The 57671-nt window shown below is 70.3% G+C and carries 41 protein-coding genes and 3 pseudogenes; 16 read left to right on the top strand and 28 right to left on the bottom strand.

The window, feature by feature from the left end; translation table 11 throughout:
• Nucleotides 1-61: 61 nt before the first annotated feature.
• Both IE263_RS40560 and IE263_RS40555 read right to left on the bottom strand, forming a co-directional pair.
• Nucleotides 62-301, bottom strand: coding sequence for a hypothetical protein (locus IE263_RS40560; RefSeq protein WP_189943119.1), 240 nt, complete (start codon nt 299-301; stop codon nt 62-64).
• Nucleotides 302-595: 294 nt separating this feature from the next.
• Nucleotides 596-3556 (bottom strand): AfsR/SARP family transcriptional regulator, encoded by a 2961-nt coding sequence (locus IE263_RS40555; protein WP_189943118.1) that lies wholly within the window; start codon nt 3554-3556, stop codon nt 596-598.
• Between the two features lie 202 nt (nt 3557-3758).
• Between IE263_RS40555 and IE263_RS40550 the strand changes: the two genes are divergently transcribed.
• Nucleotides 3759-4967 carry a serine hydrolase domain-containing protein gene (locus IE263_RS40550; protein ID WP_229911434.1) on the top strand — a complete coding sequence of 403 codons (1209 nt, stop codon included), beginning with the start codon at nt 3759-3761 and terminating at the stop codon, nt 4965-4967.
• A gap of 759 nt (nt 4968-5726) precedes the next feature.
• Here IE263_RS40550 and IE263_RS40545 read toward each other — a convergent pair.
• From IE263_RS40545 to IE263_RS40525, 6 genes and pseudogenes are all read right to left on the bottom strand, one after another.
• Entirely contained in the window at nt 5727-6254 is a 528-nt protein-coding gene (locus IE263_RS40545; protein WP_189943117.1) for a hypothetical protein, read from the bottom strand.
• 67 nt (nt 6255-6321) lie between these two features.
• A pseudogene (locus IE263_RS49090) lies at nt 6322-6423 on the bottom strand (IS481 family transposase); the annotation flags it as partial.
• 71 nt (nt 6424-6494) lie between these two features.
• Nucleotides 6495-7040: a malonic semialdehyde reductase gene (locus IE263_RS40540; protein ID WP_268256119.1), complete on the bottom strand. Its 546-nt coding sequence runs from the start codon at nt 7038-7040 to the stop codon at nt 6495-6497.
• Nucleotides 7033-7164, bottom strand: a pseudogene (locus tag IE263_RS49085) (alcohol dehydrogenase catalytic domain-containing protein); the annotation flags it as partial. The gene IE263_RS40540 and the pseudogene IE263_RS49085, both read right to left, overlap by 8 nt.
• Before the next feature lie 129 nt (nt 7165-7293).
• A complete protein-coding gene (locus IE263_RS40530; RefSeq protein WP_189943116.1) occupies nt 7294-7791 on the bottom strand; it encodes a hypothetical protein in 498 nt (165 codons plus the stop codon).
• A 136-nt stretch (nt 7792-7927) separates the two neighbouring features.
• Nucleotides 7928-9052: a PP2C family protein-serine/threonine phosphatase gene (locus IE263_RS40525; RefSeq protein WP_189943115.1), complete on the bottom strand. Its 1125-nt coding sequence runs from the start codon at nt 9050-9052 to the stop codon at nt 7928-7930.
• A 534-nt stretch (nt 9053-9586) separates the two neighbouring features.
• Here IE263_RS40525 and IE263_RS49080 point away from each other — a divergent pair.
• Nucleotides 9587-9901, top strand: a pseudogene (locus IE263_RS49080) (TerD family protein); the annotation flags it as partial.
• A 177-nt stretch (nt 9902-10078) separates the two neighbouring features.
• On the opposite strand, the gene IE263_RS40515 reads toward IE263_RS49080, so the two are convergent.
• Complete coding sequence (locus tag IE263_RS40515) at nt 10079-12340, bottom strand: hypothetical protein (RefSeq protein ID WP_189943114.1); 2262 nt, start codon at nt 12338-12340, stop codon at nt 10079-10081.
• Nucleotides 12341-12701: 361 nt separating this feature from the next.
• Nucleotides 12702-14321, bottom strand: a complete 1620-nt coding sequence (locus tag IE263_RS40510; protein ID WP_189943113.1) for an MFS transporter — start codon at nt 14319-14321, stop codon at nt 12702-12704.
• Between the two features lie 344 nt (nt 14322-14665).
• Here IE263_RS40510 and IE263_RS40505 point away from each other — a divergent pair, with 344 nt between their 5' ends.
• The 4 genes from IE263_RS40505 (at nt 14666) to IE263_RS40490 (ending at nt 26164) form a co-directional block, all read left to right on the top strand.
• Entirely contained in the window at nt 14666-16447 is a 1782-nt protein-coding gene (locus tag IE263_RS40505) for a fatty acyl-AMP ligase (protein ID WP_189943112.1), read from the top strand.
• 107 nt (nt 16448-16554) lie between these two features.
• Nucleotides 16555-23205, top strand: a complete 6651-nt coding sequence (locus IE263_RS40500; RefSeq protein ID WP_189943111.1) for a type I polyketide synthase — start codon at nt 16555-16557, stop codon at nt 23203-23205.
• A 691-nt stretch (nt 23206-23896) separates the two neighbouring features.
• On the top strand, nt 23897-24829 hold the full coding sequence (locus IE263_RS40495) for an alpha/beta hydrolase (RefSeq protein WP_189943110.1): 933 nt from the start codon (nt 23897-23899) through the stop codon (nt 24827-24829).
• A gap of 93 nt (nt 24830-24922) precedes the next feature.
• Entirely contained in the window at nt 24923-26164 is a 1242-nt protein-coding gene (locus IE263_RS40490; RefSeq protein WP_189943109.1) for a glycosyltransferase, read from the top strand.
• Between the two features lie 557 nt (nt 26165-26721).
• Here IE263_RS40490 and IE263_RS40485 read toward each other — a convergent pair.
• The gene (locus tag IE263_RS40485) at nt 26722-27657 is read right to left on the bottom strand and encodes a LysR family transcriptional regulator (protein ID WP_189943108.1); all 936 of its coding nucleotides are present in this window, start codon (nt 27655-27657) and stop codon (nt 26722-26724) included.
• 130 nt (nt 27658-27787) lie between these two features.
• On the opposite strand from IE263_RS40485, the gene IE263_RS40480 reads away from it, so the two are divergent.
• The 3 genes from IE263_RS40480 to IE263_RS40470 all read left to right on the top strand — a co-directional run bounded on the left by IE263_RS40480 (nt 27788) and on the right by IE263_RS40470 (nt 30350).
• Nucleotides 27788-29080: an MFS transporter gene (locus IE263_RS40480; RefSeq protein WP_229911432.1), complete on the top strand. Its 1293-nt coding sequence runs from the start codon at nt 27788-27790 to the stop codon at nt 29078-29080.
• Between the two features lie 84 nt (nt 29081-29164).
• Entirely contained in the window at nt 29165-29368 is a 204-nt protein-coding gene (locus IE263_RS40475; RefSeq protein WP_229911431.1) for an aquaporin, read from the top strand.
• 16 nt (nt 29369-29384) lie between these two features.
• The gene (locus IE263_RS40470; RefSeq protein WP_189943107.1) at nt 29385-30350 is read left to right on the top strand and encodes a D-2-hydroxyacid dehydrogenase family protein; all 966 of its coding nucleotides are present in this window, start codon (nt 29385-29387) and stop codon (nt 30348-30350) included.
• Nucleotides 30351-30413: 63 nt separating this feature from the next.
• Here IE263_RS40470 and IE263_RS40465 read toward each other — a convergent pair whose 3' ends face one another.
• The 3 genes from IE263_RS40465 to IE263_RS40455 are packed head-to-tail and all read right to left on the bottom strand — an operon-like array spanning nt 30414 to nt 33042.
• On the bottom strand, nt 30414-31160 hold the full coding sequence (locus tag IE263_RS40465; RefSeq protein WP_229911430.1) for a 3-oxoacid CoA-transferase subunit B: 747 nt from the start codon (nt 31158-31160) through the stop codon (nt 30414-30416).
• Nucleotides 31157-31843 carry a 3-oxoacid CoA-transferase subunit A gene (locus IE263_RS40460; RefSeq protein WP_189943106.1) on the bottom strand — a complete coding sequence of 229 codons (687 nt, stop codon included), beginning with the start codon at nt 31841-31843 and terminating at the stop codon, nt 31157-31159. The genes IE263_RS40465 and IE263_RS40460 overlap by 4 nt, the downstream gene beginning before the upstream one ends.
• Complete coding sequence (locus tag IE263_RS40455) at nt 31840-33042, bottom strand: thiolase family protein (protein WP_189943105.1); 1203 nt, start codon at nt 33040-33042, stop codon at nt 31840-31842. Before IE263_RS40455 ends, IE263_RS40460 begins: the two co-directional genes overlap by 4 nt.
• 83 nt (nt 33043-33125) lie before the next feature.
• Here IE263_RS40455 and IE263_RS40450 point away from each other — a divergent pair, with 83 nt between their 5' ends.
• Nucleotides 33126-34013: a LysR substrate-binding domain-containing protein gene (locus IE263_RS40450; RefSeq protein ID WP_189943104.1), complete on the top strand. Its 888-nt coding sequence runs from the start codon at nt 33126-33128 to the stop codon at nt 34011-34013.
• A gap of 41 nt (nt 34014-34054) precedes the next feature.
• Here the strand turns inward: IE263_RS40450 and IE263_RS50205 are convergent, their stop codons facing one another.
• The 5 genes from IE263_RS50205 to IE263_RS40425 all read right to left on the bottom strand — a co-directional run bounded on the left by IE263_RS50205 (nt 34055) and on the right by IE263_RS40425 (nt 41556).
• Nucleotides 34055-34549 carry a hypothetical protein gene (locus tag IE263_RS50205; protein ID WP_373312260.1) on the bottom strand — a complete coding sequence of 165 codons (495 nt, stop codon included), beginning with the start codon at nt 34547-34549 and terminating at the stop codon, nt 34055-34057.
• Nucleotides 34546-35265 carry a response regulator transcription factor gene (locus tag IE263_RS40440; RefSeq protein ID WP_189943103.1) on the bottom strand — a complete coding sequence of 240 codons (720 nt, stop codon included), beginning with the start codon at nt 35263-35265 and terminating at the stop codon, nt 34546-34548. Before IE263_RS40440 ends, IE263_RS50205 begins: the two co-directional genes overlap by 4 nt.
• A 111-nt stretch (nt 35266-35376) precedes the next feature.
• A complete protein-coding gene (gene katG / locus IE263_RS40435; protein WP_189943102.1) occupies nt 35377-37566 on the bottom strand; it encodes a catalase/peroxidase HPI in 2190 nt (729 codons plus the stop codon).
• A 262-nt stretch (nt 37567-37828) separates the two neighbouring features.
• Nucleotides 37829-39388, bottom strand: a complete 1560-nt coding sequence (locus tag IE263_RS40430) for a mucoidy inhibitor MuiA family protein (RefSeq protein ID WP_189943101.1) — start codon at nt 39386-39388, stop codon at nt 37829-37831.
• An 8-nt stretch (nt 39389-39396) separates the two neighbouring features.
• The gene (locus IE263_RS40425; RefSeq protein ID WP_189943100.1) at nt 39397-41556 is read right to left on the bottom strand and encodes a DUF4139 domain-containing protein; all 2160 of its coding nucleotides are present in this window, start codon (nt 41554-41556) and stop codon (nt 39397-39399) included.
• 263 nt (nt 41557-41819) lie between these two features.
• On the opposite strand from IE263_RS40425, the gene IE263_RS40420 reads away from it, so the two are divergent.
• Nucleotides 41820-42281: a hypothetical protein gene (locus IE263_RS40420; RefSeq protein ID WP_229911429.1), complete on the top strand. Its 462-nt coding sequence runs from the start codon at nt 41820-41822 to the stop codon at nt 42279-42281.
• A gap of 9 nt (nt 42282-42290) precedes the next feature.
• On the opposite strand, the gene IE263_RS40415 is transcribed toward IE263_RS40420, so the two are convergent.
• A complete protein-coding gene (locus IE263_RS40415; RefSeq protein ID WP_229911428.1) occupies nt 42291-43358 on the bottom strand; it encodes a LacI family DNA-binding transcriptional regulator in 1068 nt (355 codons plus the stop codon).
• A 118-nt stretch (nt 43359-43476) separates the two neighbouring features.
• Between IE263_RS40415 and IE263_RS40410 the strand changes: the two genes are divergently transcribed.
• On the top strand, nt 43477-45657 hold the full coding sequence (locus IE263_RS40410) for an alpha-galactosidase (RefSeq protein WP_189943099.1): 2181 nt from the start codon (nt 43477-43479) through the stop codon (nt 45655-45657).
• Nucleotides 45658-45705: 48 nt separating this feature from the next.
• On the opposite strand, the gene IE263_RS40405 is transcribed toward IE263_RS40410, so the two are convergent.
• The 4 genes from IE263_RS40405 to IE263_RS40390 form a co-directional block, all read right to left on the bottom strand.
• On the bottom strand, nt 45706-46191 hold the full coding sequence (locus IE263_RS40405; RefSeq protein ID WP_189943098.1) for a hypothetical protein: 486 nt from the start codon (nt 46189-46191) through the stop codon (nt 45706-45708).
• Nucleotides 46192-46204: 13 nt separating this feature from the next.
• On the bottom strand, nt 46205-47518 hold the full coding sequence (locus tag IE263_RS40400) for a protein-L-isoaspartate O-methyltransferase family protein (protein WP_229911427.1): 1314 nt from the start codon (nt 47516-47518) through the stop codon (nt 46205-46207).
• 44 nt (nt 47519-47562) lie between these two features.
• Nucleotides 47563-48477, bottom strand: a complete 915-nt coding sequence (locus IE263_RS40395) for an NUDIX hydrolase (protein ID WP_229911426.1) — start codon at nt 48475-48477, stop codon at nt 47563-47565.
• 64 nt (nt 48478-48541) lie between these two features.
• Nucleotides 48542-50392 (bottom strand): ABC transporter ATP-binding protein, encoded by a 1851-nt coding sequence (locus IE263_RS40390; RefSeq protein WP_229911425.1) that lies wholly within the window; start codon nt 50390-50392, stop codon nt 48542-48544.
• A gap of 609 nt (nt 50393-51001) precedes the next feature.
• On the opposite strand from IE263_RS40390, the gene IE263_RS40385 reads away from it, so the two are divergent.
• Nucleotides 51002-51502 carry an NUDIX hydrolase gene (locus IE263_RS40385; RefSeq protein ID WP_373312257.1) on the top strand — a complete coding sequence of 167 codons (501 nt, stop codon included), beginning with the start codon at nt 51002-51004 and terminating at the stop codon, nt 51500-51502.
• 303 nt (nt 51503-51805) lie between these two features.
• Complete coding sequence (locus tag IE263_RS40380; protein WP_189943094.1) at nt 51806-52339, top strand: class I SAM-dependent methyltransferase; 534 nt, start codon at nt 51806-51808, stop codon at nt 52337-52339.
• Between the two features lie 221 nt (nt 52340-52560).
• Here IE263_RS40380 and IE263_RS40375 read toward each other — a convergent pair whose 3' ends face one another.
• The 3 genes from IE263_RS40375 to nadC all read right to left on the bottom strand — a co-directional run bounded on the left by IE263_RS40375 (nt 52561) and on the right by nadC (nt 54896).
• Nucleotides 52561-52857 (bottom strand): DUF1330 domain-containing protein, encoded by a 297-nt coding sequence (locus tag IE263_RS40375; RefSeq protein WP_020273833.1) that lies wholly within the window; start codon nt 52855-52857, stop codon nt 52561-52563.
• A 300-nt stretch (nt 52858-53157) separates the two neighbouring features.
• Complete coding sequence (locus tag IE263_RS40370) at nt 53158-54015, bottom strand: PhzF family phenazine biosynthesis protein (RefSeq protein ID WP_189943093.1); 858 nt, start codon at nt 54013-54015, stop codon at nt 53158-53160.
• Nucleotides 54003-54896, bottom strand: a complete 894-nt coding sequence (gene nadC, locus IE263_RS40365; protein WP_189943092.1) for a carboxylating nicotinate-nucleotide diphosphorylase — start codon at nt 54894-54896, stop codon at nt 54003-54005. The genes IE263_RS40370 and nadC overlap by 13 nt, the downstream gene beginning before the upstream one ends.
• A gap of 277 nt (nt 54897-55173) precedes the next feature.
• On the opposite strand from nadC, the gene IE263_RS40360 reads away from it, so the two are divergent.
• Nucleotides 55174-55653: a winged helix-turn-helix transcriptional regulator gene (locus tag IE263_RS40360; protein WP_373312255.1), complete on the top strand. Its 480-nt coding sequence runs from the start codon at nt 55174-55176 to the stop codon at nt 55651-55653.
• Nucleotides 55654-56657: 1004 nt separating this feature from the next.
• The gene (locus IE263_RS40355) at nt 56658-57341 is read left to right on the top strand and encodes a response regulator (RefSeq protein ID WP_189943091.1); all 684 of its coding nucleotides are present in this window, start codon (nt 56658-56660) and stop codon (nt 57339-57341) included.
• Between the two features lie 21 nt (nt 57342-57362).
• Here the strand turns inward: IE263_RS40355 and IE263_RS40350 are convergent.
• On the bottom strand, nt 57363-57671 hold a 309-nt coding region (locus IE263_RS40350; RefSeq protein WP_189943090.1), incomplete at its 5' end, for a zinc-binding dehydrogenase.

The raw sequence follows: 57671 nt of genomic DNA, 5'->3' as shown, positions 1-57671 counted from the left end.
AGGGCGGGGACCGGCACCGGGCCGACGCCCTGCTCCAGCTGATCGCCGCCTTGGTGGAGGACTACGGGAACTGGTGACGGCTGTACGCCGCCCCGCGATCGAGCACCCCGATCCGCTGATCGCCGACCCCGAGGAGCGCGGGACGCTGACGGCCTGCCTCGCCGACGCGAGGCCCGTCGCCGACGACGAGACCTTTCCGGTCGACACCCTGCGCGCCGACGATCGGGTGGACCTGTGCAGGCAGGGACTCGGTCGCGACGGCCCTGCCCGGCTGCTGCCCGTCACCACCGCGTCCGTGCACGCCGCCCCTCCGCTTCTCGGCACCAACCTCCCTCGGAGGCAATGCCGTCCGGCCGGTCGCCGACGCCCTGGTCGCCGAGTGGGACGCCTACGCCTCCCAGGGCTGCCGCAGGAAGCCCGGCCCCGGCCGACGAGTTGGACCGCGCCGAACCGCCGGCCGAGCGCTACTGAGCGGCCGATCCGGCTGGACCGACACCACACGCGCTGTGCACGCCGCCCGCCACGGACGGCCCTCGGGCCCGCCCGGCGGCTTTGTCCTGGTGCTGCTCGTCGGCACAGCTTCGATGGCGTTCCGTCAGCTGTCGGCAGCGGCCGTCGGGGCAGACGTCAGGGCACGCAGGTCCGCGAGTACCTGCGCGTCCGTTCCTTCCAGGGCGGACAGCGCGCTGCCCCATAGGTTCAGGGCCGCCCGTTCGTCCCCGAGCGCCCTCAGGACGTGCCCGAACTCGTACTCGGCGAGGCCGCGGCCGTAGGAGTCGCCGCGCGCGGCGGCTTCCTGGAGCAGCGGCGTGCACGCTTCCCCCGCCTGTGCGAGGCGGCCCAGCGCTCGCAGCGCCTGCGCCTGGCCCAGTCGCGTCTCCCGCTCCGCGTTCCAGTGCGCCACGCCGGCCGCCATGACGCGCAGCGCCTCTTCAAAGCTCTGCAGGGCATGGGCGGGCTCGCTGAGGCCCAGGTGCGCACGGCCCATGTTGCACAGGGCGACCTGCTCGATCACGGCGCTGCCCACCTCCCGGGCGAGTTCTCTGCTGCGCAGGTGGTACGAGAGGGCCGAGCGCAGGTCGGTGAGTTCGGCCACGTACCCCTGGTGCCCCAGGAGTATCGCCTCCTCGCCGGGTGTGAGGTGGTCGGGGCGCAGCGCGAGACACCGTGTCAACGTGGCTCGGGCGTCAGCGTCCTGGTTGAGTTCACGCAGCAGCGCGGCCCGGTTGCCGAGGTGACGCATCCGGGCAACGTCGTCGGAGAGGTGTTCGCTGAGCTCCACGGCTTCGTCCAGGAGCAGTAGTGCCTGTCGGACGTGTCCGGCCGAATAGCGCGCGGAGGCGAGGTGGCCCAGCGCCCGTCCTTCGGCCGCGGTGTTGCCGCTGGACCTGGCAAGGGTGATGGCGTGCTGGGTCAACCGTTCGAGATCCTGCACCCGGCCTCGGTCGTGCAGGTACGGGAACAAGGCATTGATCAGGTCCAGGGTGCGGTTCGGGCCCAGGCGCCCGTGAGCACCGGAACCGGCCAGGAACAGCAGGTTCGCCGCTTCCGCGTCACCCCAGGCGAGTGCCTCCGCCGTATCGGCGAAGACCGTGCCGGTCCGTCCTCCGGGGTGCTCGGGGTGCCGAGGGTGCTCGGGCGTTCGCCCGGTGTCCGGCCGTAGGGCTGCGGCGCATTGTGTGAGCCGTTCCTGGTACCAGCGCAGGGACCGTTCGGCGGCCTCGGCGTTCCGGGCCTGCTCGCCGGGCCGGCCGGCGAGTTCCCGGGCGAAATCGCGGACCAGGTCGTGCGGGACGTAGCGGCCCCATCCCACCTCCTGGAGCAGCGCCACCTCCGCCAGACGGTCCAGGGCCTCCTCGGCGCTCCGTTCTGTGCCCTCCACGGCGGCGGCCATCAGAGGTGCCCCGTATTCGGGCAGGTCCAGCGCACCGATGAGGACCAGGGCCGCGGCGGCGCCACCGTCGCGCGGGTCGCTCGAGGCCAGGAGCGCCTCATGGGCCGCCATCAGGGATCGGCGCACGCTGAGGTCCTCCAGTTCGAGGTGGTCCAGGCGGTCCTCCTGCCGGGCGAGGCGTTCCACCAGCTTCTCCACCGAAAGGGTCCGTCGGCTCCTCAGACGGGCTGCGGAGACCCGCAGCGCCAGGGGCAGGTTTCCGCACAGGGCCACGAGCTGGGCGACCGGTTCGGCATCGGATGCGGTCCAGGACCGCCCCGAGGCCCCCTCCAGCAGGAGAGCGCTGTCCCGCGGTGAGAGCGGGTCGAGATGGAGATGCGCGGAGGCTCCCAGAGTGGCCAGCGGCCGTCTGCTGGTCAGCAGTACGGCGCAGCCGGCGCCGGCCGGCAGCAGTGGACGTACCTGGCTCACCGAGGCCGCGTCGTCGAGGACGAGCAGCGTGCGGGTGGGGGCGAGCGCGGAGCGCAGCAGGGCGGAGGCGGCCCCCACATCGCACGGGATCCGCCGGGCGTCCACCCCGAGGCCGTGCAGGAGAACGGCGAGGGCGTCGAGGGGGTCGAGGGGGGCCACGCCGGGTGTGGCTCCGTGGAGGTTGAGATAGAGCTGGCCGTCGGGGAAGGCATGCCGGAGCTGTTCCGCGATGTGCAGGGCGAGGCCCGTCTTGCCCACGCCCGGCATTCCGCTGATCACGGCGAGTGCCGTGCGGCTGCGACCGGACTCCAGCTCCGTGCGGATCTCGGCGATGTGCTCGGCACGGCCGACGAACCCAGCGGGCGGGGCGGGAAGTTGTGCCAGTCGCGGGGGCATCCTCGCCGACAAGGTTCGCCGGGCCACCGGGACGGCGGGTGACTCGCGGGACGGGACGGCCGCGCTGCGGAGCACCTCCCGATGGGCGTCCTGGACGGCGGGGCCGGGCTCGACCCCGAGTTCGTCTGTCAGGGCCCGGCGCAGCGACCGGAAGAGTGCAAGCGCTTCGGCCCGGCGGTTCGTGCGGCCGAGGACGAGCATCAGCTGGCGGTGCAGCGTCTCCCGGAACGGATGCTCCTTGACCAGAATGCCCAGTTCGGCGGCGAGCCCGTCGAGGCGGTCGAGGCGCAGGAGAGCCTCGAAGCGGCATTCGAGCGCCTGCAACCGCTGCTCCTGAAGGAACGTCACGACGGGGTGGCCGACGAGGGCGGGCACATCGGCGAACGGTGTGCCGCGCCACAGCGCCAAGGCGGCACTGGCGTCTTGCTCCGCCGCCTCCCAGTCCTCCCGGTGGCGGGCCTCCTGCGCTCGGCGTACCCGCCGTTCGAACACGTCGCGGTCCAACTCATCCTCGCCGACCCGCATTTCGAGCCCATGGGGCATGGTGCGCAGCCGTGCGCCGCCGATGTCGTGGAGGCTTCGCCGCAACCGGGCGACGTGGTTGTGCAGCGAGGCGGTGGCCGTCGGCGGTGGCTCCTCACCCCACAGCACCGCCATCACCGTGTCCAGCGGCACCGTGCGGTTCGGCTCCAGCAGCAGTGCGGCGAGCAACGAGCGGGATTTCGATCCTCCCAGAGCGACGGCCAAGCCGTCGTCGTCGACTGTCGTCAGTGCTCCCAGTACTGCGAACCTCACCGGCACTCCCCCCGCGTCGGGCGCCGAACACCGAACATCCGGCGTCCGACGTCGATCGAAGAACATCATCTTCGTTCAGCACCGGGCCCGGTTCAAAGGGCGCCACCTCATCGCCGTGGGCGGGGCGTTGGCGGGACGTTGGCGGTCGGTTAGGAGTGGTCGGCACGATGCTTTCCCGCGAGCCGAGAGAGGGAAGATGCACATGTCGACACGCCTGATACGGACGACGCTGGTGGGGCTGACACTGATGGCAGCGGCAGGTTCGGCCCTGCTGACGACGCCTGCCGTCGCGGTGGGCCGCACGGTGACCGCCGCGGAGACGGGGGAGTCCCGGCACGCTGCCACCCAGGCCGCCATGGACGCGGCCGTCGCCTCGGGCGTGCCGGGCGTCGTGGCCGAAGTACGCGACACCCGCGGGGGATGGAAGAGCACCTCGGGCGTCGCCGACCTCTCCACGCAGCAGCCCCGTGGCAACGGCGACCGGTTCCGCGCGGGAAGTGTCACCAAGACGCTGGTGGCGACCGTCATGCTCCAGCTCCAGGCGGAAGGGAAGGCCGATCTCGATGCCACGGTCGACCACTACCTGCCCGGCCTGGTGCGGGGGAACGGCCACGACGGCACGAAAATCACGGTCCGTCAGCTGATGAACCACACCAGCGGCATCTTCAACTTCACCGAGGACGCCGCGTTCGCGAAGAAGGTGCTGGGCATCGAGTTCCTCGAGTCCCGCTACGACGACTGGACTCCGCAGCAGGTCATCGCCCTCGCCCTGCAGAACCCTCCTCAGTTCGAGCCCGGCACCTCCTGGAAGTACTCCAACACCAACTACCTCCTGCTCGGGCTGATCATCGAGAAGCTGACCGGCAGGCCCTACGCCGAGGAGATCGAGCGGCGCATCACCAGGCCGCTCGGGATGCGCGCCACGTACTTCCCCGGCACCGACCCGCACGTGCCCGCGCCCACCCGGCACTACTCCACCTTCACGGAGGACCCGAGCAAGACCTACGACGTGACCGAGCTCAACCCGTCCTGGGCCTGGGCGGCGGGCGAGATGGTCACCAACTCCTCCGACCTCAACCGCTTCTACACCGTCCTCTTCAGCGGCAGACTGCTGCGCCCCGCCCAGCTCCAGCAGATGACGACCACGGTCTCGACCGAGGGCAACCTGCCGCGCCAGCGCTACGGCCTGGGTCTCATCGAGTACGAGACGAGCTGCGGGATCAAGGTCTGGGGCCACTCCGGCGGTATCCACGGCTCCTCGACACAGGCCTTCGGCACGAACGACGGCCGCCACATGATCGCTCTGAACTTCAACGGCGACTGGGTCGGCGGCGGCAAGAACGTCGTCTCGGCCGAGTTCTGCCCGCCCGGACACGCGACCCCGCCGCCGGCTCCCACGCCGTCCGCCTGACGTCGCGGGGCCCGATCCCAAGCTTGCCGCAGGCCGCTGGGTCGACGCGCCTGCGCCGCCCCGTATGAGTCCTTGTGTGCGTTGCCAGGCGGTGCAGCATCTCATGGGGCCGGCCGCCCTGAGAGGCGGTACCGCTGAGGCGCCGTCCCTAAGATTCCGCGCCGTCATGGGCAACCGGCGCAACAGCGACCAGCGAGCCGTGAGCGGCTCACTCGGTGAGGCTGTTGGTGGGCTCTGCTGCCCCGGACCGGCCCGTCGCCCAGCGGTTCTCTGCCCGCGTGGCACAGCGCCATCGGGCTCAGTGAAGAGCGCCGAGCCGGACCTCTCCGTCGGCCGCCGCTCCATTTGCCAGTCCTCAACTGCTCACAGTCCAGTACTCCGCGGGAACCTCCAGCCTGTGAGACATTGCGTATCGGAGATGGCGCATAGGTATCGAGTGACGTCGTCTGCGTCGTCCCCCGCCGCCGCAGAGACAAGGGGGCAGGTGCCGGCTGAGCCGGGCCGAGGTGGACCCCGTCGTAGCGGGGCGGCCGCGGCGGCGGGCGGGGTGCCGACACATTCGCCACAGCGTCCGGGACCTTCTTCCCGCCCTAGAGGTTCGTGCCGGTGTTGCCCTCGTCGTTCGAAGAGCCTCGCCGCTGGGTCTCGCCCTTGGTGGAAGCGCCCCTCTCCTGCTCCTCCAACAGCTCCAGGAGCGCAGCGTCTGCCTTTCTCCGGTCTTCCTTCGTCAGTTCGATAGGGGCGTTGTTGCAGACGGTGTTACTGGTCGGGATGAATGATGTTGGTGGTCCTCAAGGTGAACGTCAGAAGCGTGCGCCACCCCTTGCGGTGGCCAACCCTCACCTGGATTCGGACCTTGTAGTCACGGGCCTCCGGAATTAACCCGGAAAACGGTGCCTCGAACTCGATGAAGCGTTGTTGCGCTTCTCTGCCGGCTACAACGAATCCGGCCGGCAACTCTGATTCCTCGTCCGGCCCGGGTTGGAGACGAGATGGTGAAGACGTCCACAGGAGCGGCAGATGAGAGGCGGGCTCATCAGGGAAGCTCAGCCTGAAATCCTGCACGACTATCGGCTTGGCACCGGTGTTGTGAAGGACGAGCGGAAACCGCAGGCGAACCATGGAGCTGTGGACGATCGCTGCAAAGGAATGAGGCTCCCACGACTCCAGGCGCCCCTGCCTGGCGTTGATCCACCAGAATGAGGCGACGGTGAAGACCAATGCACTGACCGACACAATGCTGGCGGCAGAAAGCGATGAGGTCGCGTTCTGATCGGCAGCGGCCACCAGAGGTGGAGGCCGTCGTGGATGCCGCTCTGCGGGGCTGGTCCTAGGCGTGCTGTCCGGACAAGTCGGTGGCGCGGGTGAGGAAGGCTGCGCAGGTCGCGGCGGTCTCGTCGGGCAGGTCTTCGGTGTAGGCCAGGCGGGAGTGGTCATCCAGTGCGGTGTGCAGGTGGCGCCGGTACTCGGAAGAGCACCGGCGCCCACGGCATGGCGCCTTTCACCTACCTGGCGGCGGCAGTGCCCTCAGGCATAGGCGATGGCGTCCTCGACCGGCACGCGGGGCAGCCGCGGGAACCACGGGTCAGCACCGGGGTGACCGATGTTGACCACCAGATGCGAGCGCCAGCTGGTACCGGAGAAGAACTCTCCGTCCACGCCGGCCCTGTCGAAGCCCGCCATGGGACCGGCCGCCAGCCCTGCCGCGCGCACCGCGAGCAGGAAGACCCCGGTCTGCAGTGCCGAGTTGTAGACCGCGAGGCTCTCGCGCTTCTCCGTCTGGTCGGCGAACGCCGCTCGGAGCATCTCGCCGCGAGCCGGGAAGACGGTCGGCATCTGCTCGTGGAAGTCGACGTCGTACGCCAGGATCGCCACGGCCGGTGCACTGAGCGTCTTGGCCCTGTTGCCCTCGTCGAGATGCCGGACCAGTCGCTCCTTGCCCTCGCGGGTGCGTACGAAGAGCACACGCAGAGGCTGACCGTTGGCGGCACTCGGCGACCAGCGGGCGAGTCTGGCAGTAGTTCTCCCGGCCCTCCCGGCAGTTGGCGCACAGCCCGCAGCCCCAGGGACCATAGACGATCACCGGGTCTCCGGGCGCGAACCCGGTGACGCCCGGTCCCAGCGTCTCCACCCACCCCGCGTTCTCGTGGCCGATCGTGAAGGGGAGCCGCCCCACGCGCTCCGGGGGCGCCTCCATGAGATGCAGGTCCGAGTGGCAGGCGCCGGCCCCCCCCGACCTTCACCAGGACCTGCCCCGGCCCGGGCTCGGGCACCGGTACCTCGCGCAGCTCCGCCGGCTTGTGCGGTTCGACGAATTGGAATGCTTTCATGGCTGTCCATTGCTCCGGGGCTCATCGCGGATTCCGTCGATGTCGACCAGGAGGTGGCGCGGGCCGCGGAAGATCTGGTTACGGCGGTACGGCGGCGGGTCCTCGACTAGCCGCGGGTTCTCCACGCGGCGGATGAACTCGCTGACAGCGGTCTGGACCTCCAGCCGCGCAAGCGGGGCGCCGAAGCAGTAGTGGATGCCCTGGCTGTAGCCGACGTGCTCGTTGTTCGGGCGCTCGAGGTCGAGCTTGTCGGGATTCTCGAGGTCCGAAGGTCGCGGTACACATCCGGTGGCGTCGGCATCAAGGTTGCCCCGGCCGTTCCGCCCTAAAAAATACTCGTCCCGACTTCCGGCGACCGCAAATCCGCTGCTACGGAAAACCTTTCTCAGGGCAGCTGTATTGACACACCGGGGCGCGAGGGCGTCCGGGCGTACGCCGAGTCGGGCCAGGAGGTGCGGCGGCGCATCGGAGATCAACTCGCCGACGGCGAGCACCGCGCATGCGGTGAGCGCAAGGACGACGACGACCAGTGCTTGGCGAACACCACGCGGGTCGCGCGGTCCGGCATCTCCGTCAGGCGCTTCAGAACTCGGGCGTCTCCCCGAGGCACGCCTCCGTGCGTACCTCTGCTCACGATGCCCCCGGCAGGCGCTCGATCGCCACCATGGCGGCGTCGTCATCGAGTTGACCGCCGGCGTGGTGCAACAGGTCCTTGCACAGGTGGGCCAGAAGAGCGTCGGGACCTTTGCGGGACTCGCTGACCGCCCGTTGTGTGAGCGGGTAGAAAGTGCCGTCCCGGTCGCGGGCCTCGATGACACCGTCCGTGTAGAGCAGGACGATGTCGCCGGGCTCGAAGGTGAACGTTTCCGCGGAAAGGTCGGTTTCCACGAATTCGGTGAGCCCCAGAGGCGGCGCCGGGTGGCGCACCTCGAGCAGGCTGACCTGGCCGCGGCGCAGCAGCAGGGGCGGGGGGTGTCCGCAGTTGATCAGGTGAAGGGTCGGCTCGTCGTCCGGGATGTCCAGCACCGCGGCGGTGATGAACGCCTCGCCGCGATCGGCGGTCTCGTCTTCGGGGGCCGCGGGGTCGTCCAGGTCCGAGGAGACGGTTCCCTCCAGGAAGGCGACCAGAGCAGACAGGTCGGCCCGCCTGTGGGCTGCGCCCCGGAATGCGCCGAGGAGGAGGGCGGCGTCGCCGACCGCCTCGAGGCCCTTGCCCCTGACATCGCCGATGAGAATCCGGCTTCCTCGCGCTGTGCGGGCGGCGGCATACAGGTCGCCGCCGATCTGCGCCTCGGTTTCGGCGGCCAGGTAGACGGAGGCGATGCGCAGGGGACCGATCCGGTGGGGAAGCGGCTTGAGCACCACTTCCTGTGCGGCTGTCGCCACCGAGCGCAGCTGGGTCAGTTCCTTCTCGTGACGTTCTCGCCGGGCGGCGAAGGAGGTCACGAACGCTGACATGAGGATCAGAGTGATGAGCTGGACGGTGTGGTTCAGATCAGTGAGGCTGGTGCGCACCATCGCGATCACGGCCTGGGCGAGGACGGCGAGCGCGCCGACGCATCCGGTCGCGCGGGGCCCGGCGAACGACGCCGTGACAGCCGGTGCGGCGACCAGGAAGGGCCCGAGGTGGACGCTGGGCGGAGCCAGGATGTCGATCACCGTGACCAGCGCGATCAGCGCGATGGGTACCGCCAGCAGCGCATGCCGTGGCTCCCCTGACACGCGGTGATCTTTGCGGAGTCGTCGAGGAACCATATGTCCTGGATACACCGCATCACGCCCGGGAGCCCGCGCCGACAGGCGAGTCTCTGCGGCTTCGCCGGGGATGGGGTCCTGGTCCTGGGCGGCACCCGCGAGGAGGCCGCCGAGGCGCGCGCTCCTGTTGTCGCCCTGGGCGCCGCCTTGGCGGTCAACCTCTCGGCCGGCGTGACCGACATCGTGCTACTGCCCGGCGGCGAAGCCCGGCCGGCGTTTGGGGCGTATCGACTCTCTCGGTCTGCGGGTGCACGAGGCCGACTGGCTCCTGGCCCCCGCCCCTGCGCGGACGCCCGCGTGGGCACAGAGCGCGGCTGGGGACCAGCCGGACATGGCAGAGGCACTGGTCCTAGGCGCCGTCATCGACGTGCCCGACACCGACGCGGCCTGGACGGTGGCCGCAACGTGGGGTCAGCATGCTGTCTGCGACGTGGACGTCGTTGCGTTCGCCCTCGGCGCTCATGAACAGGTGCCGGGGACGAGGACTTCGTCTTCCACGGCGCACCCGAGCACCCGGACCGCACCGTACGGCCGGCCACGGACGGGCCGACGGACCAGGCTGTCACGACCGACCTGGAGCGTCTGCCCCTGGAGATCCACCCGGTCGTCATTGCCGCAGCGGTCGACGACGCCGGGGACGTCGGTGTCGTCGGGATCACCGCCACGTGCGGCGTCGGAGCGGCCCCGACTGCCCGGGCCACCCTCGGCGCCGCCACCACCGAGCGCACCATGGTCCTCGCTGAGATCCACCGCCGAGGCGACGGCTGGCGGCTGCGTGCCGTCGGGCAGGGCTACGTCCACGGCCCGGCCGACCTGGCCAGATGCTACGGAGTCGACGTCGCCGGATGACCCGGGCGTATGGGCCCGCGCTCGCTTTCCTGACGGCAACCAAAGGAGGTCGCGCAATCCGCCGCCCGCGGAGCGCGGGCGGCCGAGGGCCGCGGGACCCGGCGCGTTGCCGCGTGGACGCGTCGGCCGACAGGGCGATTCCGGGTGTGCGCGAGGTGGTGGGCCGCGCGGCCCGGCTCAGCCGGCCGAGCCCTTCGGGAGCCAGTCAGCGAAGACCTCCGGGAGGCGGTCCAGGTCCTCGGCCGTGACCGTGACGAGACGCAGGCCGTGGTGGCGGGCCAGTTCCCGCTTGCGCGTGACCTTCGCCGCGTACGCCTCCTTCGTCATGAGGCCCAGGGCTTCGACGAACGTGCCGTCCGCCAGACGCCAGTCCGCTCGCAGGCCGGTCGTGTTGAGTTCCGGGTGGCGCGGGTAGGCGGGCTCTGGCTCGTGGGCCACGCCCCAGTGGTGGAGGAAGTCGTCCACGTGCCGCTCGAACAGGGAACGGCACAGGTGCCCGTCCGTGGCCGTGGTCGCCGTACCCATCGACGTGCGGACCCCGTTCGCGAGGAGCCCCGCGTATCCCAGCCACTCCGTCCAGGTGCGGGCTGGACGCGCCGGCCGTGCACTCAGCAGCACGGAGCCAGGGCGCGGCACCAGGAAACGGCAGAGCATCGCCTCATCGACCAGGCCGGGGTCCTCGAACGGGACGCAGAGGCGGTCCAGTTGGGCGAGGGACGGCGGCCCGGAGAACTCGATCTCCGCGAGCCTGCGCAGCGCGTATACGATCGCTTCCGTCCACGCGCCGTCCTCGCCCGTGTCCCGGAGCACCCCGTTTCTTGCGAGGGCGCAGCAGCCGTGGCAGTAGAAGAGCCCCGGGCGTGCCGACTGGGCGGAGCGACCGCAGAGCCGGCACGGCCCGCGCTGCGCCAGGTCCACGGCGGCCCCGAAAAGCGGCTCCAGGGCTCGCCGGTAGTACGGGTTCTCCGCCGCGTCGTCGATGAGCGGCGGCAGCAGGCTCCCGGCCTTCGCGGCAGGCGCCTCCCCGTCGTCGGGCTTGGCGTCGAGCCAGCGGCGGTGGGGCTCCGGGATCAGCTGCTGCGCGGCGGTCGTCACCCGGCTCGAGCGGCTGACCGGGCTGATGTCAGTCGGCGCGACCGCGGCGCGGAGGTTGTGCCGCTCCACCTCCTCGCGCGGCGCGCCCCAGGTCACGAGCAGCGGCCGCACTCCGTGTCGGCGCAGCAGTACTGTCAACGGTTCGGCGAGCGGCGCGGCGTATACGGTGAGCGTGCCCGTGTCCGGGTCGAACCAGCCTGCTTCGGGGAGCCGGTTCCGTGACATCCCCGGCTTCGAGAGCCGGATCGACCAGGTGCCTCCGCTCACGACGACCACCGCGTCCGGGAAGCCGCTGAGGGCCGCCAGGTGCTCGGGTGCGTCCATGTCCACCCCGTGCGCGCGCAGCGCGTCGAGCGCCTCGGCGCGCACCCGCTCGTCGACGAGGGTGAGGGGACCGTTCGGCTGGTGGTACTGCCCGACCTCTACGCCGGACTCGTCCAGGACGAGGATCCGGGTGTGGTGGTAGACGGATCGGGTGACGGCACGCAGGTTGCGGAAACCGTGTGCCGAGCTCCGGTACGTCTCCCAGGCGTGCAGGAGCGGCCGCGCCTCGGCGTCCCGCCGCTGCCGTTCGCGGTCACGCTCGGTCTCCCGGCCCCACGTCCCGCCGGCGGCGCGATGGCTCAGGCCGGTCCGCAGCCGGATGGCGAGCCGCTCGGCGAGCGCCCGACGCAGTACCAGCTCGACACCCGTCCGGGCCGGCTTCTTCTCCGTGTGCTGGTCGGCTGCCTGCTGACGACCGGTCAGGTAAGCGTCCACGAGAGCGCGCACGGTCTGACGCTCAGGCAGCAGGACCCGTACGGAACCGATCGCATACCCGAAGGCCTTCTGCTCCGCCCACGACACCAGCTCGTGGCGGCTGGGCTCCCAGTCCGCGTCGGCCTCGTGCTCGCCGTCCTCGTCGTCGTGGAAACGGCTGTCGGTTTCGAGGTCGTAGAGCTCTATCCATCCGTGACAGCCGACGGGCGTCCCGGTCTCCTCGGCGAGCCTGCGGATGCTCTCGCTCGTGACGTGCAGCGCGCTGCTGTAGAGATAGCCCATGTGCCGGTCGAGAACGGACCCGTCGTGGCCGGGCGGGGCGGCGACCGAGACGGCACGCGTGTCGTAGTCGTTGTCGGGCCGAGGGACGAGACTCACGCGTATCGGTATGACAGCATCGCACTTCGCCTTGTGCGGTGCCGGCCTGATGCCTTCTTTCCGCAGCTGGCCCAGGACGAACACGCGCAGGGCGGGGACAGAGTCGTCGAAGACGGCGAACCCCGGCGCGAAGTCCTTCACCGGATCGCCCGGGATCATGAGAAGGCCTGCGTCGGAGGCGTACTGGATCGTGTCTCGGCTCGACATGCGCGGATTATGCCAAAGGCATGTGCGTCGATGCTGGTCGGGGCGGGCGGGTTGCGTTTCTCGCCGGAGGGATTTCTCCGCCCCACGTTGGCCACGCCCTCGGCAAGGGGCATCCGGATTCCGCGGGGCACGCACGGCTGACGACATGGAAACTGCGTTTCCTTATCCACCCCACGGCTGACTCACCTACGGAGTAGGCATCGCCCTGGTGCCGTCAGGACAACGCACACCTTCGAACTGGTCGCCGAGCAGGCCCCCGCCTTCACAGAGATGGGGCCGCTCGCCGCCCCGGCAGGACGAGCTCGGAGCCCTGGACGCAGCCCGGGGCGAGGCACCGCAGCCCGCGCGATGCCCCAGGCGGTTACCAGCTGACGCCTCTGTCCGCCAGGAGCTGCCTGATGCGCACATCGACCTGCCGGCAGTCGTAACCTCGCCCCACGACCTGGAAGAGAGGTGGGCTCGCTGCCGAGTCGGATTGAGAGAGGGCTTCGAGATAGCGGTCGACCTGATCGCGGGCGTAGCCCCGCCGCACCACATCGAAGCCCGGGAACCCGGACGGCGGCGGCCCTTCCGATCCATGTGGGCGCGGACTTCGCAACGTGTACATGGCCACCGGTGCGCCGATCGCCACCAGCGCGGCAGCGGTACAGAGCCCCGCTCGGTATCCCGTCAGAAACGCCCCGTCGGCGTCGGCTCCCGCGGAAGCCGCCGAGTGTTGCCCGTACGTGACGATCACACCCACCACCGCGATGCCGAGGACGCCCGAAGCTTCGCGTGTAGCGCTGAACAGGCCGGCGGCGATACCTGACGTCTGAGCGGGAGCGGACTCCAGAGCCCGCGTCGTCACCGGAACGGCCATGGCGGAGCCGATGCCGATGCCTGCCAGCCCGGGCAACAGGTCGGCGAAGCCGCCGGCCGCGCTGCCCCGGGCCACGAGCAACAGTCCCAGGGCCACGAGAAGCAGTCCCACTGCCGACACCCGGCCGTCGCCCCACCGCCGGACCATTCTCGGGACCAGTACGGCGGTCACGAGCAGGGCCGACGCCACGGGCGTGAACGTCAGACCGGCGGACGTGGGGCTGAAGCCCAGCACATTCTGCAGGAACTGTGAAGTGAAGAAGAAGACACCAGTGACTCCCAGGCCCCAGAGCAACTGGGTGACAATTCCTCCCACGAACGCCCGTCGGTGAAACAGGTCAACAAGCGGTGTGTTCCTCTTCGATGACACCGTCAGGACGACGGCAATCACACAGATGAGGGAGACGATTCCTGGGACAACGATTCTCACGGCCGTGAATCCGAAGCGGGGACCTTCGATGAGGCAGTAGGCGAATCCGCCGAAGAAGAGACAGGTCAGCGTCACTGTGGGGAGTGGAAAAGTGGCGCCCGGGACCTGACGCGGGGCAGCGTCGCTGCGTTCGGAGGAGCGAGGGATTGCGGCGACCGTCACGATAAGGGAAAGGATCCCGAGGGGCACGTTGATCGCGAACAGCCAGTTCCATCCCAGGTGTTCTGTGATGAGGCCAGAGATCACAGGACCGCAGGCGAGTGCGACGGCCAGCGCCGCGGTCAGTGCGCTGACGCCTGCGTGACGCGCGCGGGGGAGCAGGTCGTGGGACAGCACCGCAAGTGAGGCCGGCGTGATGAGAGCCGCTCCCACTCCCTGCAGACCCCGACAGACGATCAGTACCGGACCGCTGGTGGACACGCTGCACAGCAGCGAGGAAACCGTGAAGAGGGTGATGCCCGACAGCAGTGTGGGGCGCCGCCCTCTGGAATCCGCGCAGCGGCCCCCCAGCAGGAGGAAGCTGGCAAAAGCGAGCGGGTACATCGTGGCAACCCACTTCAGGCCGGGCTCGCCGAGGCTCAGCTCTTCTTGAATTTGCGGAAACGCAACGTTGACGATGGTGTTGTCGAGAGCCGTCATGAAGGACGGCAGGATCATTGCCACCAGAACGCTGAGTCCGCGCAGTCGGCTCATCAACCTTGCCTTGGAAGTCGACTCGGATCGATGGGTGGCAGGCAGCCCGAGCGGGCTCGAATTGAGGGAGAGTCAATTCATCGTACGGAGCAAGTCGGTGGACTCAAGTTGACACGCCACGCGCGGCATCCGCGCAACGGAAACGGCGTGTCGTCCGACCAAGATCACGGGTTCGTGTTTCGCTGACCTTGAAATACGGGCTTCTCAGGCATGGCCGGAATGAACGGAAGCACCCCCCGCACCCATGCTTCCCAGTGCTGCAGACCGCCCCCGTGATGGTGAATCGGCCGGACCGCGGGAGAGCCCATCATGCTGTCCGACTTCAATGAAGGCATGGTGATCCGATGCCGTCAGCCAAGGGCGATACGCTCAGCCACCATTTGGCCCTTTCCGCCCAGCAGACACCCGATGAAGTGGCGTTCACCTTCGTAGACTTCGGCGCCGACAGGGACGGGACGTCCGCCGAGCTGACGTGGAGCGAGCTGGACACACAGGTACGGACAGTGGCAGCAGGGCTGCGCCGGGCGGGCGCGGTGGGCGAGCGAGTAGCCATCGTCGCGCCGCAGGGCCTCGACTACGTGGTCGGATTCCTGGGTGCCGTGTGCGCGGGCGCGATCGCCGTACCGCTCTTCCCACCCGGTTTGCCCGGCCACGGCGAAAAACTGGCGGCTGTGCTGGCCGATGCGGCACCCGCGCTCGCCCTCTCCGCCCCGGAGCAACGGGAAGCGGTGGCCGACTTCTGCACTGGCCACGGGCTTGCTTCCCGCATGCGCGTCGTGAGCGTCGAGGACCTGACGCAAGCCGCTGGAACCGCGGGTACGGAGGCTCGGACAGCCCCTGAGCCACAGCCCGAGGACTGCGCCTACCTGCAGTACACGTCCGGATCGACGAGGATGCCGTCCGGGGTGGAGATCACCCATGCCAACGTCTGCGTCAACGCGCGGCAGGCACTGGAAGCGTACGACCTCCGCAGCGGGCGCAACTGCGCCGTCGGCTGGCTCCCGCTGTATCACGACATGGGTCTGGTGTTGATGATCGCCATGCCCGTGGTGGGCCATCTGCAGTCCGTCTTCATGGATCCGCTGGCTTTCGTCCAGCAACCGGCCCGATGGCTCCGCTTGCTCACACGCCACGGCGGAGCCTGCACAGCCGCCCCCAACTTCGCCTACGACTACTGCGTTCAGCGAGTGCCACCCGAGGAACGGGCCGGCCTGTCCCTCGGATCGGTCGCCGCCCTGATCAACGGCAGCGAACCCGTCAACCCACGGACTCTCGAACGCTTCCATGAGGCCTTCGCGCCGTTCGGCGTCCGCAGGACAACCATGCGCCCCTCCTACGGCCTCGCGGAAGCGACCGTGTTCGTCGCAGCATCGCCGGCCGGGGAGGACCCGACAGTCACCCCCTTCGACCGGAACCTGCTGGCGGAGGGCATCGCGCGTGTCGCTGAGCCGACCGAAGGCGGATCCATCACCGAGCTGGTTGCCTGCGGCCGACCGACGAATCAGGAAGTGGCCGTCGTCGATCCGGCCACCGGCCGTCGGCAGGAGGACGGGACGGTCGGGGAGATCTGGCTACGGGGTCCGAACATCGGACGCGGGTACTGGGGCCGCCCGCACGACGGGGAAACCTTCGGTGCCGTCATGGACGGCGGAGACCCGGCCGATCCGGCACAGCGCTGGCTGCGCACGGGCGACCTGGGAATGTGGCACGACAAGCAGCTCTATGTCACCGGTCGGATCAAGGACCTGGTGATCGTCGACGGCACCAACCACTATCCGCACGACATCGAACTCACCGTGCAGGAGGCACACCCCGCCATCCGGCGCCACCACACGGCCGCGTTCGCCGTGTCCACCGACGAGGGCGAACGGCTTGTCGTGGTCGCCGAGCACGCCCCCGCTGTCACCGACCCGCACACCCGTCTGGACGAGGTGACCCGGGCCGTACGGGGGGCTGTCGCAGCCGCCCACGGTATCGCCGTTCACGACTTCGTCTACGCCCCACCCGGCAGCGTACCCCGCACGACCAGCGGCAAAGTGGCCCGCAGCGCCTGCCGTGCGCACTACCTCGCCGGCACCTGGGCGGCTGCGAAGCACGCGGCAGTGAAGGGATCTGGTACGGCATGACCACCGCACGTGGAGGGGAGGCGGAAGCCCGGCCACCGAGCGCTGAGCATCCCCCTCCCACAGGGGCTCCGGGTACCGCGACGCCGGCCGCCGCCGAGATTCGCTCCATGCTGCGCCATCTGGTCGCAGACCTGTGCGGCGTACCCGGCGACGAGCTCGACGGCGAGCGTCCCCTGACCGAGTACGGACTCACCTCGCGCCAAGCGGTCGGTCTCAGCGGACGACTGGAACAGCTGCTCAACAGGACACTCCCCGCCACCTTGGTGTGGGAGAACCCGAGCATCGAGCAACTGGTCCGCAGCCTGGCACCGGGAAACCCGCCGGAACGGTCCGCCTGCGCCCCGACGGAAGCCGAGGGCATGGACCACACCGGATCCCACGCGATCGCGGTGCTCGGTATCGGATGCCGTCTTCCCGGCGGCATCCATGGGCCTGACGCCTTCTGGGAGGGGCTGCTCGCAGGGAAGGACGCCGTGGGCCAGGTCCCGGACGAACGCTGGGAGGACTTCGACGACGGGGCGTCCGAGACCGCGGCAGTGCTGGCACGCACCACTCGCTGGGGTGCTTTCCTGGATGACGTCGAGGGCTTCGACGCGGATTTCTTCGGGATCGAGCCCGGGGAAGCCGACGTCATGGACCCTCAGCAAAGACTCCTGCTCGAAGTGGGGTGCGAGGCCCTCGACCACGCGGGAATCCCGCTTCCGTCCCTCCACGGCAGTGCCACCGGCGTGTTCGTCGGTCTCAGCGCGCTCGAGTACGGACATCTGACCACAGCGGACCTGTCGGAGGTCACGCCGTGGACGAGCACCGGGGCGGCAGGCAGCATTGCCGCAAACCGCATGTCCTACCTGCTCGACCTCCGCGGCCCGAGCATGACGATCGACTCCGCCTGTTCCTCGTCCCTCGTCGCCGTGCACCAGGCGTGCCGCAGCCTCCGCAACGGTGAATGCGACACCGCCCTGGCCGCCGGGGTCAACGTGCTGCTCTCGCCGGCCGTCACCGCCAACTTCGACCAGATCGGCGTGTTGGCACCGGACGGCAGATGCAAGCCGTTCGACGCGAGGGCCGACGGCATCGTGCGCGGGGAAGGGTGCGGCGTCGTCGTCCTCAAACGACTCACCGACGCCCAGCGCGACGGCGACAGGATTCTGGCCGTCATCCGCGGGACAGCGGTCAACTCGGACGGCCGCTCGGCCGGGCTCATGGCACCCAACCCGGCCGCCCAGGAGGCACTGCTGCGCAGCGCTCTGCGCGACGCCGGCACCGAAGCAGCCGACATCGGCTATGTCGAAGCCCACGGCACCGGAACGCTGCTGGGTGACCCCATCGAGGCGGGAGCCCTGGGTGCCGTCCTGGGCCGTGACCGCCCCGCCGGCCAACCCCTGCTGATCGGCTCGGTCAAGAGCAATCTGGGGCATCTGGAGGGCGCAGCGGGGATCGTAGGCCTCATCAAGACGGTGCTCTCGCTCCACCACGGAAAGCTGCCTGCCAGCCTCCACTTCCAAAGCCCCAATCCGCACATCGACTTCACCGAGCTGGGACTGCGCGTCGTCGCCGAGCCGACGCCCTGGCCGGCCGAACGCGGGCGCCCCGCTCTGGCGGGTGTTTCGGCCTTCGGGTTCGGAGGCACCAACGCTCATGCCATCCTCGAGCAGGCGCCCCAGCCGGCTCCGTTGCCCGCCGAGGCACCCGAGCCCAGCCATCGGGGCGACACGGACGGGCGGGAGCGCACCGCAGAGGGTGTTCCGCACATCCTGGTGGTCACCGCACGTTCACAGGACCGGCTCGGCGATGTCGCCACCGGTCTCGCCCATTGGCTGAACGCGCAGGGCGGTGCGCTGCCGCTCGCGGATGTCTGCCACACGCTCGCACACCAACGCAGGGGACCGGCAAGCGCCGCCGTCGTCGGCCGAGGGCGACACGACCTCACCGCAGCACTCGTAGCGCTCGCCAAGGGCGAGAGCCCGGCGTGCGTCGTGGCACCACGGACAGCACAGGATTCTGAAACAGACCGGAAGACTCCCCGCAGACCGGTTCTCGTCTTCTCCGGTTACGGCTCCCAGTGGGACGGGATGGGCCGCCGGCTGCTGGCCGACGATCCCGTCTTCGCCGCCTCCGTAGGGGAACTGGACCCGGTCTTCGAGGCGGAGACGGGCAGTCCTCTGAGGGACCTGATCTCCCGTACGGACCAGGGCACGAGCGTCGACCGCACACAGCCGCTCCTCTTCGGCCTGCAACTCGCCCTGGCGAACACGTTGCGCGCCTACGGAGTCGAACCCGCCGCCGTCATCGGACACTCGATGGGAGAGGTGACCGCGGCCGTGGTCGCCGGCGCTCTCGACACCCGCGACGGCCTACGAGTGATCCTCAACCGCTCCACCCGGCTCGCGGCCATCGACCAGGAGCAGGCCGGCGCCATGGCTGCCGTGGAGCTGCCGGAGGAAGCCCGCGCGGACATCCTCGGCCGTTATCCGGATGTCGGCATCGCGGTGTACGCCTCGCCGCAGCGTTGCACCGTCACCGGTCCCAGCGAACCGGTTGCGCGTCTGGTCGAGGAACTCGAGGGGCAGGGGCGACTCGCCCGCCTCCTCTCTGTCCGCGCCGCCGGCCATTCCCCGGCAGTCGATCCAGTCCTTCCCGCGCTGCGCGACGCCCTCGACGGCATCAGCCCACGCAGCGCGACCATCCCCTGGTACGGGACGGTCCTCGACGACGCGCGCGCCGACGTCCACGCGGACGCGGACTACTGGTGCGCCAACGTCCGCCGTCCTGTTCGCTTCCAGCAGGCGGTCGCAGCCGCGGCGGCCGACGGCCACGACGTCTTCCTGGAGATCTCACCGCACCCCATCGCCGTCGTCCCGATCAGCGAGACGCTTGACGCGGTGTCCCCAGGGTGCGGTCGCGTGCTGCCGACGGTTCACCGGAACAGCGATGAAAGCGTGCAGCTGCGCACCGCACTCGCGGAGCTCCACCTGTCCGGAACGGAAGGCCTGGCCCGGCAACTGTGGCCGGAAGGCAAGCGGGTGACAGTGCCGAGCCCTCCCTGGCGTCATGTCCCTCACTGGTTCCGTAGCGGCAGCCTGTCGAGGCGGCCGTCCGGCGCAGGCGGCCACTCCCTGCTGGGCGCGCGGGTGGAGGATCCCGGCACGGACCGTGTCCTGTGGCACGGCGACCTCGGTACCGACGGCTGGAACCAGCAGCCTGCCACGCTGCACGGCAGACCGGTTCTGTCGCTGCCCGCCTGCGCGGAGCTCGTGATCGCTGCGGCGACCGCCACGAGCGCCACGGCCATCGAGGCAGTACGCATCGAGAACCTGGCAGTTCATCACTGGCTGCCGATCTCCGCGAGGACGCCTGTCACGACCGTCTGGGAGCCGGCGGGACGCGATCAGGCAACCGTCGGCATCCACTCACGATCCGCATCCGGCGCCTGGCTGTGCCATGCCTCTGCCCGCGTTCTCACCAGACCCGAACCGCTGACGCGTCGTGGACCGGGAGGGGCCGCTCCCTTCGAGGTCGGCCTCCCCGTCCCCACTGCCGAGGAACACGCACCGGACCGACGACCGCACGGCAAGCTCCTCCACACCGTCCTGCACGCGCCGGCCGGTCGGGACCGCACGGACGGGGAGGTACCCGGGGCGGACCCCGCACCGTCCGCAACGGAGGACGTTCCGGTCTCCGTACAGTCCCTGCAGGTACAGCTGCGCGCTCCCGCCCCTGCCGAATGCCGGGTCCAGTGCCTGCCGCGTACCGGCGAGCCGACCACCGGCGACGCTTCCGGCCGGTCACTCCACCGTGGCCTGTGGGACATCCATGCGGAGGACGCCGGGGGACGCGAGCTCATCGTGGCCCAGGGGATGCGGCTCCGGGCCATCGAGCCGGCCGAGGTCCCGCAGCCGCTCGAAGAAACCACCTATGAGATCGAATGGGAGAAGGCGCCTGTCGCCCTCCCCTCCCCTCCGACCCACGTCCTCCTGCTGACGGACCAGTCCGACGGCAGCGGGAACCCCTATGCCGCTCCCCTCAAGTCGGCACTGCAGGAACAGGGCGTCGAGGTGGCGATCGCGGACCGCCGGGCCGACTCCTTCGACAGCCTGCTGGAGACCTGGCGCGAAGAGACACACGACGGGCGCGCCGCCCTGGTCATGCTCCTGACCGACGGCGCCGAGCCGACCGGAGCGTGTCCAGGACTTCACGCCGCGGCGGACGTCGCCCGCCGTCTGGCCTCGGACCCGCGGCACCTGTCGGTTCCCCGGCTGTGGCTCGTGACCGAGCGAGCGCAGTCAGTGGTGCCGGGGGAAACGGGGAACCCCGACCTGGCCTCTCTTCGCGGTCTCGTGCGCGTTCTGGCCCTGGAGCATCCCGCTCTGCGTGCCACTCTGGTGGACATCGACGTGCAGCCCGGGCTCGTCGACGACCTGGCCCTGGAACTGCTCTCCGACGGCGAGGCCGACGAGGTCGCCTGGCGTGGCGGTACCCGCTTCGTCGCCCGACTGGCTGCCGCGGACTCGAACGACGCACCCGTCAGGGTGCCCTTCGCACGTCCTGACGGCGCCTACATCGTGACGGGCGGACTGACCGGCCTCGGCCTGGCGACGACGCGACGGCTGGCCGAGCAAGGCGCGGGCCGCATCGTCCTGAACGGCCGCCGTACCCCGAGCCCCGCGACGCAGGCCGTCCTCACCGCACTCGGCGAGCTCGGCACCTCCCTCGTCGTGGTGCAGGGAGACGTCGCTCAGCCCGGTGTGGCCGCGCGTCTGGTCGAGGCGGCCCTGTCCGAAGGACATGCCCTGTGCGGGGTCGCACACGCTGCGGCCGTGATCCACGACCACATGATCACCGACCTGCAATCGTCCGACATCGACGCTGTCTTCCGACCGAAGGTGACGGGAGCCCTCCAGCTGGAGGCGGCCACCGCGGGGCACGATCTCGACTGGTGGCTGGCCTACAGCTCCGCCGCCGCGCTCTTCGGCTCCCCCGGACAGGCGGCCTACGCCGCTGCCAACGCCTGGCTGGACGCGCACGCCCATCGCCGCCGGGCCGTCGGTCTGCCGGCAACCGCCATCGCCTGGGGCCCCTGGGCCGAGGTGGGTGCGGCACCCCAGAACCCCGCCGTGAACTCCGCCCTGGCTCTTGAACCCATCACCTTGGCCGAAGGGCTGGACGCCCTCCAGGCGCTCGCCACCCGGGGCAGGGCGCACACCGGCGTGGTGCATCTGGACGCCCGCCGGGTACTGGAAGCCTTTCCCGGACTGGACGCCGTCCCGTTCTTCGCGGGGGTTCTGCGCGCCAGTGGTCTCCCCGACGACGACTGGGACGGCCCGGGAGGCATCGAGACGCTCGGCGAAGCAGCCCCCGCCAAGGTCTACGAACGTCTCGTCAAGCGTACGGCCGCCGTCATGGGACGCGCTGTCCAGGACCTGGACGAGAACACTCCTCTGACCGACCTCGGCCTCGACTCCCTCATGACCGTGCGGATCCAGAACGCCGCCAAGCAGGACTTCGCCGTGGCCCTGCCAGCGCCCTTCCTTCTGCGGGGTGCCAGTCTTCGTGCCCTCGGTGACGCGGTACTGCGGGAACTGGGTCTGGTGCGGTCTGATCCGAGTGACGCGACGGCAGCCGGACAACCCGCCGGGCAGGAGCGCGTCAGCACGGGGACGATCCCGGCGCTGCCGACCACGCTGGGTCCTCGCGATGCCGCCGAACGCCTGGTGGCCGGCGTCTGGAACGAGATCCTCGGGCGGCGGCCGGAAGACGTCAACCAGGACTTCATTGCCGCGGGTGGTGACCAGCGCACCGCTCATGACGTGGTGGAGGGCATCCGTCGGCGCCTGGATGCCACTGCTCCGCACCTCACCGCGGAGCATGTTCTCGCCCACTCCACCGTCGCCACCCTCGCGGAGCTGATCCGGCCCGTGGTGAACGGAACAGGCGAGTCCGTCCTTCGCGTCCTCCGCGACGTCCAGCCCGGCGCCCACCGCCCCGCCCTGTTCACCTTTCACCCCGCAGGCGGCCCGACATCGGTCTACCGGCCCCTCGTCCAGCTGCTTCCGACCACACAGCCCGTGTACGGATTCGACCGTGTGGACTCCCTCCGGACGATGGAGGAGAAGGCGGACCACTACCTCGGTCTCATCCGGGAGCTTCAGCCGCAGGGGCCGTACCACCTGCTGGGCTGGTCCTTCGGTGGCTGTCTGGCCTACGAGGTCGCCCGCCGGCTCCGCGAGACGGACGAGGCCGTGGGCTTCCTCGGACTCGTCGACACCATCCTGCAGGCAGCTCTCCCGGGGCTGGATTCCAAGGAGATGCTCATCAAACGGTTCGGCCGCTTCGCCGAGTACGTCGAGAAAACGTACGGACACCGTCTTGACCTGCCCTACGAGGAACTGGCTGCCACGCCTGACGAGCAGCAGATCGACGTGGTCATGCGGCGCGTCGCCGAAGCGGGCCTCGACATGAGCCCCGGAATCATGGAGCACCAGCGGACGTCCTACGTCGACGCGCGCGTGGGAGAGCGGTATCGGCCTCAGCCCTATCCGGGCCACGTCGTGCTCTACCGCGCCCAGGAGGCACAGCGGCTGACCACGGCGCTCGACCCCCGCTATGTGCGCAGCGAGGCAGACCTCGGATGGGCGCCGTTGTGCCCGTCACTCGAGGTCGTACCCGTCCCGGGCGACCACTTGTCGCTCATCGACCCGCCTCATGTCGAGGTCATCGCGCGGCACCTCACCAAAGCCCTTGACCGGCAGGGCACCTGACACGCGGCGCCGACCAGTCCCGGGCGATCGGCCGCCCCGCCCGGCGGCCGATCAACCGAGTTGGTCTGCGTCGTAGAAGCAGACCGGACGGCACGGGCAGCGATCAGGCTGGGAGCGTTCAGCCGGAGCACCGTGCTGTCCGAACGCAGGGAAGCAGTCCTTCTGGCGGGAGTTCAGCCCGCCCACCGGAATACCGCCACGGGTGCGGACGAGCTGACCCGCGCGGGAATGACGGGCGACCTGATGATCATATATACACAAAAGCGGCGTGTTGGCTGGAATTCGATGGCCGCTCTGGGCATGGTCTGCACGTGGATATCGATCTTGTCCCCGATGTTCCGTCCCCGGATGGAGAAGCAAGCCGGCGTGACAAGCCGGCGCTGAAGGCTGGTTACCGGCATCCGCGGCAGGACAGGGCCGTCGTGCACCTCAGGAGTCGCGGCGCCGACACGTTGCACGCGCCGCTCATCGCCGCGTAACGACGCCGGAAGCCAAGACCCACAGCACGCGCCCACTCAGCACCTGCGCGGTTCCGGCCCGTCCACCGCCGCTCCCGTCAGTCTCGCGCCGTTCCGGGTCCCACCCGCCCCAAGGAGTCTCACAGCCCATGCCATCTGCCCGCACAAAGTCCACCGGCCGGGCACGCCTCACAGGCCGCTCACTCCTGGCTTGTCTCTTGCTCCTCACACCGATGTACGGCACCGCAACTGCTGCCGCCAGCACCGGCGCGGACCAGGCATCCCGGTCGGCGGGCACCGGCGCCCGGATCACAGCCGTCACCCACCTCGACGCACGCACGCTGGACATGACCGTCCAGTCACGGGCCATGCGCAGCTTCGTAAAGGTCCGCGTCATCCTCCCGAAGAGCTGGAAGATCGAGAGGGGACGCACGTTCCCCGTGCTCTACATGCTGCACGGCGGGGCGGACGACTACACCTCCTGGACGCGCGAGACGGACGTCGAGGCACTGGCGGAGAACTCCGAGGCACTTGTCGTGATGCCCGACGGGGGGCGATACGGCTACTACTCCGACTGGTACGCCGGCAGGCCCCGATGGGAGACGTTCCACACCGTCGAACTGGTCCAGCTCATGGAGAGGAGATTCCGCGCCAACTCCTCCCGTGCCGCCATCGGCCTGTCGATGGGGGGCTTCGGCGCGCTCAACTACGCGGCGCGTCACCCGGGGATGTTCCGGTACGTGGCCTCCATGAGCTCATACGTCGACCTCAACGAACCCTCGGTGCGTCTTCTCCTCGATCTCGGCTCCACCGCGGACGGCGTCGACCTGGATGACGTCTGGGGCGACCCGAAGGAAAACGTCGACATCTGGCAGGCCCACAACCCGGCCGCCAGGCCAGACGCCTTCCGCGGAACGAAGGTCCATCTCTCCTCGGGAAACGGAACACCCGGGCCACTGGACGAGGGCCGTCCGCTCTCTGCGCTCCTGGTGGGCGCGGCAGCCGAGAAAACACTCCCGGCATCGTTGCAGAAATTCGCTGAATCGCTCCGCTCGGCGGGCGTCGATGTCTCGACGAACCTCTACGAACCCGGAACGCACTCCTGGCCCTACTGGGAGCGTGAACTGCACAGCATCTGGCCCACGGTGATGGAGGAACTCACGTAGCGAACCCGGCCTTCATCCGTGAGCGGGACGCGCTGCCCGCCTCGCGGTCATCCCGTCAGCAACGGTAGGCGTACGACATGGATCGAGGCAGGCATGGGCCGAACAGTAGTGATCTTTGCCGCAGGGTCACGTGGGGACGTCCAGCCGTGCCTGGCGCTGGGCAGCGCACTGTCCGGCCAGGGCGACACCGTCCGCCTGCTCGCCAGTACCCGCTACCAGCGACTGATCACCGCGGCGGGACTGCAGTTCCACTCTCTCCCGGCCGACCCCAGCGAGATCATCGACTCGCCCGAAGGACAGGAACTGCTGGCCGGCCGACGCAACCCGGTGGCCTTCATCCGCGGCATCCACCGGATCGTGCGGCCGCTGTTCTCCCGCTTGCTCGCGGAGACCCGGGCGGGTGCCGAGGGAGCCGATCTCGTCCTGGCGCCCACATTCGGCTTCCTCGGCGTCCATCTGAGTCAGTATCTGCGCGTCCCGCACGCGATCATCCATTTCCAGCCCAGCCAGCCCACGGGAGTGTTCCCCCACCCGTTCGCGCCGGCCGCGCGGTTCCTCGGATCCTTCGGAAACCGCCTCAGCTTCGAGGCGGTCAACCTGGGATCGTGGCTGATGTGCCGTCAGTTCATCAACACATGGCGCAGGGAGGGCCTCGGCCTTCCCGCCCTCTCACCGCTCGGCCCTCGCCGTCGGGTCCGCCATGCCCCCGTGCTGTGTGCGTTCAGCCCTGCCGTCGTACCCCGGCCGCCCGACTGGGGACCCAACGTCCACATGACCGGTTTCTGGCACCACGAACAGCCACTGTGGAAACCGCCACGGCGCCTGCTCGACTTCCTGGACGACGGACCCCCGCCCGTGTACGTGGGCTTCGGCAGCATGAGAACCAGCGACCCCGAGGCCACCGACCGCGTCGTACGAGCCGCACTGCGGCGCGCAGGACTGCGTGGAGTGCTGGCCGGAGACCCTGCCACGAGTGACGACGACATGCTCGTGGTCGGGGACACACCCCACAGCTGGCTGTTCCCCCGCATGGCCGCGGTGGTCCACCACGGCGGTGCGGGCACCACGGCCTCGGCGCTGCGTGCAGGAGTGCCGTCCCTGGTCTGCCCGTTCTTCGGCGACCAACCCTACTGGGCCGACCGGGTACACAGCCTCGGAGCGGGGCCGAAGCCCTTGCCGTCCCGACACCTCACCGTCTCCGCTCTAGCCGACCGCCTGCGAGTCGTCACAGGGGACGGCGGTCACACCGAGGCGGCCCGTCGGCTGGGCCGTGCGCTGACGGCCGAGAACGGTGTCGCGCGTGCCCGCCACGTCCTGAACCAGCTTGTCGGGTAACCCCTCACGGGGCACCTGATCCAGGTGGTTGACAGTTCTGGGCGTTTGAGTGCGCGTGCCCACCATGGAGGGCCCCTCGTCACAGCTCTGACCGGATCCGGAGGATGTCCCGGTCGGCCGGTGAGCGGCCGTTGCTCCCGTGGGAGACGAAGTCGTGGTGCAGGAGGCAGGTGAGCGCGATCGCCACGTCCAGGTCGGTATTACCGCTGGCGGACTGAACCGCAGTGACTCGATCAGCCCGACGTCGAGCACCCAGTGCTTCCCCCAACCGTCGCCGCCGCTGAAGAACGCCGTCGGCTTCAGGCCCACCCTCGTGGGTGATCTTCCAGGACATGGTCGTCCGTCGACGACGCGGCCACCAGAGGCCGTACAGGCACAGGGCTCTCGTCGTCCACCTCGCCGTCAGTGCCGGACGGTGCGGACGAAGCGGCCGTCCGTACGACCGTCGCGTCGTCAAGACCACGTCCTGACCGTTCCCGTGCCCGCACGCTGATACCGGCTCGGCTGCGTCCGTCACACCTGGTAGGGCTTTGCCAGGTCGTGTCGTAGGGGGCCGTTCATCGCGGAATCACCCAGCCCGGTGCCCAGGTCCCGGCGGCGTCATGGCCGGCCGCTGTGGCGGCGAGGTGGGCGCGGAGGGTGGCCAGCGCTGGGTGGGGGTTGTCGCGGTGCCAGAGGAGCGAGTGCGGGTAGATGGGTGTCGGGTCGGTGATCGGGATGCGGCGCAGGCCGTGGTCGGCGGGCCAGATGAGGCGGGTGTGCTCGCCCATGAAGGTGGCCAGGGCCGGGGTGTCGGAGATGGTGTCGAGGAGCGCGTCGGAGCCGAAGTTCGGGCCGGTCGCCTCGATGGTGAGGCCGAACTCGGCGACGAGGTCGTGGTAGTAGGCGCCCCACTCGGTACCGGGGACGATGCCGGGCATCCAGATCCGGTGCCCGACGAGCTGAGCGACGGTCACCGACCGGGCGCCCGCCAGCGCGTGGGCGGGGCCGGTGAGGAGCTGGAGCGGCTCGTCGAGCACCCGGACGGACTCGATGTCCTCGGGAAGTGGCCGACCGGGCGCGGCGACGGCGCGGAAGGACGCGTCGATCGCACCGGAGCGGATGGCGGCGACGGCCGTCTCGATTTCGAACAGCATCACCACGTCGAGGTCGATCTCGGGGTACGCGCGGTGGAAGCCGCGCATCAGACCCGACTGCGCGCTACGCGAAGCGATCACGTCGACGCGCAGCGGACGGCGGCCGGGGCGCACGGACCCGACCGCGCGCTCGGCGACGCGCAGCAGCTCGCGCGCGTGGGGCAGGAACGCCTGGCCGTCGATGCTGAGCTCGGCGCCGCGAGGGGCGCGGGTGAACAACCGCACGCCGAGGCTGCGCTCCAGCGCGGCGATGCGCTTGGAGACAGCCTGCTGGGTGATCGACAGGTCGGCAGCGGCTTTCTGGAACTGGCCCGCTTCCGCAACGGCGACGAAGGTGCGTACTGCTTCGAGATCCACGCCGATCCACCTTAGTGAACAACAGATGGTTGTGTATGGCCGGCAGTGCAGTTGTTTGACCTGCCGTTGTGCTGCTCGCTTAGCTCTCACAGGTCAACGTCAGTTTGTTCGGGTGGGAGCGCTGAGCAGGGTGGGCAGGAGACCGTTGGGGCGGCGGTTCGGCTGGCTGTGGGCGGCATATGCGGTGAGCGCCTATGGGTCCGGGCTGGGGTTCGGTGCATTGCCGCTGATCGCCGTGCTGGCGTTGCACGCCAGTCCCGCTGAGGTGTCCGCGCTGTCCGCCGTGGGCCCTGCGGTGGGCGCGCTGATCGCGGTGCCGCTCGCGCCGTGGGTGGAGTTTCGGCGCAAGCGCCCGGTCATGATCACGATGGACCTGACCCGGTTCGCGGCCATGGCGACGATCCCGGTCGCCTACGCCTTCGGCCGGCTCGGTTTCGTCCAGCTGCTCGTGATCTCGACCCTGGTCGCCGCAGCCAAGATCGCCTTCAACGCGGCCGGCGGCGCCTACCTCAAGGCCCTCGTCCGGCCGGACGACCTGCTCGTCGCCAACGCGCGGTTCGAGTCCACGAACTGGAGCTCCATCGCGGTCGGGCCACCGCTGGGCGGAGCGGCAATCGGCCTGTTCGGGCCGGTCACCACCGTGGTGGCCGACGCACTCAGCTACCTGCTCTCCGCGCTGAGCATCACCGCGATCCGCGGCCGAGAAGAAGCGCCGCAAACAACCGGCAAAAGCCCGGCCCGGGCGGGCGCATCGCTTGACGGCTGGCGACACATCATGGGGCATCCCGGCTTGCGGGCGCTCTACCTCAACCAAATGCTCGTCGCCGGTCTGATCATGGCCACCGAGCCGCTGCTGGCCGTGCTCCTGCTTCGCCAGCTCGGGTTCCCACCCTGGCAGTACGGCCTCGCCTTCGCCGCCCCCTGCCTCGGCGGACTCATCGGCGCCCGGCTGGCCCGCCGCGTCGTGGCCCGCTACGGCCGGCACTGGGTCTTCCGGACCATCGGCACCCTGCGCGCCATCTGGCTGCTCGGCCTGGCCTTCGTCCGTCCCGGCATCGTCGGCCTCGTCACCGTGACAGCCGTCGAGCTGGCGATCGTCATCAACATGAGCCTGTACACCCCGGTGCTCGCCACATACCGGCTCGAACACACCCCCAAGCATCTCGTCGCCCGCACCCTGTCGGCCTGGTCGATCGGCCAGCAGGCGTCCATCGCCATCCTCACCGCGCTCGCCGGGCTGCTCGCCGACGTCACCAGCCCACGCACCGCTCTCACGGTCGCGGGACTGCTCATCCTCACCAGCCCGCTCCTGCTTCCCCGACACGACCACACGCCGCAGCACGAGCCGGAACCGGCCCCTGATGACGGACCCGCTGTGACGGGCACAGTGGACCGCGAAGGCGGTTCGTCCGGGGAGGCGTGATCGCAGGACCGGCCGTGGAGCGTCGTCGCCGTCGCGGGCATCGGCATCTTCAGCCGCCGACTCGGGCCGTTCACCCCGTGGGCCGTGGGCACCCTGATCGCCGTACGGATCGTCGCCTTCGGCATGCTTTCCGGCGGAGTCGCCAATCCCGTCAGTCAGTTCGGCCCGGCCCTGCTCGCAGGCGACACGCCCTTCCTGGCGGTGTACCTGCCGGCGCCAATGCTCGGGGCCCTTGCAGCCACCGTCGTCATCAACCACCACACCCGCGCCCGGCGTGCGGACCGATGAAAGGCAGACTGTCCGCATGACTCTCCACTGCGCTGTGCTGGACGACTACCAGGGCGCCGCCCTGACCCTGGCGGACTGGAGCCCCCTCGCCGGCAAGGTCGAGGTGCGCACGCTTCGCGACAACATCACCGACCGGGACAAGCTCGTGGCCGCGCTCGCCGACTGCGAGATCGTCGTGGCCATGCGGGAGCGCACCCCCTTCGACGCCGGTCTTCTGCGTCGTCTGCCCCGGCTGCGCCTGCTGGTGACCACCGGTATGCGCAACGCTTCCATCGACCTCGCCGCGGCGGCGGCCCAGGGCGTGACCGTCTGCGGTACGGCGAGCAGCTCCACCCCGCCCGTCGAGCTGACCTGGGCGCTTGTCCTCGGCCTCGCCCGGCACGTCACAGCCGAGAACCGGGCCTTGCGCGAGGGCGGCCCCTGGCAGTCCACCGTCGGCCAGGACCTGCACGGCCGGACCCTGGGTCTGCTCGGACTCGGCAAGATCGGCACCCGGGTCGCCCGCGTCGCCACCGCCTTGGGTATGGAGGTCCTCGCCTGGAGCGAGAACCTCACCGCCGGGCGAGCAGCCGACGCCGGAGCCCAACTCGCGGAAAACAAAGAGGACTTGCTGCGCCGCAGCGACTTCGTGTCCGTCCACCTCGTGCTGTCCGACCGCACCCGCGGCCTGCTCGGCGAGCCGGAACTGCGCGCCATGCGCCCGCACGCCTACCTGGTCAACACCTCCCGCGCTGCCATCGTCGACCGGACGGCACTCCTGCGCGCCCTGCGCGAGGGCTGGATCGCCGGGGCGGGGCTCGACGTCTTCGAGACCGAGCCGCTCCCCGCCGACGACCCCCTGCGCTCCCTGCCGAACGTGCTCGCCACCCCGCACCTCGGCTACGTCACCGAGCAGAACTACCGCACCTTCTACACGGAAGCGGTGGAGGACATCAGCGCCTTCCTCGCAGGTACTCCCGTTCGAGTGCTGACGGTCGGCTGAGCTCTTCGGACATCCCGTCGACGCGTCGGTGGACGGGGCCCGTGCACTGCGACAAGGGCTGGGTCAATGACCGGGGGAGGGCGCTTCGCTCGGCACTGTCGGCCCGGCATGAGGAGCGGGCGACGGAGTCCTGTCTGCGTTCGCCGGTGCGAGAGGTACGTCGAGGCGTGCTGCGAGCTCGTCATACGAGATACCGAAGGTTTCGAGAACGGTGGCTCCTTCGGGGCCGACACGGAACGTCGCGAGGTCGGTGTAGACGCGGTCGACGCAGCCCAGCCCGGTCAGCGGGTAAGTGCATTCCCGCACCAGTTTGGGCGAGCCGTCCTTCGCGAAGAGCGTCATCATGACGAACACCTTCTTGGCGCCGATCGCGAGGTCCATGGCACCGCCCACGGCAGGGATCGCGTCGCGCGCGCCGGTGTGCCAGTTGGCCAGGTCACCGACAGCCGAGACCTGGAAGGCGCCGAGTACGCAGATGTCGAGGTGGCCGCCGCGCATCATCGCGAAGGAGTCGGCGTGATGGAAGTAGGCCGCTCCTGGCAGCTCCGTGACCGGGATCTTCCCCGCGTTGGTGAGATCGGGATCCACTTCGCCGGGCCTGGCTGCGGGGCCCATGTTGAGCATGCCGTTCTCGGTGTGCAGCACCACCCCCGATCCCGCCGGGAGGTGATCGGCGACCAGCGTCGGCTGGCCGATGCCCAGGTTGACGTAGGAGCCGCGCGGGATGTCGCGCGCCACCATGGCGGCCATCTCGTCCTTGCCCAGCGGCGCCCGGTCGAGGTTCTCCACCAGTGAGGGGGTCGAGTTCATGCGGACCTGCCTTCAGCAGCCGCCCCCGCCTGTACGACGCGGTCGACGTAGATGCTCGGTGTCACGACCGTCTCCGGGTCGATCGCACCGATCTCGACGATTTCGCGGACCTGTGCCACGACGGTCGTCGCGGCGGTGGCCATGACCGGTCCGAAGTTGCGGGCGGTCTTGCGGTAGACGAGGTTGCCCATGCGGTCGGCCCTGTGGGCGCCGATCAGCGCCACGTCACCCTTGATCGGGTACTCCAGGACGTAGGTGCGGCCGTTTATCTCGCGGGTCTCCTTCCCCTCCGCCAGGGGGGTGCCGACGCCCGTCGGCGAGAAGAACGCGCCGATGCCGGCCCCGGCCGCGCGCATCCGTTCGGCGAGGGTGCCCTGGGGCACCACCTCGAGTTCGATCCGTTGCTCGCGGTAGAGCCGGTCGAAGATCCAGGAGTCGGCTTGGCGGGGGAAGGAGCACACGATCCTTCGCACCCGCCCCTCGGCCAGCAGCGCGGCCAGCCCCGTGTCGCCGTTGCCGGCGTTGTTCGACACCACGGTCAGATCGCTCGCGCCCTGCCGGATGAGCGCGTCGATCAACTCGACCGGCATGCCGGCCATGCCGAACCCTCCGACCAGCACGGTCGAGCCGTCCCTGATCCCGGCCACGGCCTCATCGGCATCCGCGCACACCTGAACCGTCATCGGGCCCGCTCCGCAACGTTCTCCAGGACGACCGCCAGGGCCTGTCCGACACCGATGCAGATCGCGGCGACGCCCCACCGCCGGCCCGACTCGCGCAGCCGCGCGGCGAGGGTGCCGAGGATCCGGCCACCGGAGGCGCCGAGCGGATGGCCGATCGCGATCGCACCGCCCTTGGTGTTCACGATGGCCGGATCGATCTTCCAGGCGTCCACGCAGGCCAACGACTGAACGGCGAAGGCCTCGTTGAGTTCGACTGCCGACACGTCCGACCAGGAGATCCCTGCCCGCTTCAGCGCCCGCTCGGCCGCCTCGACCGGCGCGAACCCGAACATCTGCGGCTCCAGTGCCGATGCTCCGCGGCCCGCTATGCGAGCCAGCGGGGCCAGGCCGATGCGCGACGACGCCTCCTCCGAGCCGATCAGGACGGCAGAGGCACCGTCGTTCAGCGGTGAGGCGTTGCCGGCGGTGATGACGCCGTCGGGGCGGAACGCCGGCTGGAGGCCGGCCAGTTTCTGCGGCGTGGATCCGGGCCGGATGCCCTCGTCGCGGGAGAGCAGTACCTCGCCGTCCAGCACGACGGGAACCACCAGGTCGTCGTAGAAACCGGAGCCCCAGGCCTCGTCGGCGAGAAGGTGCGAGCGCGCGGCGAACTCGTCCTGCCGTTCCCGGGGGATGGCGAACCGCTCCGCCAACTGCTCGTTCGCCTCGCCCAGGGAGACGGTCCACTCCTTCGGCATGCGCTCGTTGACCAGCCGCCACCCCAGGGTCGTCGACACGGCGGTCACATTGCCGGCGGGGAAGGCGCGTGACGGCTTCGGCAGGACCCACGGCGCGCGGGTCATCGACTCCACCCCGCCGGTGAGGACGATGTCGGCGTCACCGCTCTCGACGGCACGCGAGCCGATGATCGCCGCGTCGAGCGAGGAGCCGCACAGCCGGTTGACGGTCGTGGCCGGCACCGACGTCGGCAGCCCCGCCAGGAGAACCGCCATCCGGCCGACGTTCCGGTTGTCCTCGCCCGCGCCGTTGGCGTTGCCCCAGACCACGTCGCCGATCAGTGCGGGGTCCAGCGACGGCGCCTTGGCCAGGGCTCCGGAGAGGGCGACGGCGGCGAGGTCGTCGGGCCGGACCTCGGCGAGCGCTCCACCGAACCGCCCGAAAGGCGTTCTCACTGCGGTGTAAACGAAGCTTGCAACCATGGGACTCACCGTAGGTACCGGGATTGTTCTCGTCCAATATTCAGTTCTGCTCGATTAATCAGTAACGCAGATAAGATGTGGCCATGGAGCTACGGCATGTCCGTTACTTCCTCGCTCTCGTCGAGGAACGCCACTTCGGCCGCGCCGCCCAGCGCCTGCACGTGGCCCAGTCGGCCCTCTCCCAGCAGCTCAAGCAGCTGGAGCGACAGCTTGGAACGCCGCTCTTCGCCCGGTCCACACGGCGCGTGGAGCTCACCGAGGCCGGCCGTCATCTGGTCCCCCACGCGCGGTCGATCCTGGCGGAAGTCGAGCGGGCGGAGGACCAGATGGCACTGCTCGCCACCGGCCGGGCCGGACGCGTGTCCATCGGGTTCGTCGGAACCGCCACCTACGACGTCCTGCCGCAGATCGCCCGTACGGTACGGGCACAGCTGCCGGGCGTGTCCCTGGAACTGCGCGGTGAGCTGCTCAATCCCGAACTGGTCGAAGGGCTGCTCCAAGGCACCTACGACCTCGCCCTGTTGCGGACCGACGCTCCGGTGGACGCCGCCGTCGAGGTCACCACCCTCCGGTCCGAACGGCTGGTGGCCGTCCTGCCCACCGGCCATCCGCTGGCGAGTCGTCGTGAGGTCTCCCTCGCGGCACTCGCCGGCGAGCCGATGGTCGTCCATCCGTCCCGCGACCGTTCCTCCATGCACGGCCGGGTCCTCGCAGCCTGTGCCCGTGCCGGCTTCGAACCCTCCGCTCTGGTCGAGGTCGGCGAGACCGCGACTCTGGTCGTCTTCGTCGCCGCAGGCCACGGCGTCGCCCTGGTCCCGGAGTCAGTGCAGAGTCTCCGCGTCGACGGCGTGACCTACCTGCCGCTCGTCGAGACCGAGACCGTCGACCTGGCACTGGCGTGCCGAGCGGGCCGGCGCTCAGCAGCAACGGAACAGGTCGCCGCCGTCATCGAGACATGCGTGAGGTGCTGAGCCCTCATGCACGGTCCGTCAAAGGAGTGCCGGCCGGCGGCTCACGTCTGCTCCGCGAGGGGACGCGCGGTTCCGCCTGCACCCCCGTGCTCCGCCAGAGCTTCCGCTTCCGGTGCGCGGGGAACCAGCGCGATCAGTACGGCGCCGATGACGCCGGGCACGGCGAGTGCGTAGAAGTTCCATTGGAACGCCAGTCCGGCTCCTATGATGAGCCCGAGCAACGGCGGGGCGAGCATCGAGCCCAGACGACCGAAGCCCAGCGTCCAGCCCATCGCCGTGGCGCCCATGCGGACCGGATAGTGCTCCGTCGCCCCGCCCGTCCTGCGCTGCAGCCCGCCCTGGCTGCGCTCCGCGGCGTCGGTGACACGCTGGTCCAGATCGCCCAGCAGATACACACGCTGGACGAACACCGTGGTGAGCGCCATCGCCGCACACACCACGACCAGGGTCACGGAGACGAAGAGGACCAGACGGACCCGCAGGGAACGCCGGCCCAGGCCGGTGCCCGCCCGGCCATGCCGGTCTCTCACGGTCATGCGTCCGCGGCTCTGATCGCGTACCCCACACCGCGCACCGTACGGATCATCGGAGCCCGCCCTTTGTCGATCTTCGCGCGCAGGCCGTGGATGTAGACCTCGACGAGGTTTCCCTCGCCGTCGAAGGAGGCGTTCCACACGTGGTCGAGGATCTGCGCCTTGCTGAGCACCTGGTGCGGGTGGCTCATGAGGAATCGGAGGAGGTCGAACTCCCTGCTCGTCAGCGGGATCGGCGTTCCGCCGCGCTGCAGCTCGCGGGTGCTCTCGGCCAGGACGAGGTCACCCAGTACCCGTACGGTGCCCCGGTCGGCCGCAGCGGCGGGGCCCGTGCGACGCAGCAGCCCACGCAGCCGCAGCATGACCTCCTCCAGCGAGAAGGGCTTGGTCACATAGTCGTCCGCACCGGCCGACAGCCCGTCGAGCCGGTGCTCCAGCGCGTCGCGGGCGGTGAGCATCAGCACGGGCAGTCTCGTGTTCTCGCTCCGCAGCCTGCGCAGGACCTGCACCCCGTCGATGTCGGGCAGCATCCCGTCGAGGACGACGACGTCCGGTGCGCAGTCCCGCGCGAGCCGCAACGCGCTCCGTGCGTCCCCCGTCGCGAACGCATGCCACCCCGCCTCGCTCACGGCCGCGGAGAGCAGCTCGGTGAGCTCGGGCTCGTCATCGACGATCAGCACGCGAACCGTGCCTTCACGGGTACCGGAGGCGCCAGACATGAACCGACTGTCCCTCGCTTCACCATGAGGATCATGTGCACCGGCTGTGTGCGCGCCGTGAGCCCGGACGATGTCCCGGTCGGCCGATGAGCGGCCGACCGGGACATCGGGTCAGCGGAGGTCGAACCGATCGAGGTTCATCACCTTGTCCCACGCCGCCACGAAGTCACGCACGAACTTCTCGCCCGCGTCCTTGGACGCGTAGATCTCCGCGAGGGCTCGGAGGTGGGAGTGCGACCCGAAGACGAGGTCGACGGCGGTGGCGGTCCACTTGACCTCGCCCTTGGCGCGATCCCGGCCTTCGAACACGTTCTCGGCCGAGGTCGACGCCTTCCACTCCGTGTCCATGTCGAGCAGGTTGACGAAGAAGTCGTTGGTCAGTGTCTCCGGCCGGTGGGTGAAGACGCCGTGTGGGGATCGCTGGAAGCCGGTGTTCAGGGCCCGCATGCCGCCGATCAGAACCGTCATTTCGAGAGCGGTCAGTGTCAGCAGGTTGGCGCGGTCCATCAGGAGGGTCTCCGGTGACAGCTTCTCTCCTGCCCGGAGGTAGTTGCGGAACCCGTCCGCCCTGGGTTCGAGTACGGCGAACGCCTCGACGTCGGTCTGCTCCTGCGAGGCGTCCGTGCGTCCCGGTGCGAACGGGACCCTGACGTCGTGCCCGGCGTTCTTCGCGGCCTGCTCGACGGCCGCGCATCCGCCCAGGACGATCAGGTCGGCGAGCGAGACCTTCTTTGCGCCGTCCTGTGAGTGGTTGAAGTCCTGTTGGATCTGCTCGAGGGTGTGCACCACCTCGTCCACCTCGGGCAGAGCGTTGACCTCCCAGTCCCTTTGCGGCGCGAGCCGGATGCGTGCCCCGTTGGCCCCGCCGCGCTTGTCGGTGCCGCGGAAACTCGCCGCCGACGCCCAAGCGGTGGTGACCAGCTGGGAGACGGACAGCCCCGAGGCGAGGATCCTGCTCTTGAGGGCGGCGATGTCCTCGTCCGCGACCAGCTCGTGATCGACCTCGGGGACGGGGTCCTGCCACAGCTGCGGCTCGGGAACCCACGGGCCGAGGTAGCGCGAGAGGGGGCCCATGTCGCGGTGCAACAGCTTGTACCACGCCTTGGCGAACGCCACCGCGAGCTCTTCCGGGTTCTCGTGGAACCGCTTCGCGATCGGCCCGTAGACCGGGTCCGCCTTCAGTGCGAGGTCCGTGGTCAGCATCATGGGAGCGTGCCGCTTCGACGGATCGTGAGCATCAGGCACCGTGCCCTGGGCCGAGCGGTCCGTGGGAGTCCACTGCTTCGCGCCGGCGGGGCTGGTCGTCAGCTCCCAGTCGTATCCGAACAGGTTGTCCAGGTACCCGTTGTCCCACGTCGTCGGCTCGGCGGTCCATGCGCCCTCGAGGCCACTGGTGAGCGCGTCGGCACCCTTGCCGCTGCCGTACGTGTTCCTCCACCCGAGGCCTTGTTGCTCGATGGGGGCGGCCTCGGGTTCCGGGCCGATGTACGAGGGATCGACCGCACCGTGACACTTGCCGAACGTGTGGCCGCCGACGATGAGGGCTACCGTCTCCTCGTCATTCATCGCCATACGGCCGAACGTCTCGCGAATGTCCCTGGCGGAAGCCAACGGATCCGGGTTGCCGTTGGGCCCCTCCGGATTGACGTAGATCAGGCCCATCTGCACGGCGCCCAAAGGACCCGCGAGTTCCCTGTCGCCGCTGTAGCGCTCATCTCCGAGCCAGACATCCTCGGGGCCCCAAAAGATTTCCTCGGGTTCCCAGATGTCCTCCCGCCCGAAGCCGAAGCCGAACGTCTTGAAGCCCATCGACTCCATGGCACAGTTACCGGCGAAGACCAGAAGGTCGGCCCAGGAGATTTTCTGACCGTACTTCTGCTTGACCGGCCAGAGCAGACGGCGAGCCTTGTCGAGGCTCGCGTTGTCCGGCCAGCTGTTGAGGGGGGCGAAGCGCTGAGCGCCGGAGCCGCCACCGCCCCGGCCGTCGGCGGTGCGGTACGTCCCGGCGGCATGCCAACTCATCCGGATGAAAAGCGGCCCGTAGTGTCCGTAGTCGGCAGGCCACCAGTCCTGGGACGTCGTCATCACCTCGAAGACGTCCTGCTTCAGCGCGTCGAGATCGAGGGTCGAGAACTCCTCTGTGTAGTTGAAGTCCTCGCCCATCGGATGGGACCGGGGCGAGTGCTGGTCGAGAACCTGAAGGTCCAGCTGATTCGGCCACCAGTCCCGATTTGTTTTGGGTCGAGTCGACGTGGGGGTCGGGGACGGAATTGCTGGGTTCTCGCTTTCGCTGCCGGACACGGCCGTCCTTCTTCCTGTCTCGGTTTCTCCTGTATTGCGTCCGTATGGTCGCGCACCGCAGACCGCACTGCTGCGAGAACACGCAGAGCATCCCCGCGCAACCAGCAGTCAGAATCCGAAGTCGAAGGAAAGTGAGGGGCGGAATCGGACAGCGCCGATCAGGACCGTGCCTTGTGCGCGCAGGGAGGGCGCGCACTCGGCCGCGCCGGCGGCGCGAGGCGAACTCGTCGGCGATGCGGCGGAGCGCAGCCGACCACCGAGGTCAGAGCCCGACGACTTTGGCTTTCGCCGACAGCTCGTAGACCAGGGTGACCGTGCGGCGGCCGCCGGGCGGGAGGGTGACGTCCCAGCGGGCGATGCCTTCGGCGTCGACCACGTCGGGCGCCGGCGAGCAGGCTTCCTTGCGCAGACGGACCTCCACAGCCGAGGTCTCGGAGACCGGGATCCGCTCCCGCAGGACGACCACCCGTTCGCCGTGCTCCCCGGGGGCGGAGAACCGGGACAGGTGCAGCCGGACCGTGCGGGTGACCACCGTCCGCTGGGTGATTCCGGCGGAGTCGCGGGACCCCTCGGCCTGCCGGACCACCCGGTGGTCGTCGCAACTGCCGAAGGCGAGATCGACGGGGGCGCCGGGGGCGGTGAAGTCCAGCGTGCCGCGGCCGCTGAAGCCGCTGCCGCGGACCAGGTCCACGGGCCCGGCGAGCAGCGCATGGCCGGACAGGTTGTCGAACCGCACCACCTGGGTGACCAGCGGGGACAGCTCGGGGGAGCAGGCGTACTCGCTGCTCGCCGCCGTGGTGAAGGCGGAGAGAGGCACCCGGTGGGCGCGGCCGTCTCCGGGCACGGAGACCGGCGCGGGCGAGTTCAGCACCCGTGCCTCGCCGCCGTCGTCCACCCCTGGCAGACCGAGCACCGGGGCGGGGCCGAGGTCCCCGATCTCCTCCTCGCGCAGCTCGACATCGACCGTGCGGCGCTCCGCGGCGGAGCGGTCCTTGAGCGTCAGCCGGTCCTCGACCAGCCGCGGCGGCTCGGTGGCCAGCGCCGAACGGGCCGTCGACAACGTCAGCCGTACGTCCGACCAGTCCTCGCCGGTGCGCTGCCAGACCATCGCGTCGGTCTCCAGCGTCAGGGAGTCCCCGTCGAGCACGGCCCGGTAGGCCGGCCGCCACAGCGCACAGGGGGTGAGGTGGCTCAGGCGCAGCCGGACCGGACCGGCGACCGCGGCCTCCACGGTCAGCTCGACATGGCCGACCAACTCGGCGGGCTCCGCCTCGGAGAGGTCCATGGCCCGCTCGGCCACCCGGAGTTCGGCCGCTAGGGCGGCGAGCCGCGCCTCCACGGCGCGGAGCTGCTCGCCGTACGAGTCGCGCTCCTCGTCCACCCGGTCCAGTTCACGGGCCCAGCGGGGCCTTTCGGCCTCCCCGAAGCCGGCGCCTTCGCCGATCTCCCGCAGCAGATCGGCGGCGAGGCGGCCGAGCAGGTCGAGGCGGGCCTGCAGCCGGTCGCGTCGCTGCCCCAGGGCGAGCCGCTCCTCTTCGAGGGCGTGCACGCGGTGGCGCAGGGCGGAGTCGTCGTCGGAGGGCAGCGGCCCGCGCGGCGTCCACGTGCGGACGATCCGCGCGTCCAGCACGGTCGCGGGGTGATCGGCGGTCAGCTCGGCGTGCAGGGTGCGGTCGACGGCCAGGGCACTGACCGGCCCGAGACGCAGCCGCTGGACCCCGGCCTCCAGGTCGAGCACGACGACGCGCTCGATGTGGGCGCGATCCTCCAGGCAGGTGACGGCGGTGACGGGGAGGGCGATCGGCTTCGGTGCCGTGGACATGGCGTGTGTCAGCTCCTGCGGTTGCCGCCGACCAAGGCCTTGCCGGCCGGGATGCGGATCTCGTAACCGCCGTCGAGGGCGGCGGTGGCGCCGGCGGGCAGGTCCACCCGCCAGATGCGGGTGCCCGGTGCATGGTGCTCGGGCGCCATGCCCTCTTCGGGTGCCGTCCAGTCGGCCCGCTCCTCGATCCGGACGTCCGGTGCGGAGGTGACCGGCACCCGCTCGTGGACCTCGACGGTGACGGGCCTCGCGAGCCGGTTGGCCAGCTCCACGTGGACACGGTGGTCGAGCACGGTGGTGGTGTTGCGCAGGCCCGAGGTCGACTCGTGCAGGTTCGTACGGCGGGTGACCCGGATGCCCTCGGCCGGCCCGAGCCCCACCCGGCGGACACCGCCGGGGGCGAGCGTGGGCAGCGCGGCGGTCAGCAGGAAGTCGTCGTCGACGGTGACCTCCACCGGGCCGGCCAGCAGCGCCTGGTCGGTGGCGTTGGAGAGCACCAGCGTCGCGTACACGATCTGCTCCACGGACGGCGCGCAGAAGTACTCGGTGCGCACACCGACCGGGATCTCGGCGACGGTGATGGTGTGCCAGGTGCCGTCCGACGGAATGTCGGCACGGGCGGCGGCATCGAAGCGGTGGTCGAAGGAACCCGCCGACTCGCGGGGCCGTACGGCGTGTCCGGGCAGCGGCAGCGCGGCCACCGCTTCGGCGCGGCGGCGGTACTCGGCCGCCACCGGGTCGAAGGGAGAGTCGGGAAACAGCCTGCCTCTGCGACCGCCCTGCTCGTCGGGGCCACACAGGACGAGGGCGGCGTAGTCCAGTTCGGCGCCGCTCGGCTGCGGCGGACCGGCCGCCGGTGCCGGAGGCGGTGGTGGCGCAGCCAGGCCGGCAGCCGCAGGCGCCGGTGGCGGGGCAGCCCGGCCAGGAGCCGCCGGTGGCGGGGCAGCCCCGCCAGGAGCCGCCGGTGCCATGGCGGCGGGAGCCCCCGGGAAGGACCTGCCGCCGGTACGCGGCCTGCCGCCCGGTCGCGACCGGACCGGCTGCGCGAAATCGGGCCTCTCCGCGCCGAAGACCTCCGGGGAGGTGCCGTCCGCGCCGCCGGGCATCGGGAGCGGTGCGGACGGCCCGCCGTAGCCCTGCGGTGTCGGCGGCGGTGGCGGAACGGGGCCGGACGCGGAGCCGCCTGTGGCGGCCACGGGCACGGCGCCGGCGACGACAGCCGCAGGTACGGCGGTTGTGGCAGGGCGCGGGCCTGCCGCGTCGTACCCGGTGAACAGGTCCGCGAGCCCCGCCGGGGGTTCGCGCCAGCCGGAAGGCGCGGTGGCGGGCTGACGGCGGCCGATCCGCATCGAGCGGAGCTTCGGCAGGTCGGTGCGGCGCCGCAGGTCGGCGGTGGCCAGGGCGACGCGCACGCCGGTCCAGTCCTCGCCGGTGCGCTGGGCGACCGAGGCACGCAGCACCAGACGGCCGGTTCCGTCGCCCTGACGGTGGGTGAGACGGTAGGCCGGCACCCAGACGGCGCCCGGCACCCCGTACTCCAGCTCCAGCTCCACCTCCGCGTCACCGGCGCCGTCGAGCGTCAGGAGTGCGGAGACCGTGGTCTCCACGTGCGCTGACGGTGCGTCGGTGGAGGCCCGGGCGAGCCTGTCCGTGGCGACCGTGAGCTGGTGCTCGACGTGGAGCAGCGCCTCCTCCAGCTCGACGAGGCGGGTGTGCAGTCCCGTCAGCCGCTCGTCGACGAAGTCGGCGAGCTCCAGCCACGCGTCGACCGGAGTGCGGCGGTGCGGGTCCTCGCGCCTGCGGGCCGGCGGCACCGGGTGCAGACCCCTGACCTCCTCTATCAGGCCCAGTTGCCGGTCTCGGCGTTCCTGCGCGGCCGCGTACTCGTCGCGCAGCCGCTCGACCTCGCGCCGCAACTCGTCGGGCGTGCCGGTGCCGAGCGGCTCTGCCTCGACGTCCACCCGGGCCCCGGTGACGCGCACCCCGGGGGCACGCAGGACATGGGCCCGCAGTGAGCCCGGGTCCAGCGAGCGGGGCAGCCCTGTCACCCGCACCCGGCCGTCCGGCGGCACACTGCCCCGGGCCAGGCGGCGGCAGACCGCGCCCTGCGCGTACACCACGACCGAATCGAGGGCCGACCCCCACCTCTGTGCTGTCTCAGCCGTCATGTGCTCCGCCCCCGTCGCGTCCGTGCTGAGCGAAGCCTACGCCGGAGAGGTCCGCGCATCCGCGTCGAGCCCCGATGTCAAGAACCACCCGCACCTTGGCGCGCGGCCTGATCTACGGTGCGTCAGTCACGTTGAAGGCACTCGGGGGCGGCCCACCGACCCCGGTGGGCCGATTACCCACGCGGACGTCGTGGAGGCCAGGCTCCCAGCCAAGAACGGCTTCATGGCTCCGGCCGTACAGATCCGATGAGGCGGCGATCACCGTGAGACTCACCAGCGGCCTTCGCGCGGACGAGGCCCGGGACTTCCGCCTGGAGGTGACCACAGAGCTCTGCCGCGCCCCCGGAGACACCGTGCTCACCTGCCTACGCGACCTCGACGGGCCACTGGAGGCCCGCATCGGCATCGCCCCCGACGTGGCGCTCCTGGTCCAGCACGGCACCGTCGTCGGCTGGAGCCTCACGGACCCCGTGCGGTACCTGACCACCGCCTTCGCCGCCCCCGACCCGGCTCCCCCCGCCCCGGCCACCCGGCTCCTGCTCACCGAAAGCCTGGACTTGATCACCACGCCGCTGCTCGACGAGGTGAAGGACCGGGCCCCGACCGCCCTGGACCGGCTCCGGGCACTGGACCAGGCCCTGCGGACCCAGCGCGAGGACCACCACCGAGCCGACGCCCTGCTCTCGCTGATCGGCAGCCTGGTCGAGGACTACGCGAACGGATGAGGGCCGGTTTCACGCGTCGGTGGCCCCGAGCTTTCGCGGATGGTCAGCTCGGTGCCGGCGAATGTCGGAGCGGGGGTGCTGGAAGTCGTTCTCCAGTCGGCTGCGCAGGAGCCCGAAGGCGTCGCGGCCCAGTCCCTGGAAATCCATGCGGACGGTGGTGAGGGAGGGGGTGAGGAACCCCGAGTGCGGGGCGTCGTCGAAACCGATGACACTGACGTCTTCGGGCACCGACCGTCCGGCGTGGTGGAGGGCGCGCAGCACACCCAGTGCCAGGTCGTCGTTGCCGCACGGGATCGCCGTGACGTCCGGGGTGTCGGCGAGCTTGCGTCCCTCGTCGTAGCCGGCCTGGGCGTTCCAGCCCTTGCCGCCGTGGGGTTCGGGCGGGGTGATGCCGGCTTGCTCCAGGGCATTGCGCCAGCCCTGGGCACGCGGGCCTGCCGAGCGCCGGGTGCCGTCTGACGTCGGGATCGCGACGTGGTGGACGGTCCGGTGTCCGAGTTCCAGCAGGTACGCGGTGGCGGTGCGGGCCGCCTCGCGGTCGTCGGCCCACACGGCCGGACGGGGAGGTGTCCGGCCGTGTGGCGGCGCTTCGACGACCGCGGCGCACGGCACGTCCGCCGGGACCCGGCGCAGCGCCGAAGCGCCGAGGCGATCGAAGCCGATGACCATCAGGCCGCCACCTTCGGCCGCGGCCGAGGAGATCGTGCGGTCCAGGTCGTCCTCGGGCGTCACCACCTTCACGCCCAGCGAGTAACCCGCGGCGCGGGCCGCTTCCTCCGGGCCCTGCAGGGTGGCCGCATAGCCGTGGAGGGTCGTGTTCGACGTCAGGACGGTGACCGACCGGGTCACGCCGCCGGCCAGTGCGAACGCGGTGGCGTTGCGTCGGAATCCCAGCGTCGCTATGGCCGCCTCGACCCGCTTGCGCGTCTCCTCGCGGACGTTCGGGTGGCCGTTGATGACCCTCGAGACGGTCTGGTAGGAGACGCCCGCGGCCTGAGCGACGTCGCGGATACTGGCGGCCTTCCGTGGTTCCTGGCCAGGGCCCGAGTGCCTGCCGGGGCTTGTGTGACCGGTCACATCCATGCAGGATCGTGAGCGGTCACAACGTCGCCCGTCAAGAGACGGAAGGCGGCGGTGCCCGGCAGCCCTGCAGCAGATCCGCGAATATCGCAATCCCCGTAGAAGGGAAACCGCGTTGACCACTGCTGTCGAAGCAGCTGAGAGGTCTCTTCTCTGGTCCCATGACGCCCTCGGGCTGTATGCCTTCGCGGATTCCGCCGGGTCGGTCAGGCTGGGAGTGCCGGGCCGGGACTGGGACTCCTTGCTTCCGTTGGTGGAGGTCACCGTCACCGGCCAGGGACGCGCCTGGTCGGGGGAGCGTTTCATCGACACCGCCGTCGGTGGCCGCCTGACCTACCGCGGTCATGAGTCGGTTCAGGACGGGGAGTGGCAGTGCACGACGATCCGGCTGGCAGACCCGGAGACCGGCCTTGCAGTCGACCTCACCCTGCGGACGTGCCCCGGCAGCGGCTTCCTCCGCTCACAGGTACGGCTGGTCAACGAGGGGAGCACCCCGCTTCAGCTGGAGAGCGTGTCGACCCTCACCCTCGGCGGCATCGTGGACGCCATGGACGCCATGGACGCCATGGACGGCCTGACCCTCCACTGGGCGGACAACGACTGGCTCGCCGAATGCCGTTGGCAGCACGCTGCGTTCCGTGACCACATCGTCCCCCTGAACCGGTCCGCCCACGGCCACGAAGGGCGCGGCTGCTTCGAGCGGTACTCGCAGGGCAGCTGGTCCACGGGACGGCACCTGCCGATCGCCGCGCTCACCGATCGGGCGGGTCGCGCCTGGCTCTGGCAGATCGAGTCGAGCGCGGGCTGGCGCTACGAGACCGGCGAACGCGAAGGCGCCGCGTACCTGGCCCTCTTCGGACCCGACGACGCCCATCACCAGTGGCGCGAACTCCTGGCGCCCGGCCAGGAGTTCACCACTGCTCCAGCCGTCCTCGTCGGGACCGAGAGCGGTGGTCTGGATGCCGCGTTCGGCGAACTCACCGCCTACCGCCGCCGGATGCGCCGCAGCCACCCGGACCACACGGCACTCCCGGTGATCTACAACGACTACATGAACACCCTGATGGGAGACCCCACCACCGACAAGCTCCTGCCGCTCGTCGAAGCGGCGGGATCCGCCGGCGCCGAGGTCTTCGTCATCGACGCCGGCTGGTACGACGACGACGCCCAGGGCTGGTGGGACGCCGTCGGCGCCTGGGACGCCTCCAACAGTCGCTTTCCGGGCGGTATCCAGCAGGTCCTGGACGCCATCAGGGAGCACGGAATGACTCCCGGACTCTGGCTGGAGCCCGAAGTGGTCGGCGTGCGCAGCCCGTTGGCACGCACCCTGCCGCCCGAGGCGTTCTTCCGCCGGGGCGGAGTACGCGTGACCGAACACGGCCGCCACCATCTGGACCTGCGCCACCCCGCCGCCCGCGCCCACCTCGACCAGGTCGTCGACCGGCTCGTGGACGACTGGGGCGTGGGCTACCTGAAGCTCGACTACAACATCAACATCGGCCCCGGCACCGAGAACGGCGCCGAAAGCGCGGGCGCCGGCCTGCTCGGGCACCACCGCGCACACCTCGACTGGCTCGGCTCCCTCCTCGACCGGCACCCCCGTCTCGTCCTGGAGAACTGCGCGTCGGGCGGGCTGCGCATGGACTACGCGCAACTCGCAGTCGCCCAGCTGCAGTCCACCAGCGACCAGCAGGACCCCCTGCGCTATCCGCCCATCGCAGCCGCGGCCGCCACCGCGGCGGCCCCCGAGCAAGCCGCTGTATGGGCCTACCCCCAGCCGCACTTCAGCCTCGACGAGATCGCCTTCACCCTCACCGGTGCGCTGCCGGGCCGTATCCACCTGTCCGGGTTCCTCGACAGAATGAGCCCGGAGCAGTTCGCACTCGTCCGCTCGGGTATCTCCGTCTACAAGGCCCTCCGCTCGGAGATCCCCGACAGCCTTCCCTTCTGGCCGCTCGGGCTTCCCTCGTGGGACGACACCTGGATCGCCTACGGCTGGCGCGGCCAAGCCGCCACCTGGCTCACACTCTGGCGACGGGAACCGACGGCCGACGAGCGAGGACGAGGCCCGCGCCCACGAGACCAGCACGGAGCCGACGACACCACCCGCACCGTCACCATCTCCCACCTGCGCGGCGCCCCCCTGCGTCCCACCCTGCTCTACCCCGCCACCTCCGACGCCACCGCGACTTGGAACGCCGCCGACGGACAGCTCACCGTCACTCTGCCCCGCCGCGACACCGCCGTGCTCCTCCGCCTCAGCGCGGCGCCACCGGCAGAGGGGCGCGAAGGGTGACGAGGCGGCGTGACTCCGGCTTGTGAGGCGGTGGGACCGGAACGACGTTCAGGCTCTGTCTCCTTGGTCGTCTGCGGGCCGGAGTGCTTCCGGATGTTCCACGGCGGTGCCGTCGGGCTTCCGCCCGAAGGCGGCGGCAAGAACGGTGAGGAGATCGGCCTCGGGGACCGCGGCGCGTATCTCCACCAGGACATGAGCGAAGTCGTCGTCATCGATGGCACCCAGGTACTCCTGGCGCAGTTGGTGAATGACCTCGACGAGCTCGGGCCGCAGCCGCATCCAGGCACGGGACGTGCGGATCTCCTCCCCGACGCAGTCCATGAACCAGCGCATGACCTCGTACGGGATGTCCAGGCGCTGCTCGAGGGGGCTGAAGCACACCGTCGGCTCCCGGGCCGGGTCCTCGTCGGGGACGATCGCGGTCACAAGGTTTCGCGGCCCGGCGACGAGGTCCAGTTCCAGGTACCAGGCGTCATCGGTTACGGAGTACATCGCGGTGATCGTGTAATCGCCGTCGGGATGCGGGAAAGGCATGGCTCGCATGCTGTCACGCCCGTCCGGCGGCCTCTCCGTGGCCGTCGCGTCGTCCTGCCCGAGCGCGGATGCCTGCACGGGATGTCCTGGCCCGAGGGCGCTCGTGGTCAAGCTCCCAGGACAGCTCGTTGCGCCCGCATCCGGCGACCGCCCGCTGCGAGCCGCCCGTATCGAATGCGATCCGGTACGAGTCGGGTTCACCGGCGGCCCGCCACCGGACGGTCACCTCCTCGATCTCCCGCCAGATGGCGCGCGGACCGCATGCGGTGACCGAGCAGGTGCCATCGCCATCCGGGATCACGCGGACCCAGGAGTCGTCTTCCGGGGCGCCGATCCGAAGGTGCTCGGCGCTGAAGTCGCGTACCAGGCCGGGGCGCAGGTGATCGAGGGCCAGCCAGAATCCCCGTGCCTCCTCGGGCGGTGGCAGGCGGTGGCCGTGTACGGTCACGCCTTCCTGCGTGGCCATCTGCCGGCGGAACTCGGCGGACAGGAAGAGGCGCGTCCACCCCCATCCGGCGCGGTGCCCGAACTCGACCGCCCGCAGCTCTCCCTCGACGCGTCCCTGCGCTGTTGTGGTGATCACGGCCAGTCCCGGCCACGAGGGCGAGCTGGTGCCGACCGTCGCCAGCATCCGGCCCTGCGGCGCGAGCTGTTCCACCAGGGCCTGCGGCACGCGGGGCACGGCGAAGGAGACGAACACCCGGTCGTACGGCGCCTTGTCCGGCCGTCCCGCCTCGCCGTCCCCCGTCACCACGTCGGGCCGGTAGCCGAGGTCGGTGAGGCGTGTGGCGGCGGCCGTGGTGACGTGTTCGTCGCGGTCGATCGTGACCACGCCCGCGTCTCCGCTGACGAAGCAGGCCACCGCGGCGGTCACACCGGCGCCCGTGCCGACATCGAGCACGCGCTGCCCGGGCCGTAGATCCAGCTCCTGCAGGAGCTGGGCTGTCATGCCCATAACGCTCGACATGGCCGTCATCGCCCCGCCCGAGCGGATGCCGCTGGATCGGCCCAGGATGGGCTCACCGTCGTGCTGGACGGCGACGCTGTCCCCACTGTGGAGCACGCGCAGCAGCTCCTCCCGGTGGGCGGGCACCGTCCAGTCCAGCAGCTCCCAACGCGGCGGGGTCTCGTCCGGTGCGCTGCGCCGCACGTACGCCTGCGGCATCAGCTTCTGGCGGGGCAGCTGCCGCAGCGCGTCGGACACCGGGCCGGGGGACAGAGCGCCGGCCTCGTGAAGGCGGGCGACCATCTCCGCGCGGGCAACTGCCGCGTCGGCATCGTCCGAGGCTGTGGCGGTGAGGGAGGCGGGCGGGGCGGGTTCGGGCACGGCGGTCGTCTCTCTGAGAAGGCGGACGGGGGCGGGAGCCGGGGTCAGGCCCAGCCGAGTTCGGTGTAAGGGCGGCCGTGGCGGATGCCGTCGATGGCGGCCCGCGTGTAGGCGACGGTCGGCTCCGGCAGCGCGTCGGCCGGCCACCAGCCCCAGCTGACGCACTTGTCGGGTTCCAGGACCTGTGGCTCGCCCTGCCAACGCCGGGCTCGGAAGACCAGTTGCATCCGGGGCTGCATGCCGGGTGCGTCGAGGAGATGGACGACGTGCACGAACTCCACGTCCTCGGCAGCGATCACCAGCCCTGCCTCCTCCTTCGCTTCCCGGATCAGGCAGGCGACGGCGGACTCCTGCTCGCAGTGACCGGCCAGGAAGTGGTGCTCCGACGGGGCGTAGGAGGAGTCGGGATGCCGCAGTCCGAGCAGGATCTTGCCGTCCCGCTCCAGGTACAGGTGGACGCCGACGACGTTCAGGACCGTCTTCGTGCCGATGCTGCGGACGCGGAGGACGGGGAGTGCGCCGTCGGTGTGCTGGTGGGCGTGAGGGTCGGCTTGGTGGTGGCGGATGACTGCCGTGGTCCTGGCGTCCATGGTCAGCCAGGGGAGCTGCTCGGGCGGGGTCCAGCGCAGCATGATCCCTTCGGTGAGGGGCAGCGCGGCGGGATCGCCGTTCCACCTGCCGAGGTACACCTGGACTCGGCCGGGGGGCCGGTCGCCGTCGTCGAGGGTCTCGACGGCGGCGAACGGCACCAGACCGGGGATGTGCAGGGCGGCTTCCTCTCGCAACTCGCGGACGATCGCCGCATCGAGGTTCTCACCGGGTTCGGGGTGGCCACCGGGCAGGGACCACTGCCCGGCGCTGCAGATGTTCTTGTGGGCGTCGCGCAGGTGCAGAAGGTAGTGACCGTCGTCGTTGACGAGCAGGGCCGCTGTGGTCGTGGGTGCTGCCGGTGCGGTCAACGGATCCTCCATCCGTGCGGCGGGCGAGGGGTGCCGCGCCCTCCGAGGGGCGCGGCACCGAGGGTCAGCGATCGGTGGACAGCGCCAGGAGTTCGGCGAACGTCCCTGCTCCGTCGGCGAGTTCGTCGTACGTGCCATGCTCGGTGATCCTGCCGTGATCCATCACGATGATCCGGTCGGCGATCTTGGTGTTGACCAGCTGATGGGTCACCACGATCGTGATGCAGTCTGCGGCGAGCGCCTTGATCCGTTCGAGGATGTTGTGTTCGCCACGGGCGTCCATCTGGGAGGTCGGCTCGTCCAGGATCACCAGGCCCGCTCCCCGGTACAGGACTCGCGCGCACGCCAGGCGCTGCCACTGCCCGCCGGACAACTCGCTTCCGCCCCACAGCTCTCTGGCCAGGAGCGTGTCCAGGCCGGCCGGAAGGTCCTCGATCGTCTCGCGCAGGCCGACCGCTTCCAGGGCCTGCCAGACCCGGTCGTCGCCCTCCTCGCGCGGCTGGCCGAGGGTGACGTTGTCGCGCACGGACAGCGGCCACTGCGCGAAATGCTGCGGCACCAGCCCGGACAGCTCCCACAGGCTGTCCGGATCGAGGTCGGTGACATCGTGGCCGTTCCAGGTGACACGGCCCTTGTCGGCAAGGAAGAGCGCCGCGAGCAGCCGGGTCAGGGTGGACTTGCCCGAACCGTTCTCACCGACCACGGCGAGGATCTCACCGCGCCGCACCGTCAGCGACACCCCGGCCACTGCCGGGCTGTCCTTGCCCGGGTAGTGGTAGACCACCTCGTGGAGGCAGACCTCCTCGACCGGGCGGGTCGGCGTCAACCCACCGCGTTTCGGGGCGCGTTCGGCGGCATACTCGAGGAAGCCGTCCATATCGGCCAGGTAGAGCGCTGTGTGGAACATCGCCGCCCCGTAGATGACGACCTGACTCAGTGCGGCGAGCGTGGTCTGCACCGCCACGACGGCAGTGCCGGCGATCGCCAGCTCGATCCGCCCGCTCGCCGTCAACCAGGCCAGCGCCGCCCAGGTGATGACGAGGAAGACGCCGCCGATCGCCGAACTGGTGAGCACGATCCGCAGCATTCTCGGCGCCGCGGCGAGGGTGTGCGCGTCGATGCGCTCGGACATCGCCCGGTACCAGAACACCAGATAGCCGGTCATGCTGTTGGCGCGGATCTCGTCCGTGAACTTCGCCGACGTCGCCCAACCTCGCAGGTTCTGCCGCACGTTGCGGTCGCCGACGTTGGCGTAGTGGGTCTCGTAGGTGACGCGCGCGTGCAGCACGGCCCCGACGCCGGCGGGAACGACGGCGAGCAGCAGCAGCGGCAGCATCAGCGGGTGCAGCACGGACAGCACCCCGCTCGCGGTGACCATGCGCACGACTGCGGCCGTGAGACGGGTGGCGTCCTGCACCATCAGATGGCTGCGCACCACCCCCATCTCCGCGGCCTCCTGCCGGTCCGCACAGCCGTCCTCGGCACGCGCGGCGGCCTCCATCCGGCACACGGCCGCCACCAGCGCGCTGTCCGCCTCCGTCGTCAGCCGGGGTGTGATCCGCCCGTCCGCGTACGACGACAGCGCCGTCGCGACCCGTCCCAGCCCTGATGCAGCGGCGATCACCAGCACGGCGGGCAAGGCCTGGTGGATCCGCTCGTCCACCGGACCGGCGGCCAGGACCGACCGCATGGCCCGGGCGGTGAAGGTGAGCAGGACGGCGGCGCTCACACCCACGGCCAGCTGGCAGCCGGCCAGCAGCAGTACCGCAGCGCGGTCGATGCGCCACGCCATCCGCGCGGTCTGCGCGAGCACCGACGGAAGCCGCCGGCACATCGCCGCGAACGTGGCATCTTCCAGCGGGTTCTTGCTGTACCGGCCGCCATAGCGCAGCTCCGCCGGCGGTGGAGGCGGCAACCGGCGCGGCGTCGTCCTCGACCCTGACCGGGACGTGGGCTCGGTGCTCACCGGCGACCTCGAGTGGCGCCGAGAGCTCGGAAGGGGTCCGGCATCGTCTCGGGCTCGGTCATGCCCTCCACCTCGATGCCGTTCGTGCGGTATCTGCGGCGAGGACCTGGGTGCCGTCAACACCGTGCGTCGGATGCGTCCGACGGAAGGCCGAGTGGTGAGCATGCTGTTCGAACGCAGGAGGCGCAAGGGTGGGGCCGGGGACGGGACTCATGGGTTCCTCCCGTGAAGGGTCCGACGGTTTCGGCGACTCAACAACTTCCCTGCTGGGCAAGCCGTTACGGTCGGCAGCGGGCGAAGCGTCGGTCGCAAGTTCGACTGGGTGGGGCGACCCTTGGGAGGACTGAAGGATGCGGCCGTGGCGCGGTGTTCGATCACTCGCGCAGAGGAGTGTCGCTCGATCGAGGGATTGCTGTTGAGGCTGAGCACGATAGGTGTCGTATGTGCAGGACAACTGTCGTCATCCGCGTGCGGCCTCCTGGTGCAGGCGCTTGGGGGCCAGCCTCCGCGGGTCGCCGAGAAACGGCGTTGTCGGTGGGCTCTGCCAGGGTGTGCGTCGTGGATGAATTGGTGGAGCGTGTCGACGGTCAAGATCGCGTGCTGGGGGTGGTCAGCCGTCGGGAGGCCATCCGGGAGGGTTGGCTGCATCGGGTCGCCGTGACGGTGTGTCGTGATGATCGTGGCCGGATCCTCGTCCACCGGCGGTCGGAGCAGGTGTCGCGCTTCCCCGGGCTCTATGAGGTCGAGGTCGGTGGCGCCGCAAATGTCGGCGAGTCCTATGAACAGGCCGCCGCGCGGGAACCGGCCGAAGAGATGGGCATTCGTGCGCTGCCGCGCCTGCTGTTCACGTTCATCAACCGCAGCGGTTTGAGCCCTCACTGGCTCGGCGTGCACGAAGCCGTGGTGCCGGACGCCGTGGTCCCCGATCCCGATGAGGTCGCCTGGCATGGCTGGCTGACCGAGCCGGAACTCGGCTCGGCTTTGCTGGAGTGGCGCTTCACCCCCGACAGCCACGAAGCCTTCAGCCGGTATCTCGCGTTCCGGAGCGCGCAGTCCTGACCTCTCCCGCCTCTCGGGCTGGGATGCCTGCTTGCGGCCAACGCGCCTTGTGAGAGCGGCTGATCGCCATGGCCGAACTCCCGGCGATCGCCGGCGCAGACCGCGCGACCGCACACCGCTACTTCGACGACTTCGCCCTCCGCCGACTCCCCGCCGCGCTCGCCACGGCCCGTCAGGACACCGTCACGGCGGCCATGGCACCGCTGGCCGAGATGTTCGCCGACGCCGGCGGCATGGTCCAGCTGAGCCGTGAGCAGGCTCGCGGCCGGGCCGGCGACTTCGAGATCATCGAGTACATCCTGCGTGCTCAGCCCGGAGGCGTGCCCGGCACCTGGGGCCACCACTTCGACGACTACCTCCTGCACGCTCCCATCACCGACCAGCACCTCAACAAGATCGCCCACCAGGCCGCGCTCATCGAGTCCGCACTCGGGAGCGACCCGGCGGACGTCCCGAGCACGGCCCCCGCGCGCCACCGGCCGCCGCATCCTGCTGATCGCGTCCGGAGGCGCCGCCGACCTGCGCCGGGTCGACCCGGCTCTCCTTCACCCCGCCGACCGCCTGGTCCTCAACGACGTCGACCCCGACGCCCTCCAGCACGCCCTCACACACCTGCCGCCCGCTACCCGCGTCCAGACCGCCGCGGCCCCCGGCAACGTCCTGCGCACCGCCGCCCACCTGGCTGCCGACCACGGCCCCTTCGATCTGGTCCTGGCCGGAGGCCTCTTCGACTACCTCGAACGCTTCGCCCGAGCCCTGATCCGCACCGCCCTGTCCCGCCTGTGCCGCCCCGGAGGCACGTTCTACTTCTCCAACATCGCGACCCCGAACCCGTAGGCCGCCCTGATGACCCACATCGGCCGCTGGAACCTCGTCGAACGCACCCCGCCGACATCGAGGCCGACGTTCGAGCCGCCGCGCCGCCGGGAACCGTCGCCGGACTGGACATCACTGCCGATGCCACTGGCCTGGCGCTGTTCGCGACGGTGCGGCGCGCGGACGAGCCGGGGTGATCCCGGCAGTCGGCTTGGTGTTCGTCGCCGACGCAGCCTCGATCGTCAGTCGAGGCCTTCGATGATGCGGAAGTCGCGCTCGAAGCCGTCGGGGAGTTCGGCCAGCGCCTTCTGGTAGGCCGCACTCTCGTATGCGGCGACCGCCTGTTCGAAGCTGTCGAACTCGATCAGGACAACGCGCTCGGCGATTCCGGCTTCGTGTGCGACGACCCGGCTGCCGATGCTGGCGAGCACCCGCCCGCCTGCGGCCTTGACTGCCAGACCGGCCAGTTCGTTGTAGGCAGCAAGCCTCTCAGGGTCTGTGATGGTGGGGTAGACGCTGACCCAGTAGCCCTTGGCCACAGTTACCTCCTGTGTTCGGAATTGATGCTCAGAAGCTTGCTCAGATCCATGGCCGGCGCGCTGTAGGTCAGGGAGCCGACGGAGACGGCGTCGAAGTCGGACGGCTTCGATCAACCGGCTGGGGCGGCGGCCTGAACTGGAACGAAGAGGAGCCGACAAGTAGGGAGGAGTCGCACCAGTACGGCGTGATCGGCCATCAACCCTGAGCCCCTGCCACAGATGCCGCCAGAACTGGCCGGGCTCTCACCGGAGCAGTTGGACCTGCTGCGCACCGGCACCCTCGCCTTGAGCGCGCGGGCCTCATCGCATGACCCTGCGCACGATCGCTGCCTGGCCGCCGACTCGGATCCGGTGTCCCGTGCGGTCGCGGTGGACGGTCGCTGTGATGGTGGACGGGCTGCCGAGGTGGTCACCCATGTCGACAGCGAGGCGGTGTGTGCCGAACTCGGCAGCATGCGCTGCCAGGCAGGCCGTGCTGTTGGCGTTGGCGATGTCCTCGGGGACGCCGATCGACGGGGCGAACATCCGGGCTGCTGCTCGGCCGTGTCGGTCCGGGGGCGAGTAGGCGTAGCAGCCCAGCAGACCGTAGCGGTCACAGGCTGCGCGTAACAGGGTTGAGTCTGGCGTGAGTTCGGCCAGTGCGGCGCGGGATCGGATGGGCAGCAGAAGCCTCGGCCGCCCGTTCGACGCCACGCAGGCGTCGCCGGCGACCGCGTCCTCCGTCAGTCCGAGGCCGCCTGCGACTGCCCTCAGTTCGGGTCCACCGGCGCTACGCAGGCTGACCGGGCCCGGGTCGAACGACGCCGTCAGGCCGTCATCGTTTCGGCTTGCCCGACCGTCGAAGCTGCGGTGGGCCGTACGCAGGACGGCGCGGTAGTCGTGGTCGCCGCCTTCCCGTTCGGCGAGCACGGCGAGGGCGGCGACGGTGCCGTGTCCGCAGGCGGGCAGTTCGTCTTGGGCGGTGAAGAACCGCAGTGTGTACGCGGGCTGACGACGCTCGATTCCGGTCGCGCGGAGGAAGACGGCGTGCGATGTTCCCCACTCCGTGGGAATGCGGCATCGCTCCTCGTCGGTGAACGGCGCGTCATCCAGAACGGCGGTCGGGCTGCCACCCGCGCCGTCTCGCTGACACGCGTCGACGACGGCTACCTCGGACATGGCACCGGGCCGGTGGTCAGCAGCATGGTCAGGTCCAGTGCGGGCGCGCTGTGCGTCAACGCCCCGACCGAGATGAGGTCGACGCCCGTCCCGGCGATGGCGGGAACTGTGTCCAGGCGGATGGTGCCCGAGGCCTCCAGCAGGATCCGGGAAGCGTCGGCCCGCCCGGCCCGGACCTTCACGACCTGCTCGATGTCGGCCACCGGCATGTTGTCGAGCATGATCCAGCGGGCTCCGGCGTCGAGGGCCTCGACGGCCTGGGTGACGGTCTGCACCTCGACATCGCTCTCCACGGTCTGCCCGGTGCGCGCCATCCCGCGCCTGACCGCCTCGATCGCGGCGGTCACCCCGCCCGCCGCGGCGATGTGGTTCTCCTTGAGCAGGACCATCGCCGCGAGATCGAGGCGGTGGTTGTGGCCGCCGCCGGCGGTGACCGCGTACTTGTCCAGGGCGCGCAGGCCCGGCGCCGTCTTGCGCGTGTCCAGGATGCGCGCCCTGGTCCCTGCCACAGCTTGGACGTAGCGGTCGGTCAGCGTCGCGATGCCGCACATGCGCTGCAGGAAGTTCAGCGCCGTACGCTCCCCGGTGATCAGGCTGCGCGCCGAACCGGACAGGTGCACCAGGACTTGGCCGTCGGCCAGTCGGGCGCCGTCGGCGACGGCCGGCTCGACCTTGACCTCGGGGTCGACCTGCGCGAAGACCTCGGCGACCACGGGGAGGCCGGCGGCGATGCCGCTGTGCCGGGTGCGGATCTCGGCCGTGGCCGCCAGGTCCTCGGGAACGCTCCACTCGGTGGTGATGTCCTTCCCTGACGCGTCCTCGGCCAGGGCGGCAGCGGCGGCGGCCCGTGCTGCCGCCGAGGGAAACTCGGTCGTGGTCATCTGGTCTCCAGCTCTGAGTGGACGTTGGCTTGGTGGCGGCAACCGCTGACGAGGCTCCCGCGTGCCGGTCACCCGTCCCCCCGCCACGAACAGGTTCCGGGTGAGCCGTCCGTGCGACTCGGCGCCGACGTCGAACTCGGGGCACCTTGCGCATGTACCGGTCCTCCCGGCCGGTCTCGCCTCCGTCGACCCGGGCTTTCAGGAACGCCTCTCACCCAGGTCGTCAGGGCAGGTGCCACAACAGCCTCCTCCGTTTCGATTTCCGAAGCGGCCACCGATGCTAGCGTGTCGGAATTCGAAGCATCAACCCTGGAGAGCTGGACATCCCGACATGGCAACACCCAGACCTGGCAGTCCTGTTCGCGGCTCGACCACCGGCCGCCCCCTCATGGCCGCACTCGATCTGTTCGGGCGGCGGTGGAGTCTGCGCATCCTGTGGGAGCTTCGCGCGGGTCCGCTTGGATTCCGCCCCTTGCAGAAGCGGTGCGACGACATGTCCTCCAGCGTGATGCGGCAGCGCCTGACCGAACTGCTGGATGCCCAGGTGATTCACCAACTACCGGACAGCCGCTACGAGCTCACCCCGCTGGGACAGGAGGCGCGCCACGCCCTGAACCCCCTCGCCCGCTGGGCGGAACGCTGGGCGGCCACGATCGACCCGCAAGGGTCGGACCACACCGACGACCAGTCCGCCAGCCGCGTCTCACATCCGGACACCGTGGGCGACGGGGCGCCGGAGAGGGGCTCCGCGGACTGACGCCCCGCCTCGGATCGGAGGCGGGGCGGGACCGCCGGGTCACGAGGTTGCCGTGGCACGAGCAGCTGGTCCTCTTCGAGGCTCTCGAAACCGTGCAGGCGCCTCATGGACACCAGTGACTCCAGACCGGGCCTGTGCCGCTGCTCCCGCCGCCAGATGAACCCCCGCATCGGCCCGCGGCTCGCCACCGGCACCTGCCCCAGGTGTCGGACCGGGCCCGTGATCTCGTCCCCGGCGTACTTCCACGTCGCCGTCCACCGGTCCGGCCAGCCATCGGAGATGTCCAAGCCACCCCGCCCCGCGTCCAGCGCGACCGGGACCAGCAGGTCCGTCCACGTACAGCGGTGGGACCACAAAGGGCGCCGGGTATCGCTCATGCTCCCAGGGCAGCCGTACGGCTGCCCTGGGAGGGGCGATCTTCGAAGTTGACGACAACTTGCATGCAAAGAGCGCGCATCACGTCAGGAACGATGCGAATTCGGCGACAGATGTCGCGCTCAGAGCTTCACGAAAGGCCAGGTCGGGACGGGAAGATGACGACACCTACCGTGCTCAGTCTCAGCTGTTGAGCCCGGTTCGCGTGGCCGCCGTGAGCTGCACGCCCTGGCCGCGTCCGCGTCCGCGTACGGGTCAGCCGGCGGCCTTGCGGCGGGCGCGGTAGGCGGCGGCCGGGTCGCCGCAGACGACGTGCGCGAGTGCGGCGGCGCAGCTGCGCCCGAGCCAGGTCACGGCGTCCTCGCCGTCGGGAGCGAAGTGCAGGTGCGCGGAGCCCGCCGTCGTGGTCGTCGACCCGGATCAGCGGTGGGTGCTGTTCCAACAGGGCGTTGACGGAGCCGATCGGCCCACTCCGGGCGGCGGCCTGCACTGCTTCGCGCAGTCCGGACAGGAACGCCGCGAGCCGCTCGGCGTCCGGTTCGGCGATCGGTCCGACAGGGCATCGCCCAGCTGCGCCGGTCCTACCACCTGCGGGCATCCCTCGGCGCCCGTCCGCAGACGGCCGCCACATGACCATCCGTGTCCTGCTCGCCGACGACCAGGCCCTGCTCCGGGCCACCTTCCGCATCCTCATCGACTCGGTCGCGGACCTGACCGTGGTGGCGGAGGGCGCCGACGGACAGGAAGCCGTCGACCTGGCCGTGAGGCACCGGCCCGACGTGGTCATCATGGACCTCCGCATGCCGAACGTCGACGGAGTGACGGCCACCGCCGCCATCTGCTCCCGACCGGAACTCTCGGCAACCCACATCCTGATCCTCACCACCTTCGAGAACGACGAGAACGTCGCCAAGGCGCTGCGGGCCGGCGCGAGCGGTTTCCTCGGCAAGGGCGTCAGCCCCGACGTCCTGCTGTCGAGCATCCGCACCGTCGCAGCCGGCGACTCCCTCCTCTCACCCGCCGCGACCCGAGCGCTCATCACCCGCTTCCTGGCCACCCCGGACCCCGACGACTTCCTCGCGCTCCCCGACATCCTCAACGCCCTGACCGAACGCGAACGCGAGGTCATGGCCCTCGCCGCGCACGGCAAGTCCAACGCCGAGATCGCCGATCAGCTCGTCCTCAGCCCGCTGACCGTACGCAGTCACATCCAACGAGCCATGACCAAACTCCACGCCCGCGACCGCGCCCAACTCGTCGTCCTCGCCTACCAGAGCGGCCTGGTGAAACCACACCCGCCCACCCACAGGTGATGCGACCGGCACCAGGTCGGGTCAGTCGGCGATCCGCAGCAGCAGTTTGCCGGTGGACGTGCGGCTGCCCATGAGGCGGTGGGCTTCGGCGGCGTCGGTCAGGGGGAACTCGGCGGTGACGGGGAGGGTGACGGTGCCGTCGGTGACGGTGCGGAAGGCGCGTTCGGCGAGTGAGCGCAGGGCCTGGGGGGCGGACTGGGCGAGGGCGAGGACGGAGAAGCCGGCGACGGTGCGGCCCTGTGCGTAGAGCTCAGGCTGCCCGACGTGCCACGGCTCGGCTCCGCCGGCGTTGCCGAAGGAGACCAGGCGTCCGTAGACGGCGAGTGTGTC

Origin of the sequence: Streptomyces aurantiogriseus (assembly GCF_014649375.1) — a bacterium.
Lineage (GTDB): Bacteria > Actinomycetota > Actinomycetes > Streptomycetales > Streptomycetaceae > Streptomyces > Streptomyces aurantiogriseus.
The sequence above is the reverse complement of the archived record's forward strand: the minus strand, read 5'-3'. Positions and strand labels throughout refer to the sequence as shown.

Bases quoted from the DNA above. Each gene is read 5' to 3' on its own strand.
- IE263_RS40525 (WP_189943115.1), bottom strand. From the start codon at position 9,052: ATGGTTCCTCGACGACTCCGCAAAGATCACCGCGTGTCAGGGGAGCCA.
- IE263_RS40505 (WP_189943112.1), top strand. From the start codon at position 14,666: ATGCCGTCAGCCAAGGGCGATACGCTCAGCCACCATTTGGCCCTTTCC.
- IE263_RS40430 (WP_189943101.1), bottom strand. From the start codon at position 39,388: ATGTCCACGGCACCGAAGCCGATCGCCCTCCCCGTCACCGCCGTCACC.
- nadC (WP_189943092.1), bottom strand. From the start codon at position 54,896: ATGACCACGACCGAGTTTCCCTCGGCGGCAGCACGGGCCGCCGCCGCT.
- IE263_RS40465 (WP_229911430.1), bottom strand. From the start codon at position 31,160: ATGAACTCGACCCCCTCACTGGTGGAGAACCTCGACCGGGCGCCGCTG.
- IE263_RS40500 (WP_189943111.1), top strand. From the start codon at position 16,555: ATGCTGCGCCATCTGGTCGCAGACCTGTGCGGCGTACCCGGCGACGAG.
- IE263_RS40510 (WP_189943113.1), bottom strand. From the start codon at position 14,321: ATGAGCCGACTGCGCGGACTCAGCGTTCTGGTGGCAATGATCCTGCCG.
- IE263_RS40360 (WP_373312255.1), top strand. From the start codon at position 55,174: ATGCTAGCGTGTCGGAATTCGAAGCATCAACCCTGGAGAGCTGGACAT.
- IE263_RS50205 (WP_373312260.1), bottom strand. From the start codon at position 34,549: ATGACCGTGAGAGACCGGCATGGCCGGGCGGGCACCGGCCTGGGCCGG.
- IE263_RS40515 (WP_189943114.1), bottom strand. From the start codon at position 12,340: ATGTCGAGCCGAGACACGATCCAGTACGCCTCCGACGCAGGCCTTCTC.
- IE263_RS40550 (WP_229911434.1), top strand. From the start codon at position 3,759: ATGTCGACACGCCTGATACGGACGACGCTGGTGGGGCTGACACTGATG.
- IE263_RS40495 (WP_189943110.1), top strand. From the start codon at position 23,897: ATGTACGGCACCGCAACTGCTGCCGCCAGCACCGGCGCGGACCAGGCA.
- IE263_RS40490 (WP_189943109.1), top strand. From the start codon at position 24,923: ATGGGCCGAACAGTAGTGATCTTTGCCGCAGGGTCACGTGGGGACGTC.
- IE263_RS40370 (WP_189943093.1), bottom strand. From the start codon at position 54,015: ATGTCCGAGGTAGCCGTCGTCGACGCGTGTCAGCGAGACGGCGCGGGT.
- IE263_RS40425 (WP_189943100.1), bottom strand. From the start codon at position 41,556: ATGACGGCTGAGACAGCACAGAGGTGGGGGTCGGCCCTCGATTCGGTC.
- IE263_RS40455 (WP_189943105.1), bottom strand. From the start codon at position 33,042: ATGGTTGCAAGCTTCGTTTACACCGCAGTGAGAACGCCTTTCGGGCGG.
- IE263_RS40470 (WP_189943107.1), top strand. From the start codon at position 29,385: ATGACTCTCCACTGCGCTGTGCTGGACGACTACCAGGGCGCCGCCCTG.
- IE263_RS40540 (WP_268256119.1), bottom strand. From the start codon at position 7,040: ATGGTCCCTGGGGCTGCGGGCTGTGCGCCAACTGCCGGGAGGGCCGGG.
- IE263_RS40405 (WP_189943098.1), bottom strand. From the start codon at position 46,191: ATGCCTTTCCCGCATCCCGACGGCGATTACACGATCACCGCGATGTAC.
- IE263_RS40450 (WP_189943104.1), top strand. From the start codon at position 33,126: ATGGAGCTACGGCATGTCCGTTACTTCCTCGCTCTCGTCGAGGAACGC.
- IE263_RS40460 (WP_189943106.1), bottom strand. From the start codon at position 31,843: ATGACGGTTCAGGTGTGCGCGGATGCCGATGAGGCCGTGGCCGGGATC.
- IE263_RS40440 (WP_189943103.1), bottom strand. From the start codon at position 35,265: ATGTCTGGCGCCTCCGGTACCCGTGAAGGCACGGTTCGCGTGCTGATC.
- IE263_RS40355 (WP_189943091.1), top strand. From the start codon at position 56,658: ATGACCATCCGTGTCCTGCTCGCCGACGACCAGGCCCTGCTCCGGGCC.